At 43.9% G+C, this 56,563-nt stretch carries 56 protein-coding genes, 2 tRNA genes and 3 pseudogenes (1 of these 61 cut by a window edge); 44 read left to right on the forward strand and 17 right to left on the reverse strand.

Going from position 1 to position 56,563, the window contains the following annotated elements; genetic code table 11:
- The 8 genes and pseudogenes from eno to A2X74_RS07795 all read left to right on the forward strand — a co-directional run.
- Positions 1–225, forward strand: a pseudogene (eno, locus tag A2X74_RS07760) (phosphopyruvate hydratase); the annotation flags it as partial.
- 2 nt (positions 226–227) lie between these two features.
- Positions 228–689, forward strand: a complete 462-nt coding sequence (locus A2X74_RS07765) for a hypothetical protein (RefSeq protein WP_293624831.1) — start codon at positions 228–230, stop codon at positions 687–689.
- Between the two features lie 21 nt (positions 690–710).
- Entirely contained in the window at positions 711–1,478 is a 768-nt protein-coding gene (locus A2X74_RS07770) for a class II aldolase/adducin family protein (protein WP_299765176.1), read from the forward strand.
- A 22-nt stretch (positions 1,479–1,500) separates the two neighbouring features.
- Entirely contained in the window at positions 1,501–1,689 is a 189-nt protein-coding gene (locus A2X74_RS07775) for a 4-oxalocrotonate tautomerase (RefSeq protein WP_293624834.1), read from the forward strand.
- 173 nt (positions 1,690–1,862) lie between these two features.
- Positions 1,863–2,300: a glycosyltransferase family 10 gene (locus A2X74_RS07780; RefSeq protein WP_299765227.1), complete on the forward strand. Its 438-nt coding sequence runs from the start codon at positions 1,863–1,865 to the stop codon at positions 2,298–2,300.
- Positions 2,301–2,614: 314 nt separating this feature from the next.
- Positions 2,615–3,652, forward strand: coding sequence for an ELM1/GtrOC1 family putative glycosyltransferase (locus A2X74_RS07785; RefSeq protein ID WP_293624838.1), 1,038 nt, complete (start codon positions 2,615–2,617; stop codon positions 3,650–3,652).
- Between the two features lie 9 nt (positions 3,653–3,661).
- A complete protein-coding gene (locus tag A2X74_RS07790; RefSeq protein WP_299765181.1) occupies positions 3,662–4,558 on the forward strand; it encodes a hypothetical protein in 897 nt (298 codons plus the stop codon).
- A gap of 20 nt (positions 4,559–4,578) precedes the next feature.
- Positions 4,579–5,286 (forward strand): polysaccharide deacetylase family protein, encoded by a 708-nt coding sequence (locus A2X74_RS07795; protein WP_288048175.1) that lies wholly within the window; start codon positions 4,579–4,581, stop codon positions 5,284–5,286.
- 47 nt (positions 5,287–5,333) lie between these two features.
- Here A2X74_RS07795 and A2X74_RS07800 read toward each other — a convergent pair whose 3' ends face one another.
- Positions 5,334–6,971, reverse strand: coding sequence for a glycosyltransferase family 39 protein (locus A2X74_RS07800; protein WP_216228585.1), 1,638 nt, complete (start codon positions 6,969–6,971; stop codon positions 5,334–5,336).
- Positions 6,972–7,138: 167 nt separating this feature from the next.
- On the opposite strand from A2X74_RS07800, the gene A2X74_RS07805 reads away from it, so the two are divergent.
- Both A2X74_RS07805 and A2X74_RS07810 read left to right on the forward strand, forming a co-directional pair.
- Complete coding sequence (locus A2X74_RS07805) at positions 7,139–8,815, forward strand: sulfatase-like hydrolase/transferase (RefSeq protein ID WP_299765186.1); 1,677 nt, start codon at positions 7,139–7,141, stop codon at positions 8,813–8,815.
- A 23-nt stretch (positions 8,816–8,838) separates the two neighbouring features.
- Positions 8,839–9,951 (forward strand): glycosyltransferase, encoded by a 1,113-nt coding sequence (locus tag A2X74_RS07810; protein WP_293624855.1) that lies wholly within the window; start codon positions 8,839–8,841, stop codon positions 9,949–9,951.
- A 36-nt stretch (positions 9,952–9,987) separates the two neighbouring features.
- Here A2X74_RS07810 and A2X74_RS07815 read toward each other — a convergent pair whose 3' ends face one another.
- Positions 9,988–11,763, reverse strand: coding sequence for an ABC transporter ATP-binding protein (locus A2X74_RS07815; protein WP_293624857.1), 1,776 nt, complete (start codon positions 11,761–11,763; stop codon positions 9,988–9,990).
- Entirely contained in the window at positions 11,760–12,962 is a 1,203-nt protein-coding gene (locus A2X74_RS07820; RefSeq protein WP_216228581.1) for a glycosyltransferase family 1 protein, read from the reverse strand. Before A2X74_RS07820 ends, A2X74_RS07815 begins: the two co-directional genes overlap by 4 nt.
- Before the next feature lie 62 nt (positions 12,963–13,024).
- On the opposite strand from A2X74_RS07820, the gene A2X74_RS07825 reads away from it, so the two are divergent.
- From A2X74_RS07825 to A2X74_RS07845, 5 genes are read left to right on the forward strand one after another with little or no spacing between them, the layout of a single operon-like run.
- A complete protein-coding gene (locus A2X74_RS07825) occupies positions 13,025–13,975 on the forward strand; it encodes a glycosyltransferase family 2 protein (RefSeq protein ID WP_293624859.1) in 951 nt (316 codons plus the stop codon).
- A 43-nt stretch (positions 13,976–14,018) separates the two neighbouring features.
- Positions 14,019–15,218, forward strand: coding sequence for a glycosyltransferase (locus A2X74_RS07830; RefSeq protein WP_216228579.1), 1,200 nt, complete (start codon positions 14,019–14,021; stop codon positions 15,216–15,218).
- 32 nt (positions 15,219–15,250) lie between these two features.
- Positions 15,251–16,240 carry an NAD-dependent epimerase/dehydratase family protein gene (locus A2X74_RS07835; protein WP_293624861.1) on the forward strand — a complete coding sequence of 330 codons (990 nt, stop codon included), beginning with the start codon at positions 15,251–15,253 and terminating at the stop codon, positions 16,238–16,240.
- Positions 16,240–18,186, forward strand: coding sequence for a glycosyltransferase (locus A2X74_RS07840; protein WP_293624863.1), 1,947 nt, complete (start codon positions 16,240–16,242; stop codon positions 18,184–18,186). The genes A2X74_RS07835 and A2X74_RS07840 overlap by 1 nt, the downstream gene beginning before the upstream one ends.
- Before the next feature lie 51 nt (positions 18,187–18,237).
- Positions 18,238–19,107: a lysophospholipid acyltransferase family protein gene (locus A2X74_RS07845; RefSeq protein WP_293624865.1), complete on the forward strand. Its 870-nt coding sequence runs from the start codon at positions 18,238–18,240 to the stop codon at positions 19,105–19,107.
- Positions 19,108–19,253: 146 nt separating this feature from the next.
- Here the strand turns inward: A2X74_RS07845 and A2X74_RS07850 are convergent.
- From A2X74_RS07850 to A2X74_RS07865, 4 genes and pseudogenes are all read right to left on the reverse strand, one after another.
- Positions 19,254–19,415 (reverse strand): annotated as a pseudogene (locus A2X74_RS07850) (IS5/IS1182 family transposase); the annotation flags it as partial.
- 438 nt (positions 19,416–19,853) lie between these two features.
- On the reverse strand, positions 19,854–20,411 hold the full coding sequence (locus tag A2X74_RS07855) for a GIY-YIG nuclease family protein (RefSeq protein WP_293624871.1): 558 nt from the start codon (positions 20,409–20,411) through the stop codon (positions 19,854–19,856).
- Between the two features lie 6 nt (positions 20,412–20,417).
- Positions 20,418–21,668, reverse strand: coding sequence for a tyrosine-type recombinase/integrase (locus A2X74_RS07860; RefSeq protein ID WP_293624873.1), 1,251 nt, complete (start codon positions 21,666–21,668; stop codon positions 20,418–20,420).
- Positions 21,661–21,885: a hypothetical protein gene (locus A2X74_RS07865; protein ID WP_293624875.1), complete on the reverse strand. Its 225-nt coding sequence runs from the start codon at positions 21,883–21,885 to the stop codon at positions 21,661–21,663. The genes A2X74_RS07860 and A2X74_RS07865 overlap by 8 nt, the downstream gene beginning before the upstream one ends.
- Before the next feature lie 119 nt (positions 21,886–22,004).
- Here A2X74_RS07865 and A2X74_RS07870 point away from each other — a divergent pair, with 119 nt between their 5' ends.
- From A2X74_RS07870 to A2X74_RS07930, 13 genes are all read left to right on the forward strand, one after another.
- Positions 22,005–22,181, forward strand: coding sequence for a hypothetical protein (locus A2X74_RS07870; protein WP_293624877.1), 177 nt, complete (start codon positions 22,005–22,007; stop codon positions 22,179–22,181).
- Positions 22,182–22,465: 284 nt separating this feature from the next.
- Positions 22,466–22,542 (forward strand) — tRNA-Val (locus tag A2X74_RS07875).
- Between the two features lie 113 nt (positions 22,543–22,655).
- Complete coding sequence (gene thrS, locus A2X74_RS07880; protein WP_293624879.1) at positions 22,656–24,578, forward strand: threonine--tRNA ligase; 1,923 nt, start codon at positions 22,656–22,658, stop codon at positions 24,576–24,578.
- Between the two features lie 42 nt (positions 24,579–24,620).
- On the forward strand, positions 24,621–25,145 hold the full coding sequence (infC, locus tag A2X74_RS07885) for a translation initiation factor IF-3 (protein WP_215387895.1): 525 nt from the start codon (positions 24,621–24,623) through the stop codon (positions 25,143–25,145).
- Between the two features lie 139 nt (positions 25,146–25,284).
- The gene (gene rpmI, locus A2X74_RS07890; protein WP_011902674.1) at positions 25,285–25,482 is read left to right on the forward strand and encodes a 50S ribosomal protein L35; all 198 of its coding nucleotides are present in this window, start codon (positions 25,285–25,287) and stop codon (positions 25,480–25,482) included.
- 25 nt (positions 25,483–25,507) lie between these two features.
- On the forward strand, positions 25,508–25,873 hold the full coding sequence (gene rplT, locus A2X74_RS07895) for a 50S ribosomal protein L20 (RefSeq protein WP_011902675.1): 366 nt from the start codon (positions 25,508–25,510) through the stop codon (positions 25,871–25,873).
- Between the two features lie 29 nt (positions 25,874–25,902).
- Complete coding sequence (pheS, locus tag A2X74_RS07900; protein ID WP_293624920.1) at positions 25,903–26,949, forward strand: phenylalanine--tRNA ligase subunit alpha; 1,047 nt, start codon at positions 25,903–25,905, stop codon at positions 26,947–26,949.
- A 31-nt stretch (positions 26,950–26,980) separates the two neighbouring features.
- Positions 26,981–29,437 (forward strand): phenylalanine--tRNA ligase subunit beta, encoded by a 2,457-nt coding sequence (pheT, locus tag A2X74_RS07905; protein WP_293624922.1) that lies wholly within the window; start codon positions 26,981–26,983, stop codon positions 29,435–29,437.
- Positions 29,438–29,477: 40 nt separating this feature from the next.
- On the forward strand, positions 29,478–29,801 hold the full coding sequence (locus tag A2X74_RS07910; protein ID WP_293624924.1) for an integration host factor subunit alpha: 324 nt from the start codon (positions 29,478–29,480) through the stop codon (positions 29,799–29,801).
- Positions 29,779–30,129 (forward strand): MerR family transcriptional regulator, encoded by a 351-nt coding sequence (locus A2X74_RS07915; RefSeq protein ID WP_293624926.1) that lies wholly within the window; start codon positions 29,779–29,781, stop codon positions 30,127–30,129. Before A2X74_RS07910 ends, A2X74_RS07915 begins: the two co-directional genes overlap by 23 nt.
- Before the next feature lie 25 nt (positions 30,130–30,154).
- Positions 30,155–30,231 (forward strand) — tRNA-Pro (locus A2X74_RS07920).
- A 22-nt stretch (positions 30,232–30,253) separates the two neighbouring features.
- A complete protein-coding gene (locus A2X74_RS07925) occupies positions 30,254–30,655 on the forward strand; it encodes a PaaI family thioesterase (RefSeq protein WP_293626610.1) in 402 nt (133 codons plus the stop codon).
- Between the two features lie 203 nt (positions 30,656–30,858).
- A complete protein-coding gene (locus A2X74_RS07930; RefSeq protein WP_293626605.1) occupies positions 30,859–31,143 on the forward strand; it encodes an H-NS histone family protein in 285 nt (94 codons plus the stop codon).
- An 87-nt stretch (positions 31,144–31,230) separates the two neighbouring features.
- On the opposite strand, the gene A2X74_RS07935 is transcribed toward A2X74_RS07930, so the two are convergent.
- The gene (locus tag A2X74_RS07935) at positions 31,231–31,929 is read right to left on the reverse strand and encodes an excisionase family DNA-binding protein (protein WP_293626603.1); all 699 of its coding nucleotides are present in this window, start codon (positions 31,927–31,929) and stop codon (positions 31,231–31,233) included.
- Positions 31,930–32,226: 297 nt separating this feature from the next.
- On the opposite strand from A2X74_RS07935, the gene A2X74_RS07940 reads away from it, so the two are divergent.
- From A2X74_RS07940 to bamC, 9 genes are all read left to right on the forward strand, one after another.
- The gene (locus tag A2X74_RS07940; RefSeq protein ID WP_293626601.1) at positions 32,227–35,085 is read left to right on the forward strand and encodes a 2-oxoglutarate dehydrogenase E1 component; all 2,859 of its coding nucleotides are present in this window, start codon (positions 32,227–32,229) and stop codon (positions 35,083–35,085) included.
- A 43-nt stretch (positions 35,086–35,128) separates the two neighbouring features.
- On the forward strand, positions 35,129–36,343 hold the full coding sequence (gene odhB / locus A2X74_RS07945) for a 2-oxoglutarate dehydrogenase complex dihydrolipoyllysine-residue succinyltransferase (RefSeq protein WP_293626599.1): 1,215 nt from the start codon (positions 35,129–35,131) through the stop codon (positions 36,341–36,343).
- A gap of 11 nt (positions 36,344–36,354) precedes the next feature.
- The gene (gene lpdA, locus A2X74_RS07950) at positions 36,355–37,791 is read left to right on the forward strand and encodes a dihydrolipoyl dehydrogenase (protein WP_293626597.1); all 1,437 of its coding nucleotides are present in this window, start codon (positions 36,355–36,357) and stop codon (positions 37,789–37,791) included.
- Positions 37,792–38,895, forward strand: coding sequence for a cell division protein ZapE (gene zapE, locus A2X74_RS07955; protein WP_293626595.1), 1,104 nt, complete (start codon positions 37,792–37,794; stop codon positions 38,893–38,895). It begins immediately after the preceding gene.
- 9 nt (positions 38,896–38,904) lie between these two features.
- Complete coding sequence (locus A2X74_RS07960) at positions 38,905–39,753, forward strand: 3',5'-nucleoside bisphosphate phosphatase (protein ID WP_293626591.1); 849 nt, start codon at positions 38,905–38,907, stop codon at positions 39,751–39,753.
- A gap of 57 nt (positions 39,754–39,810) precedes the next feature.
- On the forward strand, positions 39,811–41,013 hold the full coding sequence (locus tag A2X74_RS07965) for a tryptophan--tRNA ligase (RefSeq protein ID WP_293626589.1): 1,203 nt from the start codon (positions 39,811–39,813) through the stop codon (positions 41,011–41,013).
- Positions 41,014–41,022: 9 nt separating this feature from the next.
- Positions 41,023–41,583: a methyltransferase domain-containing protein gene (locus A2X74_RS07970; protein ID WP_293626587.1), complete on the forward strand. Its 561-nt coding sequence runs from the start codon at positions 41,023–41,025 to the stop codon at positions 41,581–41,583.
- Between the two features lie 76 nt (positions 41,584–41,659).
- Positions 41,660–42,532 (forward strand): 4-hydroxy-tetrahydrodipicolinate synthase, encoded by an 873-nt coding sequence (dapA, locus tag A2X74_RS07975; RefSeq protein WP_293626607.1) that lies wholly within the window; start codon positions 41,660–41,662, stop codon positions 42,530–42,532.
- The gene (bamC, locus tag A2X74_RS07980; protein ID WP_293626585.1) at positions 42,529–43,677 is read left to right on the forward strand and encodes an outer membrane protein assembly factor BamC; all 1,149 of its coding nucleotides are present in this window, start codon (positions 42,529–42,531) and stop codon (positions 43,675–43,677) included. The genes dapA and bamC overlap by 4 nt, the downstream gene beginning before the upstream one ends.
- 69 nt (positions 43,678–43,746) lie before the next feature.
- Here the strand turns inward: bamC and A2X74_RS07985 are convergent, their stop codons facing one another.
- Both A2X74_RS07985 and A2X74_RS07990 read right to left on the reverse strand, forming a co-directional pair.
- Positions 43,747–43,932 (reverse strand): hypothetical protein, encoded by a 186-nt coding sequence (locus A2X74_RS07985; RefSeq protein ID WP_293626582.1) that lies wholly within the window; start codon positions 43,930–43,932, stop codon positions 43,747–43,749.
- Positions 43,933–44,047: 115 nt separating this feature from the next.
- Positions 44,048–45,274, reverse strand: coding sequence for a cupin domain-containing protein (locus A2X74_RS07990; RefSeq protein WP_299765212.1), 1,227 nt, complete (start codon positions 45,272–45,274; stop codon positions 44,048–44,050).
- A 43-nt stretch (positions 45,275–45,317) separates the two neighbouring features.
- Between A2X74_RS07990 and A2X74_RS07995 the strand changes: the two genes are divergently transcribed.
- On the forward strand, positions 45,318–45,908 hold the full coding sequence (locus tag A2X74_RS07995) for a peptidylprolyl isomerase (protein ID WP_293626576.1): 591 nt from the start codon (positions 45,318–45,320) through the stop codon (positions 45,906–45,908).
- A 1-nt stretch (position 45,909) separates the two neighbouring features.
- Here A2X74_RS07995 and cysE read toward each other — a convergent pair whose 3' ends face one another.
- Together cysE and A2X74_RS08005 are read right to left on the reverse strand one after the other, a co-directional pair.
- On the reverse strand, positions 45,910–46,677 hold the full coding sequence (gene cysE, locus A2X74_RS08000; protein WP_293626574.1) for a serine O-acetyltransferase: 768 nt from the start codon (positions 46,675–46,677) through the stop codon (positions 45,910–45,912).
- Positions 46,678–46,706: 29 nt separating this feature from the next.
- On the reverse strand, positions 46,707–47,456 hold the full coding sequence (locus A2X74_RS08005; RefSeq protein WP_293626572.1) for an RNA methyltransferase: 750 nt from the start codon (positions 47,454–47,456) through the stop codon (positions 46,707–46,709).
- Positions 47,457–47,586: 130 nt separating this feature from the next.
- On the opposite strand from A2X74_RS08005, the gene A2X74_RS08010 reads away from it, so the two are divergent.
- Positions 47,587–48,375 (forward strand): inositol monophosphatase family protein, encoded by a 789-nt coding sequence (locus A2X74_RS08010; protein WP_293626569.1) that lies wholly within the window; start codon positions 47,587–47,589, stop codon positions 48,373–48,375.
- A gap of 14 nt (positions 48,376–48,389) precedes the next feature.
- On the opposite strand, the gene A2X74_RS08015 is transcribed toward A2X74_RS08010, so the two are convergent.
- Genes A2X74_RS08015 through A2X74_RS08025 form a run of 3 tightly spaced genes read right to left on the reverse strand, consistent with a single transcriptional unit; the run spans position 48,390 to position 50,557 of the window.
- Positions 48,390–49,178 carry a UDP-2,3-diacylglucosamine diphosphatase gene (locus A2X74_RS08015; protein WP_293626566.1) on the reverse strand — a complete coding sequence of 263 codons (789 nt, stop codon included), beginning with the start codon at positions 49,176–49,178 and terminating at the stop codon, positions 48,390–48,392.
- Positions 49,175–49,678 carry a peptidylprolyl isomerase gene (locus tag A2X74_RS08020; protein WP_293626564.1) on the reverse strand — a complete coding sequence of 168 codons (504 nt, stop codon included), beginning with the start codon at positions 49,676–49,678 and terminating at the stop codon, positions 49,175–49,177. Before A2X74_RS08020 ends, A2X74_RS08015 begins: the two co-directional genes overlap by 4 nt.
- A 42-nt stretch (positions 49,679–49,720) precedes the next feature.
- Positions 49,721–50,557, reverse strand: coding sequence for a tetratricopeptide repeat protein (locus A2X74_RS08025; RefSeq protein WP_293626561.1), 837 nt, complete (start codon positions 50,555–50,557; stop codon positions 49,721–49,723).
- A 60-nt stretch (positions 50,558–50,617) separates the two neighbouring features.
- On the opposite strand from A2X74_RS08025, the gene cysS reads away from it, so the two are divergent.
- The 4 genes and pseudogenes from cysS (at position 50,618) to tilS (ending at position 54,994) form a co-directional block, all read left to right on the forward strand.
- A complete protein-coding gene (gene cysS / locus A2X74_RS08030) occupies positions 50,618–52,039 on the forward strand; it encodes a cysteine--tRNA ligase (protein ID WP_293626557.1) in 1,422 nt (473 codons plus the stop codon).
- A gap of 77 nt (positions 52,040–52,116) precedes the next feature.
- Positions 52,117–52,725 (forward strand): annotated as a pseudogene (locus tag A2X74_RS08035) (DNA-3-methyladenine glycosylase); the annotation flags it as partial.
- Between the two features lie 9 nt (positions 52,726–52,734).
- The gene (locus A2X74_RS08040) at positions 52,735–53,706 is read left to right on the forward strand and encodes an acetyl-CoA carboxylase carboxyltransferase subunit alpha (RefSeq protein WP_293626555.1); all 972 of its coding nucleotides are present in this window, start codon (positions 52,735–52,737) and stop codon (positions 53,704–53,706) included.
- Positions 53,672–54,994 carry a tRNA lysidine(34) synthetase TilS gene (gene tilS / locus A2X74_RS08045; protein WP_293626551.1) on the forward strand — a complete coding sequence of 441 codons (1,323 nt, stop codon included), beginning with the start codon at positions 53,672–53,674 and terminating at the stop codon, positions 54,992–54,994. The genes A2X74_RS08040 and tilS overlap by 35 nt, the downstream gene beginning before the upstream one ends.
- Before the next feature lies 1 nt (position 54,995).
- Here tilS and A2X74_RS08050 read toward each other — a convergent pair whose 3' ends face one another.
- Together A2X74_RS08050 and A2X74_RS08055 are read right to left on the reverse strand one after the other, a co-directional pair.
- Entirely contained in the window at positions 54,996–55,289 is a 294-nt protein-coding gene (locus A2X74_RS08050; protein WP_293626549.1) for a type II toxin-antitoxin system RelE/ParE family toxin, read from the reverse strand.
- Positions 55,283–55,567, reverse strand: a complete 285-nt coding sequence (locus A2X74_RS08055) for a hypothetical protein (protein WP_293626546.1) — start codon at positions 55,565–55,567, stop codon at positions 55,283–55,285. The genes A2X74_RS08050 and A2X74_RS08055 overlap by 7 nt, the downstream gene beginning before the upstream one ends.
- A 156-nt stretch (positions 55,568–55,723) precedes the next feature.
- Between A2X74_RS08055 and A2X74_RS08060 the strand changes: the two genes are divergently transcribed.
- Positions 55,724–56,563, forward strand: the 5' portion of a protein-coding gene (locus A2X74_RS08060; RefSeq protein WP_114652850.1) for an aspartate kinase. It continues 411 nt past the right edge of the window; the window shows 840 of its 1,251 coding nt (coding positions 1–840); the start codon lies at positions 55,724–55,726; its stop codon lies off the right edge, out of view.

Below are 56,563 nucleotides of genomic sequence, written 5' to 3' on the forward strand. Positions count from 1 at the left end.
AAGCGAGCTAATTACACTGCAGTGATTTCTCATCGCTCCGGTGAAACAGAAGACAGCACTATTGCTGATATTGCTGTTGGTACGAATGCTGGCCAGATTAAGACAGGTTCACTGTCTCGCTCTGATCGTATTGCCAAATACAACCAACTGTTGCGTATCGAAGAAGATTTGGGTGATGTAGCTACTTATCCAGGTAAGTCTGTTTTCTATAATTTACGAGGCTAAACATGCTACAAGCTAATGTGATGAGGAATAAAAGGGTATCTCGTTCATTTCCTATAGTGGATTTACTTTACAAGTCTTATGAGTTGGATTCAGAGGCCATTACACGTTACTGGTCTCAGCAGCTTTTAAATGCCAATGAAATTTTGCAACTGCATCAAGGGCTTATTCAGGATTCTTTTGAGAGGCTCTCATACATAGCCAGCAAACATCAATTAGATGCTTACTATAAGGATTTAGTAGCTCTTCTAAGTAAAAACTTATTTGTACCCATTCAAAAAAGAAGTGTGGACCCAGTTAATAGCCAAAGAGTCCTCTCCCAATTTGTTTTGATCGCTCATGAATGTTTTCTAGATACCGCCTTAAATTTCTTTATGGCATCCTCTGAGACAGTCTTAAAGCCAATCTATGATGAGTATCATGAGAGGGTGCAGAATTTACTTAATTCATCTGAAATTCCCAATTAGACAGTATCTAAATCGTATCTAATGAGTGAAATTGAGCATTATTTTTCTATACACAATCGATCATGGGATTGCTTGGGAGAGCTAACTACTGAAGAAAAACGAGTGCGCATCGACTTAGCTACATGTTATAGACTTGCTGCCAAAATGAATTGGGATGATGGTATCTATACCCATATCTCTGCAGCCATTCCCAACCAACCTGATGTCTATTTAATTAACCAATTTGGGCTAAGGTTTGACGAAGTGACCCCCTTAAATCTTGTCAAAGTAAATATATTGGGAATTGTATTGGTGGGGGCTGGGCCAGCTAATGTTTCTGGGTTTGCAATCCATGGTGCCGTGCATGCTGCCAGAAAAGATGCGATGTGTGTTTTTCATTTACATAACGAATCTAGTATTGCTGTCTCGGCCCAGGCAAAAGGGCTACTCCCTTTATCTCAGCATGCGATGCGCTTTTATCAAGATCTTGCCTATCACCCATATCAAGGATTGGCTTTATCAGCAGATGAGCAAAATGAACTTATCGGTAATTTAGGTGCAAAAAAGGCCTTACTATTAAAAAATCACGGAAGTCTTGTTTGCGGAACATCGGTCCAGCAGGCATTTTATCTGATGCATACCTTAGATAAGGCTTGCTCCATTCAGCTAAAGGTGCGTGATCCGATGAATGATGCCATCTACCCTGATGAGCATATTTGCAACAAAACATACCAACAGCTTTGCCTGGACGGGGATGCGGAAGGTCAAATTGAGTGGCCAGCCTTTGAGCGCTGGCTATTGAATTCTTAGTAATTAACTCACAGGAGATCTTATGCCAATAATTCAGATACAACTTTTTGAGGGTCGGAGCGCTGACGTTAAGCGAGAGTATGCAATTGCAATCACAAAGGCCGCAGTAAAGATTATGGGATGCTCGGCAGATTCGGTCGACGTTATCTATCAGGATGTAAAAAAGTCTGATTGGGCTACTGCTGGTAAGTTGTGGAATGAACAATCATAAATCCGAGCCTTCTCTTTGGTAGGTATTCAAATTCCCCCGCTTTCAATAATTTGCCTACCTGTCGGGCTTTTATCATATTCACTAATTGCCACTTTATATCCTTAGTAACTATTGAGTAGGCAATGCACGCCACAGTCCCTTCAGGGTCGATTTGAGTCGGTCAGCTTGACTTAATTGCTTTTGAAAACGAAAGATATCCTAGATATATGACAGAGAAGCTTCCAGAGTCGTTCATTAGTTACACCGTGCCCATCTACTGGGGTAATCTTCATATCGACAAAGAATTCAACGCTGGCGCTTTCATCAGCGCCCACGAATTCCGTAACTTGGATCAGGTGGTTGAGTTTGTAATCGAATTGGACCGCAATGATCTACTTTATCGGAAATATCTCGGGTCATCTGCATACATTGACGGTAAGGTGAACGAATTTGAAGATAGGAATCGTATTTTGGATCGATTCGAACAGATTTTCGAATCGCCGCCGGTAATACCACGTGCGCAAACAGTAGTGGGGCGTATCGCAAGTCTACTGTGCGAACCACGGCGGTATCGGCGTCAGTTAAAAAATGCAATTCAAGCAGCAAATTTGTTTGGAAGATCGAATGACTAGGCAGCCCCACACTTTTAGGATAAATCTAAGATGGCCACATTAACAGTTCCCATTAAGGTTGGATTTTGTGTCAAGCAATATCAGTCACGCCAATATGTTAGCAAGAACTTTTCTATCCAAGTACATAACGGAAGAGGGTCTGTTATTGTCTTATGACCCAAGTGTAGTTTCAATTGATGCACGCAGAGATAATAAACCTTCTGGATCTAATGTTACCCTTATTTATAACACCCCCTAATAAACTTAATATCAGGCTGGAAAGCGTCTGCTAAAGTGGTAGCGATTCATAAATACGTATCACGTGTCTATTGATTATGAATATCTTAATATTGGATGATGGTAAAGCAGGACATAGAAAGCAGGCAATGGCTCTATTTGCCCTCATCAATCGTATTTTGGCTAAAAAAGGTATTGACCAAAAAAATATAGATTGCAAAATTATTCCAACAAAATTTGATAATTTATTACAAAAAATTGTTTACAAAATAATTTTTGGATACCTAATTAAATCAGATTACTTATTATATTTAGTTGCCGAGATTCTGACTCCACCAATAATTTTAGAAATATCAAAATTCTCCCCCGATTTAATAATTAGTTGTGGATATTCTTCATCTTGCATGAGTGCAATATTAAGCAATAAGAACGCTTTGAAAATTGCCATACTTTATCCAGGCGCCAATTATGCAGATAAATTTAGTTTAGTCATTACTCCTCAGCATGACTTGGTCAAGATTGAAGATATTTCTAACATTGTGACAACAAAATTTGCACTAACTGAGGATCTTATTCATTGTGATAGAGGCGCTAAAAAATTAAAATTGGGGTTATTAGTTGGTGGTAATAGCAATACGCACAGTTATACAAAAAAATTCTCAAGGAATATTTGTGAGGGGCTAATCAGTTTTGTAAAGACAAATGATTTAGAGGTTATGTGGACCCCATCCCGAAGAACTCCGCCATATTTTTTGAGTATTTTTGACGATGCTTTAATGAAGAGTGATGGAGTAAGACATTTATTTAAATGTCTTACATCACCGAATGCGTCAGAAGATATCTTAAGGGAGTGCGATTGGGTGCTGGTATCTGCCGATAGTATTTCAATGATCTCTGAAGCCCTTGCAGCGGGGTGTAAGGTTACAGTGTTTAGACCTCCTAGGCGACTAGGTTTTTCGAAAAAAAATCGAGCGTTTATTAATTCTCTAGAAGCGTTAGGGTATATCAGGGTGTGTGAGATTGATGAGATTTCTAGGCAGCAATATCCTATGACACAAGAAAATAGTTATAAACTTTTTTGTGAGGACAGGAATAGCATCGAAAAAAGTATAAGTCAATTACTTCATAGGTTTTGAAGAAATAAATTGTTGAATTTAAAAATGAAGAAAAATTATAAGATCTATGACTGCTTTTTGTTCTACAACGAACTTGATATGCTGGAGCTCAAGTTAACTGAGATGTATGACGTGGTGGATAAGTTCGTGCTACTGGAGTCATGTGAAACTTTTCAGGGCTCTCCCAAAAAATATTTTTACGAAGAAAACAAGCATAGGTATGCTCGTTTTTCTGAAAAAATAATTCATATTAAGCTTGGTCCGCAGAAAAGTTTTAAAAGATACTTTTTTAAGAAATGTGGTAAGAATTGGTCGCGAGAATACTATCAAAGGGATCAGCTAAAGCTAGGCCTGGTAGATGCCCGTCCCAATGATCTTGTGATTATCTCCGATGTCGATGAGATTATTTCTGGAAAAAATTTTCCTAAAATCATCAGCTCTTTCATCAGGGGTGATATTGCCATATTTGAAATGCCATTGTTTCAATTTTCAGTAAATTATGAGTGGATATTTTCTGATAGAAGACTTCCCCAATTTCGATGCCTGGGCCCTAGAATGGTTGAATATAAGGATTTTAAAGGTGCTCAGATGTTAAGGAAAGTTAAGCGAATTTATCCAAATTGGGCAAAGCAATTTTTATTGCTGAGATTATTTTTTAGGATTCTTGGACGCATTAAATATGGGGTTTTTAATCATTTGCAGTATTTTGAGGATGCTGGATGGCACTTTACCTCAATGGGCGATTGGAAATTCTTTAGAAATAAGGTTGAATCATTTGCTCATGAGGACTGGAAAATAGGTGGGCAGTATCTCGATGAAAGTGTTTTTGAGTATTTCACTACAGCCCCCGAAACAACTCGACCATACCCCATTGAAAAACTTCCAAAATTTATACAAGAAAATCGAAATTTATTCCTATTTAGATAGGGGATTGTTGAGAATTTTATATGTTTTTTAAATTGGACCCTTTTAATATGTACTGCCCGATCATTCGCTCTTTAGCGGATCCAGGGGCTAATGAAGTTGCGATTACTATTGATGATGGCCCTAATTCTTGTACCACCTTGGCCTTGCTGGATTTATTAGATGAGCACAAAGGAAAAGCAACCTTTTTCCTATCTGGGTTCAGAGCCATCAAAAATCCAGAATTAGTGGAAGAAATTGTTTTACGGGGTCATGCAATTTATTCGCATGGTTGGGATCATAAGCGTCTTGATAAATTGCCTTATGGTGAATTAAGTCGATCAATGAATCTATGTGAACTTCTTTTGAGGAAATACAGACCAACCCCTTCAATCTATTTGGCAAGAATTCCATTCAATAGTGGGTATAGAAAATTTGCAGTTCACCGTGAACTAAAAAATTGGATTCCACGCTGTCAAATTGCGCATTGGAGTTTGCAAACTCGGGATCATGCATTTTCCGATCGCTTTGGAAATGATGCAAATCCAATTGTTAGAATTCGTGATGAGATTCTCAGGTTATTGCAAATGCAATTAAAGCCTGGGGCTGTGATTTTAATGCATGATCTTCCTATAAAAGATGATCTTATTAATGATTTGGATATTCAATTTACTATATCTACTATGAAATTTTTACTTGAAGAGCTTACTTCTCAAGGCTTCCGGTCTGTTGTTTTGCGTCCAAAAGTTTAGGCGCTACAGGATGAGTAATTTGAAGAATATAGAGTAGGGCTACTTAATCAATTTTCTAATTTTGTGGCAAGAATGATGTCTCCTTGTCGATCAATAATCTTTAAGGAAGGCAGTTCAGGCAGCCGGTCTTCTCGAAGCACTATAAATATGGGTTGACTTCCTTGTAGGCGACTGCTGAGTTCGAGAGACGTCAAAAATAATTCTGGTCTTGGTGCAATACTTAAGCCATTTTCCAATTCACCGACAATGTCTATGAATATAGCTGGTCGATTTAAATAAAAATTAGTATCTAGGATGTAGGTTTTGTAGATGGCGATCGGATGGTTTTGAATGATCGATTTATTGGATAAGATTAAGTGCTTAATAGATTTCGGCTGAATAAGATATGTCCCGTAATTTAGAGAGAATAAAAATGGGAGATAGGCAATAACAATGCGAATATTGTTTCGCCGGGGACTAATCAATTGCCACAGAAAACCCGTTGCAGCTATTAATGCGGCTCCTGATAAGACCCACCTGAAATACCCTAATGTACCAATGTATTGTGCAGAAAAAGGGATGTGGCTTGATAAGGGCCCAGTTAGAAATGCTAGGCTTAGCATGGTGAAAAATGAAATTCCTAGGCCGATTGAATTAATTACCCTATTTTCCGGGCTGGCTTGAATTTTCCCAATCAATATACTTAAGGGCGCTATTAATGGTAAAAAATAGCCAGGAAGTTGAGAGTGAGAGAATGAAAAAAATAGAAATATACTTGCGCTCCATAAAATAAAAAAATTATCAATTTCTGAAAAATTATTCTTGCAACGCCAATTTTTTATTGCATTTTGCACCACCCCATAAAGATATCCTGTCCATGGCAGCATTCCAATGCTTAAGACTATCAGGGGAAACCATGGGGATTGATTGCGATGGTGAATGTTAGTAGTAAAGCGTCGAAAATGCTCGTTGATAAAATAGAACTCAAAAAAGTTTTCATGACGTATTGCAACAAAATAATGCCAAGGAATTGTTATGCTGAAAAATAACATTAAACCTAGACCGCTTATGCAGGCTCGCAACACATCAAGGCGGTGAGTGATGATGCACCACGTCAGGATTACTAAGGAGGGTAAAATTACACCAATGAGACCTTTTGCGAGTACGGCAAGTGCGCAAAATAAATACACCAATATAAAGTAAGTTTTTCTTGATTTTTCACTGGATGTTGCTCCGATCAAGAAGCACATTAGTGATGCTGTAATGAGGCATGAGACAAGTAGATCAATATTAAAAACTTGACCAAAGACGGTGATAAATAGGGTGGTTGCTGCAATCAGACCAGCATTCAATCCCGCAACCCTGCCATAAAATCTTGTTGCCACAAAGGCGCTCAAGGCCGCAATGCTAAGCCCCGATAAAAAGGGCCATATACGTAACCCACCCTCATTTGGCCCAATTAGCCAGATTGATATTGCCCCCAGCCAGTAAAGAAGCGGTGGCTTCTCTAGGTAGGGGACGCCATTCAAGTGAGGAATGATGAAATCATTGCTATTAATCATCTCCAGTGCGATAGCGCCATAACGTGTTTCATCGGGGTTTTGCAGGCCCCGGCCCCAAAGCCATGGAAGAAGGCTAAGTGATAGCAGTAGAGCGGTAGTTAAGCAGGGGCGCTTTTTTACCCAAGAATAGAGTTTGGTAATCATCTATATATTTTCGGGTACCCTAGTTTGTAGTAAATGAATAATTGGGGGAAAAAATTAAGAGTGGGTCTAGCGCTGCAATATGTGGGTAATATTTGCTCATTTAGACAATCTTTAAAGATGCTATTGATGAAGCAACGTAAAAATATAGATGTTATATCCTATCCAACATGAAAATAATTGGATGTTGGAAATATGAATCTATGCGAACTATAACCTCACGTTGGGTATTGGCTCTTGCTACGGCATTTATCATGACGGCATTGATTCTGCTGCCAGAAATCATTTTTTCCCCCAGCGCACTAGCCCGAGATATCCAAAATAAAGAGTATTTTATTTTATTTGGAGTTTGCATATTAATCTGTACTTGTGGCCGCCCTCGTTTTGCTGCAAGTATAGTGTCGATTCTTGGTTTTATGGTTCTTACGGAAATTGGTCATTATATGTATTTTGGGCGCATGCTAAGTCCAATCGCTGTAAGACTAATGTTTCAGGAGTGGGCGGAGATTATTAATACTGGTTTGTCGCTATCGCCATATATTTTTGGATCTTTTTTAGTAATAGTATTGTGCTATGGCGTCATCATAGCAATGGTGTTCAAGTTGCAAGGATATTTGCCCTCACTGCCAAAAATTGGGGTGCCAGCTTTAATCTTGCTCATGATATTACCTGCAGTATTGGTATCGTTGCGCTCTGATAAATTATTTTTTGCTGATAGATCTCACTATCCCATCCCGATTAGGGCGATATTCGCATATTCTATTGGTTTGGAATCTTGGTTTTTAGCGGGGAAATGTGATGCGGTAATTCATCAGATTCCAAGTTTGAAAATGAAGCAACCGCCAGCACGAGATGTGATTATTTTAATGGGTGAAAGTCTGTCTGCCTCGCACATGTCTGTGCTTGGTTATGAAAGAAAGACAACCCCATGGCTCGATGGGCAGCATAGTAATTCATTGGTTGGCTTTAAGGCGGTTTCAGCTATCTCGGCTGGGGTATCTACTCGTGGAGCTTTGCCATTATTTTTTAATGTTGTTAATAACCCAGTTGATAGGATTGCCATAGCTAAAGGAGCGACAAATTTATTTCGTCTTGCTCAGGCCAATGGGTTTGATGCCACTTTTATTACTTCTCAGAACGAGAATGTGATGCAAGGCGTTGACCTCAGTGGAGTAAGGGTGATAGATGTTCAGAAATGGAAAAAAATATGGGAGAAGAAGGGGGACTTAGGTTTGATTGATATGTTGGATAGGGTTCCAGCTTCGTCTCATCGTTTTATCGTCATTCAATTTAGAGCCCCTCATTCGCCTTATAGTGCATATATCAAAAATAGACCGGATTTGCATCGATTTACATCAAGCGATAACAATAGCAGAGGTGCTGAAGTTGATAGCTACGATAGCGCAGTGCTCTTAGTAGATGAGGTTGTCCAGGGTATTGTGGAGCACCTGAAGGTTAGAGAGAATTCCTCCTATCTCATCATGACTAGCGACCATGCAGAGTTATTGGGTGATAAAGGCCGGTGGGGGCATTCACTTTTGGATATTGATGTAGCCCATGTCCCTCTGATTCTGATTGCCCCTAAGAGTGATCGACACTTTTGGAAATGGGCTAACGCTAATTCCATTTATTCCCACTACCAAATAGCCCGTGAGGTGGCTTTCCTATTGGGTGTAACAATGGCGGAGCAGGCTGGCGATAAAAATCTGTTTTTAAACGGAGCATCGCCTTTTGGTGCCGATGGTTATTTGAAGTGGAGGGAGCTGAATGGTCAGGCAGTTGAGGTGGGGCGCGCTGTGAGTGAATGTAGTGAAATGCAGCATGTCAATTTAAAATCTATCTATTAAATAAGCTAATTTTAGAAAAACGCATGATTAGAGTTTTGTATGTTGTCCCAACCTTAAATGCTGGTGGTGTTGAATACGTTATTCATGCTTCTGCGCTAAGATTGAAAAATAAAGGCATTGAGGTAGTTGTGGCTTGTTCCTCGGGTAAGATGTGCCAGAGTCTTCGTGATGCGCAAATTAAAGTTATTAATATTGCCATTCATAGAAAGAATGTTTATCACATCCTTTTGAATGCATTTAAATTAATGCGCATCATACAAAAATACAAAATCAATGTCGTGCATGCTCACTCTAGAGCACCAGCATGGTCCAGTTATATTGCCTGTAAAACTACTTCAACCCCTTTTGTAACAACATTTCATAGCTTTTATGGGCATTTTCTTCTAAAAAAAATGTACAGCAAAGTAATGACTTATGGTGACATCGTTATTGTTCCATCGCGGGCTTTGTTAAGGCACGCGATTGATGTATATGGAGTTAATCCCGAAAAGATGAGATATGTGCCCAACTGGGTTGAAAACTCAGACGGTAATACTAGTAAGGCACTAGACGATTTCAAAAAAAATCTTCAAATTAGGGATGGTACGAAGGTGGCATCTGTTATTGCAAGAATAACTCGATGGAAGAGTCTCAATCTGATTTTGCAATCTTGGACCCATTTTCGCCAAGAGAATTGCGTTCTGATCATCGTGGGAAATATAGTTAGTAAAAGATATTTCAAGGAGATCGTGGAACTTTGCTTGAAGAGCGGTATGAATAATTCAGTAAAATTTATCAGCGGATCTAGAGAGAGCATTGAGAATGTTTTAGCGATAAGTGATCTATTAATTTCTTCATCTAGCTCGAAGCCTGAAGGATTTGGTTTAACTATGCTTGAAGCCGCATCTCGTGGAGTTCCGGTAGTTGCGACCAGTCATGGCGGTGCATTGGATATAGTTGTGGATGGGGTAACGGGATATTTATTCCCTCCCAATGATGTTAGCTCTTTGACTCAATGTATTGCTACAATATTTTCAATGTCAAAAGATGAAAAGGAGAATATGTCAATTTCTGCAATTCGTCATGCAAAAAACTTTAACCCAAGCCAATCCATTGAGAAGCTTCTTTCTGTCTATATGGGATTAATAAAGCACTAATTCATATGTCCAATGCATTTGATGAGATAGTTCTATCTAGACTACGCTGATTTCTTGATCCATAAGATAAAGTTTGGTATAAAGCCCATTATTTTTAAGTAGCTGTTTATGGGAGCCAAACTCAACAATTGCACCTTGATCCATTACCACGATTAAATCGGCATCAATAATGGTGCTAAGGCGATGTGCGATGACAACTCGTGTCGGCTTATTTGGTAAATGAATGATTGCCTGCTTGACGTCTTGTTCAGAAATATTATCCAGTGAAGAGGTTGCCTCATCCAACAGAAGAATCCGGCTGCCTTTAAGGAGCGATCTTGCAATGGAGAGCCGTTGACGTTCACCGCCCGATAATTTAATGCCTCGGGCTCCAATTAAGGTGTCGTAGCCCAGTGGAAGCGAGCTGATAAATTCATGAATAGCAGCAGCTTTTGCTGCATTTTCAATTTCCGCGCGAGTAGCTTTGGGGTAGCTATAGGCGATATTATTGGCCACGCTATCATCAAAAAGAAGCGTTTCTTGGGTAACCATGGCAATGCTATTTCGTAAGGATTTTTGTGTAACGTTTTTGATATCTGTGCCATCGATTAATATCTTCCCGCCAACGGGATCAAAAAATCTTGGAATAAGATTGATTAAACTACTTTTCCCGGCGCCAGATGGACCCACTATCGCTACTGTGCTACCTGCTGGTATTTTTAGATTGATCTTGCGAAGGCATGGTTTATCTTCCGAGTAATGAAAATCAACGTTTTCGAAAACGACTTCACCATTTCCAACTAAGAGCTCATTCGCATCTGGAGCATCTTTTACTTCGGAGTCTAAGTCTAGAATTTCTTTGATGCGTTCGGCTGCAGTAATGCCCTCTTGTATAGAATTTCCAAAATCATCTAAACGTTTTAATGGGCGGTAAGCAGAAATGAGGGCAACTAAGATGGTGGTTAAAGCAGGTAGCGTCATTACGCCTAGATTCGCTCGCCAAGATCCTACTAACATTACAAGAATGATACAGGTGCCAGTTATCACTTCATTAAGTGGGAGTGAGAGAGATCGGGCTCGTAAAGTATCTAAATGTAATTTGGATAAATCTTCAAATGATTGGTGCATTCGATCTGTTTCTCGTTCTTCAGCGCTAAAAATTTTCACTAGACGAACATTGAATAGAGTTTCTGAGATTCGAGATATCAGTTGTGATCTGCTTTCTAGTAATTGACGCATTAATTTTTTTCGACGAACTGAGAGTTGCCCCTTTCCAATTGCAAGCAAGGGAACTGCAATCATCGCTACTAATGCTAATTGCCAATCTTGATAAATAACAATCCCGATAAGAAAGACGAAGGAGAGAGTATCTTGTAAAGAGCCAACAAATATTCTGCCAGTAATATCCCTTACTAATGCGGTTTCCTCCATGCAGATTGCTGATAATTGCCCAACATGGTTTCGCATTAAATAACTTACGTCTAACTTTAATATATGGTTAAATAGATCCCGCCTTAGTTCTGCGACTATATTCAGTCCTGTTTTTTCTAATATGATTGTTTGAACATATTGGCTAATTCCTGCCACTATTGAAGCGAGCATTATGATTATTGCTATCAACATGATTGGCATAGTTGGGTGATTGCCGAATGATGCCTGCAAAGCCGGCTTGATCATCATGATTACTGTGCTTGACGCCATCACGGCAACAATAATGGAGGCCCAAATGATTGCAAAATTTTTGCGATGGGGCCAAATATAGGAACGTATTAGCCATAGAAATGTTTGGCTTTCGACTGTGCTAAAGCCAAATTTGCGAAGTATAAAGTTCATTTGTTCAGGGTCAGCATAATATTGGATAGAAGTGTTCTCAAATCTTCCGAAACCATCGACCAATTTCGAGGTATGTAAGCCCTTTTGATTTTAAGTTCTAAGCTTAACCTCAGTTCATTGTTTTTCACTAAATTGATTATTGTTTCCTTCCAATTTTGATGGTCTAGTGGATCAAGCATTATGGTAAACCCTTCCCCAGCCTCGGGCAGGGAGGAGGTATTGGCGGTGATGCAGATCTTTCCGTAGCCTAGACTTTCAGTTACTGGTAGACCCCATCCTTCATATCTAGATGGATATACAGAGAATAGACAGTTGCCATAAAGCCAAGATAATTCATTGTCAGTCGGAGACTCAATGTGTATAACGCTTTTTTGAAGTCTAGGGTCTAACTTTATACGTTCAATGATTTTATCTGCACCATTACCTTTAGACCCGGCAATAACTAATCCAATTTCACCCATTTTTGAGTTATTGGAGAATTCAGACCATATATTTAGTAAAAGAGCGTGATTTTTTCTATCCGTAATACTTCCTACGCACAACACAAATCTTTTACAAGGTAGCTGATACTGGCTGGGCCGTTCGGTTTGATGAATGGTATCGCAGCCTAGGGGAATTATTGTTAATTTTGGGGGTAATATTTTTGTTTGGTGGCAAAACTCTAAAAAATCATTTTTGGTATTTTCTGAGTTGCAAATTACGGTATCAGCAGCTGTTGCGACTAAAATACCAGATCTAAATCTTTCGACATATTCGTTTGATTTTACCCAGTGTGGAAATTTAACTGGAATCAAGTCATGGCAAAAAGAAACATGATGAAAATTATTTTTTTTACGCACACTTTTAAAGTAGGGCCATCTACCTAAATGTCGTATGGCATCGCATTCCAGATAGATATCGGCATCTTCTAGTCGGATAAAAGGACCAATGGATAGAAGCTTTTGTTTTATTCTCTGAAATTCAATATTTTTAGAATGTACATTAATTTCTGAAGAAGAAAATCTGTTTAAAAAATGCTCTACCCTACTTTTTGAAATTTTCATAAAACCAAATGTGTTTCGACAGACATAGGCCACATCCCACTCATTTGGTGCTTGTAGCAGTGCTCTTATGAAGGCCCTTTCAACTCTGTCTATCCCATTGGGCGTGGTTGAAATGGATCGCACAGTATTGGTGACATCTAAAAATATTCTTGCCATATTAATTGGAATCCCCTTGGTGGATGGGATAATCGACAGTTAAATAAATTATCTTTGTTGAGATGGCTTATATTATGATGAGTAGTCAGGGTATTTCCGTAGTTATTCCAGTTTTTAATCGTGCCTATTGCATTTCTCAAACGTTACAGTCTATTTTTACTCAGAGTGTACCTGTTGATGCGGTGATTGTTGTCGATGACGGCTCTACTGATGGTATTAGGGATGTGATAGAGCGTATGTCATTTATTAGCCCGATTCCATTAATCTTTCATAGGCAGGAAAATTTAGGGCCTGGTAGAGCTAGAAATGTTGGCGTATCAATGGCCCAATCTAATTACATACTGTTTTTAGATTCGGATGATGAGTTGTTGCCAAATTCCATTGAACGTTTTCAAAAGGCAATCGTTGAAAATAACTTTCCAAATATGGTTTTTGGTGGACGCATAACATTACTGCCAAATAGAAAAAGTCATTTGACTTCTCCGCCTCCTTTATCAAAGGATAATTGGATAAACTTTAGAGGTGAATTGCTTAGCCTGCGCCCAACTGTTGGTATTGGTGCAGCTGTTATACAGCGTGAGTTTATTCACCAGCTTCCGTTTCCAGAAACATTTCGAGTTTGTGAGGATTTGGCATTTTATTCATTGATATTATTGCATGGACGATGCGTTAGATTTTCGGAGGCGCAGGTAAGAATAAATCAACGCACACACCATTCTTTTCGAGATGCAAATTTATTACTCATTGAACATGAGAATGCATACGCTTTCCCGCTAAAAAAATTACCAAATACCCCAGAAAAAATTCAGTTGCAAAACGAGCTAAGGGCGCTCCCTTTGTTGCGAACATTTCGTGAGCTGCATCGTGCAGGTGCAGATAAAATGGCTCGATCTTATTATTACAGCGCATTTCGTGTTAACCCTTGGGCGGCATTAAACATTAGTTATTTGAGAAAGTTTTTGCGTGGGCTCTTAGGGATAAAACATCCAGCAGCGAACAATACAGGGCGCTAGTGAGTATTGAATTTAGATTTATAAAAATATTCAAATAAATTATATGGCTCGAATCGTACTTGATATAAATCTTATATACCGCTTAAGGGGTAAAACCTTAACTGGGATTCCGCGACTAGAGAGAGCTCTTTTTGAATTTTTGTCGAATGAATTTGCTGGCGATGCTTTATTTTGCATTGGCAAACCTTTTGAGAAGGGGTTTATTCCTGCTTCTAATTATTTTTTAAAGCAGCTTAAGTGTAATAAGCTTCCCTCATCTTGGGATCGATTAAAGAATAGCTTGATCAAGAGGTTGGATGCCATTAAGGGGGCTATGGGAATCAGACGTAGCATTGCTTGGGCTAAGGGGGATTGCTATCTGAATGTCAGTCATTTATGGATGACTATCAACCAAGTAGACTACAAAAAATTTCGTCAAAATACTGATCTGAAAATTATCTTGTTTTGCCATGATTTTGCACCTCTATTGTTTCCTCACTTTTATTCACGTTCAGCGCATAAGAAATTTTCTTCTTCACTAGGAATGCTTGCGAAAGCTGATCTTGTGATATGTAATTCTCAATCCACATTATTGGATTTTCAAAAGTTATGTATTGAATTGGGACAAGAAATGCCTAAAGTAGCTATTGCAACCCTTGGAGCTAATTTATCTCGGGACATAGAGGGGGTGGAGGTTAAAAATTATAACTTTAATTGTGAAAAATTTATTCTTGTGGTTGGTACAGTAGTTGCTCGAAAAAATTATGAATTGCTATGTGATCTTTGGGAAACATTTGCCGATGATGATGTAATGCGGCATGTTGATTTGGTGATCGTTGGAGATCGGGGGTATGGCGCTGAGAGTATTTTAAATCGAATTGCCCGCGATCCAAAATTGGTTAATCGAGTATTTCATTTAAAGGATATCCAGGATTCACAACTTGCTTGGCTGTATAAACATTGCCTTTTCACGCTGTATCCTTCATTTTATGAGGGATGGGGAATCCCCATTTCAGAGTCCTTGGCCTTTAATAAGCTATGTATAGCATCATCTTCCTCGTCCATGCCGGAAGCTTCGCAAGGGTTGGCTATTCACTTAGACCCCCTTGATTTTGTAGCATGGAGGAGCGCGATTAAGTTTTACGTGCTTGATGACGATGCACGTTATAGGGCTGAGTTAAAAATTTCGAATGTATATAAACGCGAAGAATGGCATGAGATTGCATCTAAAATAATCGAATTGATACTGTCTAATAAGCATTAATTCTCAAATACCTATTATCCTGAATAAGAAAAATGAAAAAAGTTCTTGTAACCGGCGGTGCTGGTTTTGTTGGTCGACACTTATGTAAGGCTTTACTTGATAGAGGTGATCAAGTGATATGTGTAGATAATATTGTTCCTCTGACTGGGGGGATATGTCCAAGAGAAAAAGGCTGGCCACTATATAACCCATTTGATTATTCTAACTTTGAATATATAAAACAGGACTGCAGAAATTACTTTCAAGTTAATTTAGATGCAGATTTTGATGATGTTTTTCATTTGGCGGCAATGGTTGGTGGTCGCGAAATGATTGAATTTAATCCCCTTGCGGTAGCTGAAGATCTAGCAATTGATGCATTATTTTGGAAATGGGCTCAAAAAACAACCCCCCAAAAAATTGTTTGTTTTAGCTCGAGCGCAGCTTATCCAATTAGCCGCCAAGGTCCTGAGAGTTACATCCTCTTGGAAGAGGGGATTATTGATTTTAATGGCGACATAGGTATGCCAGATATGTCTTATGGTTGGGCAAAGCTCACTCATGAATATTTAGCTCAATTAGCTTATAAAAATCATGGATTAAAGTCAGTGACCTATAGGCCATTTTCAGGTTACGGGGAGGATCAGGATCTTGCATATCCATTCCCAAGTATCTGTTGTAGAGCGCTTGATGGGGCGGGAGGCGATACGCTCATGGTTTGGGGTACTGGTAATCAAATGAGGGATTTTATATATATCGATGATTGTGTTTTAGGCGTGCTGTCTACTATGGATAAAGTTGATGATGGTTCTGCGATTAACCTTTCCACGGGAATATATACATCATTTAAGGATTTTGCTTTGATGGCGGCCAATGAGGTTGGCTACAACCCCAGGGTAATTGGTACAAGCACGAAGCCGGAAGGGGTTTTTGCTAGAGCGGGGGATACTAAGAAGCAGAGAGAGTTTGGTTTTACCGCGGATATGACATTCAAAGATGGCATAGCGAAAGCCCTAAATTATTTTGAAAAGCGGAGGCGGTAGTGAGCAATTTACCTAATACCTTATTGGGAAGGTTTGGAGTTGTTAAGCTATGGCCCGGTATCAAAGTAGCAGAAGATGAAAATATAGAGAGACTTAAAAAGTCTGCCCATAGTTTAGGGCTGGAATGTATCGTGGTTGATTGGCGAGGAAGACTCATGACGCCCCCTTTCACTCAAATGACCCAAAAAGATCTCGATTTTGTTATCCATTTGCATTTTGAAACCCCTAAAGCCTATAACATTTTTTCATTTGTGACTCTATGGAATCCGGAAAAATTTTTCCACGACTGGGGTTACAGGAAGTACGCGACTAATTTACTTAGTCATGATGACTTTTTAAGTTGTAATGGCGCGGGTGCGGACAAAATGATTTCCCGTATGATTTGCAATGATCCGTCTCGTTTAAAACCGTTTTTCAAAATGTTTTGCTCGCTATCTGAGCCAATTATGGAGCCCGGTATAGGGGAGGGTAAATTATTTTATGCAGGCATAAATTGGGAGCGGTTGGGTAAGGGCAAATCTCGACATCAGGAAGTTCTGAAAATACTTGATTCGAGCGGTTCAATAAAAATTTATGGGCCACAACTTCTTCATGGTGTGAAAGTGTGGGATGGTTACAGGGGTTATATGGGGGAGTTACCATTTGATGGGGTTTCAATGGTGAGAGCCTTAAATCAGACTGGAATAGCCTTGGTACTTTCATCAGAGGCTCATTTAGAAAGCGAAATGAGCTCAAACCGATTATTTGAAGCCCTGGCGGCTGGAGTTATTTCTATTTGTGATGAGAATCCATTTTTCCGAAAATATTTTGGAGATGCTCTCCTGTATGTTGATACGTCGCTGCCGGCTAATAAAGTGGTTGATCAAATCAAATCGCATATCAATTGGGTTATACAAAATCCTCCAGAAGCGATTGAGCTGGCTAGAAAAGCTCAGGAAATTTTTCAAAAAGAATTTAGACTTGATTCATCCTTGAAAAATATATATGAAGGGTTGCCGAGTCGAAAGACTACTCTTGAGGAACGATTTATGTCAAAGGATATTGTGAGTGCAAAAAGGGTTCATTTATATCTTGTTGCGAAGGAATATGATCGGGAGAGTCTTAAGAGACTGTTGAGCAATGCGTGCTCTCAAAGCTATCACAATATTAGATTGGTGCTGGCCATTGATATTGCGGAGTCTAATGAGGGTGAGGTATTGCAATTAATTAATGAGATAGGTGCTTCTATAGAGCTACGCAGAGTCAATTTTAAAAAATTAAGTGGAGCTAAAAAAGTTTCTTGGCGAAAAATGGGGTCAGTAATCAGGGATATTCTAATTGCTGACACCATGCTCATAGATGGAGATCTCTTTTGTATAAATATGCCAAATGAGACTATATTTACCGACCATATTAGTCGCTTAGTGGGGGTGCTTAATGCAGATCCCGGTAAAAAATATTCCCATTGTCCAGTTTTAATTCCAGAACTTTCAAATAATAAGGATAATTTTTCCATCTCCTGGGGTGTTGGTTTAACAAATTTAGATCAACACATTCCCGGTAGCTACGCCCAACGATTGTTTGTCTGGAATTCTGATGATCCTATCGTCGAAAATATATTGCCTTATTTGGATCATTTTGCGCCGGTTGCGTTATCAGGCTTGATTGATGGCGCTAAATCGCATAAGCCAACCCTTTTAATTGAGTCATTTCAAATGGCTAATTTAAATTCTCAAATTGTAAATATTGAGCAAGAGCGAAATATTATTCGAGATCAGAATCCATTTCTGTTTGATTCACTTGATGGCGCGCAATACCATGGAGAATTGAGCTCGCCTGAATTCGTAAAGTTGCTGAGGCGACTGCCACAAAAACAAAAGCGTCGAATTTTCATTGACTTACTTAGAAATGCACTTCTACCAGGGTTTATTTATAAGAAATTTCCGCGGTTTAAGAGGGCGGAATAATAGTTACAAAGTCTATTTTTTATTAAGTCCAGTCAATTCAAGAAATCTAAGATGCTAGATAAAATTTATGCCAAATCTGCAATTTCAATTTTCTGGTTTTTAAGCTTCCTCCCCCTCTCATGTTTGCATACATTAGGAACATTTTCTGGCCTGGTGATGTGGATTCTTCCTGGGAGGTATCAAAAAAGAGCAAGAGAAAATTTTCAACAGGCATTTCAAAATAAAGGTGTATTTGTTGATTGCTTGGTTTTAATTGAAATGATGAAAATGTATTTTGAGCTTCCTTATTTGTGGGCGCCTAGAAATTTTCAAAGACTTAATAAGTTAGTTTCTGGTGGGGATTGGGGGCCAATAGATGGGGCTCTGGCATTAGGTAAGGGTGTAATATTTGTTTCTGCTCACGTCGGCTGTTTTGAAATGCTCTTACCTTACATAACGCAGCGATATTCTGGAGTTGGTATATTTAAAATACCGCGAAAAAATTGGATCAAACTATTTCTTAGTCGCTTTAGAAAATACCCAAATTTACAAATGGTACCGGCAAATTCTAAGGGGGTAAAAGAGCTCATTGGCGCTCTGCAAAGAGGCCGGCCTATTGGGATTATGGCGGATCATATTCCTCCAGAAGGCGGTGGAGTTTATGCCCCTTTTTTTGGGAAGCCTGCCTACACTATGAATCTTGTAAAGCGCCTTCAGTTGATTCAGCAGAGCCCGATTTTTATAGTTGGCGTGGAGCGGTTAAATCGAAGTAAGGGCTACCGATTCCATGCCATAGCGCTTGGTGAATTGCTTTCGGATGATTATCAACTTGCAGCAACGCAAATTAATAAAGCTTTGGAGGAGCTTATCTCGATAATGCCAAACCAATATTTATGGGGTTATAACCGTTATAAGCAGCCTAGACCGGGCCCAAAAACCTGATAAGTAATTGGTTCAATAATTTCATTTTCAGACGGTGTAATTACCCAAGGGAAGCGCTTGCGATGACTGATTCACGGGGTTATTTAGTGATTAGTATAGCTGGGCAGCTTGTGGCGCTAGATAGGTTTGTTGGGGAGTGTGCGGATATCAGCAGGAACCACCCCTTCAAAACCTAAGCTTGATAAATCAAGCCCGTCGACAAAGAGGTCAATAACGCGTACGGGGTTTTCTGCGGTGATGTACTCATCAAGCAGCTCAGGTAATAAAGTACTTTGGGTTCGATCTTGGCCGGTAATGAATCGTCTCATCTTCATAAACATCCGTTAATTAGCGATACTGAATTAACGTTTGAGGGTGCTTGGGTGTTTACAACAACAGGGGAATTAATATGTGTTTTTACACAGCCTCGGCCGTTAGCAGCCAGTTGAGGCTAGCGAATTAAATGAGTGAGACTTTCTCAATGAGGTTATCTCGATCCAGCCTACCTTTAATAATGTCGATGACATACTTAATTACTACTACAAATAGTATTGATCCAGTAACATCTCCACAGAACATGGCGATGAAGTGATTCCAGCGTCCAGAGTCTAGGCCTCTAGCCGCAAACCAAAGTTGATGTATCCCCTAGGATCCAAATTTCAACCCTAAGAAAACTTCAACATCTTCACAGCATATTTTTAGATCGATCTATAAAAGAGCCGCTAAATAGTCTATATGGAGGCGTCCCCCCCCATACCCAGACAAAATTATATTTTGTATAAGACTTCGTTTCTAATCCAAAAGTTGAAATACTCTTCGATATTTAAAAGATCCACTGGAAAGAGTGTTTCCTCAAAGTCCGCACGAAAGCGATGGAGCATTTCAAAAAAACTCATATTAGCCATGGTCTTACCATGGATGTTACGTGAGCCCTTATGTTGATGAATGTAAATAAACATAGCCTCTGCATAATCCAGTTGTTCTTGGGTGGCATCTGACGGCATGAGCAAAACAGAGAGCTTGATCCATTGATCTCCCATGGTCTTAATATGCTCACCACTCATGCGTTTAAAGACATTGACGCTCTGCCCAATATAGTAAATATGTCCGGCGCTATTAAATAAAAAATAAATTGCAGGCACACGTGGTAAGTCTCTTGCTACGCAATACATCAGGCGCGCATCAGGGCGGACAATACCTTTCTTTTTGATTTCAGGAAGGGAAAAGTCCATTAGCTTTTTCTTGGGGATCTTGCGAGCAGCTATCTCTCCAAGGCGTAAATAGTGTTTATCTTGTTTGGTCATTAAATAGTAGGGTGTGTTCATGATTTTTTATCCTGGTAGTTGTGAGTTCAATAGTTGCTCAAAGGCCGATCCATCTTTACGGGTTAGGTTAGGAACGTAACGGGAGTAGGTTGTAAAGAGCATGCGTGTTGAGGTGTGCCCCATTTGACGAGCGATCCACTCTGGGTTTTCACCTGATGCAAGCCAAAGTGTTGCTGCTGTGTGACGAGTTTGATAGGGTCGTCGTCGCTTAATTTTTAATTGGGTTAGTAGGGGATGCCAAATGCGATTAGCAAAGTTGTGACGATTAAAGGGCTTGCCATTAGATGCGCAAAAGACGTATTCCGATTTAATGGCCTCAGTATTTTTTTGCTGTTGGATCAGCGCTGCAATCACAGGGGTGGATAAATCAATCGTGCGTTCTGAGCCCGCTGTTTTCGTGGAATCGAGCTCACCAGCAACCCAGGCCTGATTAATGGTCAGTTGTGCACGATCTAGATCAACGCATTCCCAGGTAAGGCCCAGCAATTCAGAGGTGCGCATGCCAGTAAAAAATGCTGTGGTGAGATAGGGCTTAAATTCCTCAGGAGCGCCTTCGAGTATTTGACCGACCTCCAAAAGGGAGAAGGGCTCAATCTTAGTTTTGGGTATTCGCAAAGGCTTAATGCTTCGAAAGCCCGAGACAAATTCATAGCGATCAGCAGCTTCAGTCAGAATTTGACGCAAAATATTTAAAACCCCATTGATCCGCGTAGCGGATAAGGCTTTCCCGTCTTCATTTGTTTTGGCTAAAACCCCTCGGTAAGAAAGAATATCGGCTTTAGTAATCTCGTGGACACGTCTTCCTCGAAATCGGGGTACCAAGTGCTTCACTAATATGTCTTTAACTTTGCTTTGGGTCGAGCGCTTCCAATCTACCTCGCGCTCGGTAAACCATAGATCAGAAAAATCAGAAAAGCTGGGCATGCCATCAACATTGACGGTGGCTTGTTTTGCTCCAGTCTTGCGCATCTCTTGAGCGGCAGCTTCTGCGCCGGCAACTAATTCATTGGCAGTGGCGGAAGCGATGCTTGGTGCCGCGCTTTCAAATAGATCTGCACGTTTGCTATTGGGGAAGTATTTGCGGTAAGAGAAGGTTTGGCTATCGATTTCCTTTTGGATCGACTTCATTATTGCTTCCAATCTCAATTGATTTACTTTGTTTGCTTTGAGCTTAGTAAGTTCTTTGCAACGAATGCCTCGATATTGAAAGTCAAAGTAGAGCGTTTGGGTTTCTAGGCGAATTCGAATACTAGCCATGGCAAACACCCCCATTGGCCATTGGAATTTCTACGGCTGTTTGTTTGAGGTAGTCCGTTTGGATCGTTTCCCAGATGTACATAACGCGTCTTGATCCTGGCAACCGCACGTAGTGGGTTCCTTCTATGAATACGCGATCTTTGAGGTATTCATTGATGTAGCGAGCCTTATATGGAATATGGGCTGCCAATTCTGCTGCTTTCATGTAGGTGGTCATATTTATTTCCCGAAGTTAACGATGGTTGATATACTGATTTACTGTACGACAGTATTAATATACGTCACTAGGAGTGATTTGTCAACCTGTCTGACATTAAAGATTGAGGATGATGCTAAATGACAACAAATACAGGTAATAAACAATTGGCAGTTCGACTTGAAAAAGAGGTTCTAGTGGCTATCGACAAGAGGCGAATGGAAATTGCTCAACTTGAGGGGATTATTCCAACTCGATCGGATGTGGTTAGGGCCGCATTAGAAAATTACCTTGGAATTAAAGTGGGTGACCAGTAAAAAATTTTCGCCTATATATAAGAGGAAAAATTGACAGAGCGGTGTTCAAATAAAATTCATGAATAAATTTTGGTTTGTCCCGTTTCTGTCCCAAAAGTGTCCCGTTTTTGTCCCATTTTGATTTTTTATGAGTTTTGTGTTTTTAAGTTGCGGCAATGAAAAGTAAATTGAAAGATGAAATTGAATTTATCTATCATGGTATCTAAGCTATATGTGGCATGGCGTAGAAGGGCAAAATTGCATTGCACAAATGAGTTGCGTCAATAGGGTAAAATGACCTGATTAGGCTCGTAGCTCAGCTGGTTAGAGCACCACCTTGACATGGTGGGGGTCGTTGGTTCGAGTCCAATCGAGCCTACCAACGAATAAAGACCCAAAAGTGCGCGGTTGCCGAAAAGCTCCCGCGCTTTCTTTTTGGTGGATGTTATGCAGTAAATCAGTCAATCGGCTGAATCTTAATAAGATGGAGCGGTCATGCTTGTAGTTACCCTGCCAGATGGATCTAAACGTGAGTTTGATGCTCCCGTGCGCGTTCTTGATGTTGCCCAAAGTATTGGTAGTGGTCTTGCTAAGGCTGCTCTTGGTGGCATTGTTGACGGCAAGATGGTTGATGCCAGCTTTGTGATTGATAAAGATAGCCAGCTAGCCATCATCACCGATAAAAGCCCAGAAGCGCTGGAGATTGTGCGTCACTCCACTGCACACTTGTTGGCCTATGCCGTTAAAGAACTCTTTCCAGAAGCGCAAGTCACTATTGGTCCAGTAATCGACAACGGTTTCTATTACGACTTCTCATTTCATCGTGCATTCACACCAGAAGACTTGGTGGCCATTGAAAAGAAAATGGCTGAGTTGGCTAAAAAAGATGAGCCAGTGGTTCGCACAGTAATGCCCCGAGATGAAGCGGTGAAGTTTTTTAAAGACCAAGGCGAAAACTACAAAGCAGAAATCATTGCAAGTATTCCGCAGGGCGAGGATGTGTCTTTGTATGCCGAAGGAAAGTTCACCGACTTATGTCGTGGACCGCACGTGCCATCCACTGGCAAGCTCAAGGTATTTAAGCTTCTGAGCGTTGCTGGCGCTTACTGGCGTGGCGATAGCAAGAACGAGATGCTGCAACGTATCTACGGTACTGCTTGGTTGAAAAAAGAAGATCAAGATGCGCATTTGCATATGCTTGAAGAGGCTGAGAAGCGTGACCACCGTCGCCTTGGTAAGTTCTTAGATTTATTCCACTTTCAACCTGAAGCGCCTGGTTTAATTTTCTGGCATCCAAAAGGCTGGTCTATTTGGCAAGAGGTTGAGCAGTACATGCGCCGCGTTTACCAGCGCGAAGGTTATCAAGAGGTGAAGGCTCCACAAATTCTCGATCGTGGTCTTTGGGAAAAGTCTGGTCACTGGGATAACTACAAAGAAAACATGTTTACGACGGAGTCAGAGAATCGCGCTTATGCATTAAAGCCGATGAACTGCCCAGGACATGTGCAGATTTTTAACTCTGGCTTGCATAGCTATCGTGAGTTGCCATTGCGTTACGGTGAGTTCGGTCAGTGTCACCGTAATGAACCATCGGGTGCCTTGCATGGTTTGATGCGCGTACGTGGCTTTACACAGGATGATGGTCATATTTTCTGTACCGAAGATCAGATTCAAGCTGAAGTGGCTGCTTTTGATAAAGCGGTTCGTGAGGTCTATAAAGATTTTGGTTTTACTGAAGTGGCTGTCAAGCTAGCCTTACGTCCAGCAAAGCGCGTTGGTGATGATGCGATTTGGGACAAAGCTGAAGCCGCTTTACGTGGCGCCTTGACTGCTTCAGGCCAAGAGTGGGAAGAATTGCCAGGCGAGGGCGCTTTTTACGGTCCGAAGATCGAATATCACCTCAAGGACTCCATTGGACGTACTTGGCAGTGCGGCACGATTCAGGTGGATTTCTCGATGCCAGCCCGTTTAGGTGCGGAATACGTTACCGAAGAGAACGCTCGCAAGGCCCCAGTGATGCTTCACAGGGCAATTGTGGGCTCTTTAGAGCGTTTTATCGGCATTTTGATCGAAAACCATGCTGGAAATATGCCAGTTTGGCTTGCCCCAACCCAGGCTGTAGTCCTGAATATCTCAGACAATTCCGCTGCATATGCACAAAAAGTCCAGCAATCTCTGAAAAAACAAGGGTTTAGAGTCGAGTCGGATTTGCGGAATGAGAAAATTACGTATAAAATACGCGAGCACGCATTACAGAAGCTCCCATTTTTGTTAGTTGTAGGGGATAAAGAAGCAGATAGTAATTCGGTGGCCGTTCGTGCCCGTGGCGGAGTGGATCTAGGTGTAATGCCTCTTGATGCCTTCGTTGCCCGACTCCAGCAGGATATTTCCCAGAAAGTCGGACCCGAGCCTAGCTAGGGGTGGAACGGTTTTTATTGTTTTTTTAAAGGAATTAAGAAGATCGCTACTGATAAATCGCAGCGCATAAATCGGGAGATTACTGCTCCTGAAGTGCGTCTGATTGGACTGGATGGAGAACCCATCGGTGTAGTTAAGTTGAGTGAAGCCCTGGCTTTAGCAGAAGAGAAAGAGACCGATTTGGTTGAAATTGCTCCGACGGCTGTGCCACCTGTAGTCCGCATTATGGACTTCGGCAAATTCAAGTACCAAGAAGCCAAACGTTTGCATGAAGCTAAGCTCAAGCAAAAAGTGATTCAGGTGAAGGAAGTGAAATTCCGTCCCGGCACAGATGATGGTGACTATGGTGTGAAGCTACGCAATCTAATCCGCTTTTTGGAAGATGGCGATAAGACAAAGATTACGCTGCGGTTTCGGGGTCGTGAAATGGCCCACCAGGAAATCGGAGTCAGAATGTTGGAACGTTTGAAGTCAGACCTGATTGAGTATGGTCAAGTAGAACAGTTTCCAAAGATGGAAGGTCGCCAGATGGTGATGGTATTGGCCCCCATTCGTAAGGCTAAGTAATAAGCCAAATCGCAAGATTGGGTTTGTTGTTTAAGTAGGGAGGAGTCGTAAGACTCTGGTAGTTAGAAGTGCTTCTAGGTACAGGAAGCGTAACCGTCGGTTACCACCTAAGTTGCACATGCAGAAGAAGGGGTGCTTTATGCCCAAGATGAAGAGCAAGAGTAGCGCTAAAAAGCGCTTCACGGTTCGCGCAGGCGGAACGATCAAACGAGGCCAGGCTTTCAAACGCCACATCCTCACCAAGAAGACCACAAAGAACAAGCGTCATTTGCGTGGTTCCACAGAAGTTGCGAAGGCAGACGTTAAGTCAATTCGCTCCATGCTTCCATACGCTTAACCTCAGACTAGATTAGGAGAAATAAATGCCAAGAGTCAAACGTGGGGTTACAGCAAGAGCCCGTCATAAGAAAATCACCGATGCCGCAACTGGCTATCGTGGACGTCGTAAAAATGTATTCCGTATTGCTAAGCAAGCAGTTATGCGTGCTGGTCAATATGCATACCGCGACCGTCGCAATAAGAAACGTGTATTCCGCGCACTGTGGATTGCTCGTATCAACGCGGCAGTTCGTCAGCATGACATGACCTATAGCGTATTCATGAATGGTATGAAGAAGGCTGCGATCGAACTCGACCGCAAAGTGCTTTCTGATATGGCCATTGCTGACAAAGCGGCTTTCGCTGCTTTGGTTACTCGGATCAAATCCGTAGTAAACGCTGCAGCTTAATTCTTAGTTCACTAAAAAACTAAGCTGCAATGGTTTCTCTCGACCACATTGTCGAGGATGCTAAACGTGATTTCCTCGGAGCTGCCGATGTGGCAGCTCTAGAGGACGCGAAAGCCAAGTATCTCGGTAAGTCAGGTATTCTCACTGAGCGTTTAAAAGCGCTTGGTGGAATGTCGCCTGATGAGCGCAAGAGTGCTGGCGCCCAAATTAATCAAATCAAAACCCAAGTTGAAGCTGCATTACAAGAGCGTCGCCAAGCATTGGCTGATGCGGTATTGCTTCAACGTCTTGCGGCGGAATCCATTGACGTCTCTTTGCCTGGCCGTGGCCAAGCAGTAGGTAGCTTGCATCCAGTGATGCGCACCTGGGAGCGCGTTGAAGAGATCTTCCGCTCGATTGGTTTTGATGTAGCTGATGGTCCTGAAATTGAAACCGATTGGTTTAATTTCACTGCTTTGAATAGTCCCGAGAATCATCCTGCGCGCTCAATGCAGGACACCTTCTATATCGATGGCAAAGATTCCAATGGAAAGCCTTTGCTATTGCGTACCCATACCAGCCCGATTCAGGTTCGTTATGCGAGTGAGCATGTTAAGAAATACGCCCATGCTGATGTGATGCCGCCAATCAAAGTGATTGCCCCAGGCAGAACCTATCGTGTCGATAGCGATGCAACTCACTCACCAATGTTTCACCAGGTTGAGGGTTTATGGATTGCAGAGAGCGTTTCATTTGCTGATCTCAAGGGTGTCTATACCGATTTCTTAAGAACCTTTTTTGAAACGAATGAATTACAAGTTCGTTTCCGTCCATCCTATTTCCCATTTACTGAACCTTCAGCTGAAATCGATATGGCCTTCGGTAGCGGTAAGTTAGCCGGCCGCTGGTTAGAGATTTCTGGAGCAGGCCAGGTTCATCCTAATGTATTGCGCAATATGGGCATTGATCCAGAGCGCTATACCGGTTTTGCTTTTGGCTCTGGCTTAGAGCGCTTGACGATGTTGCGCTATGGCGTAGATGATTTACGTCTTTTCTTTGAGAACGATCTCCGTTTCTTAGCGCAATTTCCGGCTTAATTTGCCAACCTTCTAATAGTAGATAGCGCATATGCAATTTTCTGAATCTTGGTTACGCCAATATGTAAATCCTTCGCTGGATAGCAACGCTTTAGGTCATGCAATGACCATGGCTGGCCTTGAGGTAGAAGAGCAGCATTCTGTAGCGCCCCCATTTACAAAGATTGTTGTTGCACAAATCCTATCTGCTGAACAGCATCCGGATGCAGACCGCTTACGTGTTTGCAAAGTTGATGCTGGCACTGGCCAAGAATTGCAAATTGTTTGCGGAGCACCGAACGCTCGCGCAGGCATCAAAATTCCTTGCGCATTAGTTGGCGCTGAATTGCCGCCAGCAGAAGCGGGTGGCAAGCCTTTCATGATTAAGGTAGGCAAGCTGCGCGGCGTCGAAAGTCAAGGCATGCTGTGCTCTGGTCGTGAGCTTGGTCTTGGTGATGATCACGAAGGTATCCTGGAGTTACCTTTAGATGCACCAGTGGGCGAGGATATTCGTAAATACCTGAGCCTAGATGATCAGATATTTGTCATCAAGCTGACCCCAAATAAAGCAGATTGTTTATCGCTCATGGGTATGGCTCGTGAAGTGTCGGCAATTACGGGTGCTGCATTGTGTGCACCTAAGTGGACTCCTGTAGATGTTGCTATCCAGGACAAGCTCAAAGTTACTATTGAAAACACTGATCTTTGCGGTCGTTTTGCAGGACGTGTGATTCGTGGCGTCAATCCAAAAGCTGAAACACCCGATTGGATCATTCAACGTCTTTGCAATGCCGGCCAAAGAAGTATTTCTCCCTTGGTCGACTTGTCTAACTATGTCATGTTGGAGATGGGTCAACCTACCCATGTATTCGACATTGATAAATTGACTGGTGATATCTCTGTTCGCTGGGCAAAGTCAGGCGAAACTCTTGAGTTATTAAATGGCCAGACAGTTACTCTGCAAGGCCCAGACTCTGCAGGCAGGATGCAGGATGCTGGTGTAGTTGCAGATAAAAATGGCCCAGTGGCCTTAGCTGGAATCATGGGCGGCAATCATTGCGCTGTGACTGACGACACAAAAAATATTTATGTTGAAGCTGCTTATTGGCAGCCTTCAGCAATTCAAGGGCGTGCCCGTCGCTTTAATTTCAGCACGGATGCAGCGCATCGTTTTGAGCGTGGTGTTGATCCACAAAACACAGCCAACTCTTTAGAGTATTTAACGGCTCTCATTGTTGAAGTATGTGGTGGCCAAGTTGGTCCAATTGATGATCAGGTGTTAGCGATTCCAGAGCGCAAGCCAGTAACAATGCGTTTGGCTAGGGCAGAAAAAGTGATTGGCATCCCCCTCACTCAAGAAGTAGTTGCCGATGTATTCAAACGTCTTGGTTTTGAATTCAAACAAGAGGGTGATGTATTTGTTGTTACACCCCCAAGTTATCGTTTTGATATCGAAATCGAGGAAGATCTCATTGAAGAAGTCGCACGCATGTACGGCTTTGAAAATATTCCTGATGTCCCGCCTGTCTCATCCTTAAAGATGAGCGCTAAAGCTGAGGCAAAGCGTGGAGTGCACTTATTGCGTCAACGCTTAGCTCTGCAAGGTTATCAAGAGGCGGTAAATTTTGGTTTTATTGATGTAGAGAGTGAGAAACGTTTAGCTGCCGCTACTGAAAAAGATTTAATTACTGTACTCAATCCAATTGCTAGTCAGTATGGCGTGATGCGTAGCAATCTATGGGGTGGTTTGTTGGGCAACCTCAAGTCCAACCTCAATCGTGGTGCTAGCCGTGTACGTTTATTTGAAACTGGTCGTGTATTCAAGCGTGATGTGAGCACTCAAGAAGAGGCTGGCAAGGTAGCAGGCTTTCATCAGCCTCAGCAAGTTGGTGGTTTGGCTTATGGCTCATTTGTTCCTGAACAGTGGGCAAGCGCAGATCGCGCAGTAGATTTCTTTGACGTGAAGGGCGACCTAGAGCGCGTGCTCGATCCCTTGCATTTCACGACTGAGGCAGCCGTTCATCCTGCACTGCATCCTGGCCGTAGCGCGCAAATTCAATTGGTAACCCCAACTGGTAAACAAAATATCGGCTGGATTGGTGAATTGCATCCTGGACTGCAACAAGCTTACGAGTTAGCTCAGGCGCCCGTTCTGTTTGAGATGGATTTAGAGGCTATTCGTAATCTCGGTATTCCACAGCCGGAAGAGTTAAGTAAGTTTCCTGCAGTGCAGCGTGATTTGGCGGTAGTAGTGAAGCAGGCAGTCTCATCGCAAGCCTTATTAGATGCAATGAACGCAAAGAAGCAGAACTTTGTTAAAGCGATTGAGTTATTTGATGAGTTCAAGCCAAAAGCTGGTTCAAGCAGCATGGCTGATGATGAGAAGAGCTTGGCTTTCCGAGTAACCTTGTTGAATCCGCAAGAAACCCTGCAGGATGCGCAAATTGAAGCGGTGATGACAGCTTTATTGGCTGCACTTGAGAAAAATTGCGCAGCCCGTCTGCGCTAGGTTTAATATTAGTAAAAGATATTACAAAGAGACTTCCGCCATGAATGATTTAGTTAGCAACGATACCGTTACCAAGAATGAGCTCTCGGAGGCTCTCTTTGATCAAGTTGGCCTGAATAAGCGGGAAGCTAAAGACATGATTGATGCCTTCTTTGATCGCATTGGACGGTCTTTAGGGGCAGGGGTTGAGGTGAAGATTTCTGGTTTTGGTAATTTCCAATTACGTAATAAATCAGCCCGCCCTGGTCGTAACCCTAAAACTGGTGAAATGATTCCTATTGCAGCGCGTCGCGTAGTTACATTTCACGCAAGTCAAAAGCTCAAGGATGTAGTTGAGTCACATGCTCGAGAAAACAGTATTTGATGCTGGGTCGGCGCTGCTCAGTTCTCAGCTCCCCCCAATACCCGCTAAGCGTTATTTCACCATTGGTGAGGTATCAGACCTTTGCGGCGTTCGTTCCCACGTATTGCGCTATTGGGAGCAGGAGTTCTCACAGCTAAGTCCTCAAAAGCGTCGCGGTAATCGTCGTTACTATCAGCATCATGAAGTTGTTTTAATCCGCAAGATTAGGGCACTTCTGTATGAAGAAGGTTTTACGATCAGCGGCGCCAGAAATCGCCTAGATGAGGCGCGTGGTGAGCTTCGCTTGCGCGATGAATTGCAGGCCGTTCTGCAAATTCTCTCGAAATAGTTACTGATACAATTTTGTTTCTCGTCGGGGCGTAGCGCAGCCTGGTAGCGTACATGCATGGGGTGCATGTGGTCGGAGGTTCAAATCCTCTCGCCCCGACCATTCACTCAATTTCAAAATTGCTATGACATCCAGCTCAAACAACATTACTTATTTTGGTTTAACTATTCCTTTTTTGGCCCACTTGGGAGTTGTGCCTGAGTATGCTGAAGGGGGTAAATCACGCATTAGTTTGGTGATTAAGCCCGAGTTTGAGAATAGCTTTCATATTGCCCATGGCGGAGTTGTGATGACTCTTTTGGACTTTGCTATGGGGGCAGCAGCACGGAGCACTGTTGATCAGCCTCTTGGTGCTATGACCATTGATATGAGCGTCAGCTTTCTACGCCCTAGTGTTGGCAAGATCGTAGTGGAGGGTAGCGTCCTGAAATCCGGTAAAACGATTAATTATTGCGAGGCCGTAGTTTTAAATGAGGCTGGTGAAGTTACTGCTAAATCTAGCGGTACATTTATGCTCAGAAGATAGTCAATAAATACCCATAATCAATATAGTATTTATAATGATTATGTCGTTTATATAATGAAAAGGCCTTAAAACCCTTATTTATCATAGGATATAAAGCATATTTAAATATATATCCTGAATTATTAATCCCTCTATATAATGGTCGTTCAGGAATAACTAATTCTTTTTTATTCCATAAAACTAATATTCGGAGAAATTAATACATGTCTTCTTATAAAGAACTTTTAGCCCAACGTGAATTGTTGGATAAACAGATTAAAGAAGCAGTTTTGCGTGAAAAAGCTGACGGTATCGCTAAAGCCAAACTCATTATTGAGCAATATGGCCTAACGGCTTCAGATTTATTCAGCCGTAAGGCTGGCGCACGTAGCTCTAGCGGTAAGGTGGCTCCTAAGTATCGCAATCCTGCAACTGGTGACACTTGGACCGGTCGTGGCAAGGCTCCAAAATGGATTGAAGGTAGAGATCGTAGTAACTTCTTAATCTAAGATACTGATCTAAATAGATTTAATTAAAAAAGGCTGCTCAGTGTAAATTGAGCAGCCTTTAATTTTTTGGCGCTTGTGATGTAGGTCCTATGCACATTTCCTGTTTAAGGCCTGTATAAATAGCGGCTCCAAAAGTTCATGCCGATTTTGGCCGGGACTGGCTTCAAGCTCTGGATTGGTAGCCGGATAGCCAATAATGAGGGGATTTTGGTCAATGAGGCCATTTTGGAGCTCTTCCTGGAGGATTTCTGGGTACTGTGATCTCACCCCGACAGTATTTTCATCTGCAAGTCCCATTACCCCAGGATGAAGTCGAATAAATCCTTCATCAACTAAAATAGGAATGCGCTGCGTGTCCTTGTTTTTACTCAGATAATGGATCAAATGCACTTGCTCAACTGGCGGTATTAGGGCATCCAAAAATATCAAGTCCGGAGTGATGGAAACAGCCTTCATTAGGCCTTCAAGGCTATCTACAGAAACCTCCATATCCACCTTTAACTGCCAGCATTGAATGGATTCGAGTAATTCATGACTATTTTCAGCTCTCCTGAATATGCCCATTGCAATACAGTTTTGAGTGGTTTTTTGGCGCATAGCCCTTTTACGGCGGGCAAGCTGCTGATCTAGCGAGCTAGCCAAAATACGGCGATGACCACCCCGAGTCTTCCAGGCGATTAATTCACCTAATTCAACCATTTTCTGGACTGTGCCAAGTGACACTTGTAATACTTTGGCGCTTTGACGGGTGCTTAGATATTCCAAATCTGGGGTAATCGCTTTCATATGTCCTTAATCTCATTAATTCATTTGAAGATTTAGAGAATACGAATCAATTTCAAGAGAATCTGTCAGGGATGGTTTAAATCAAGGTAGGAAACTTCTTATTCATGACCTATATAGGGAAATACCCCCTGAAGCTCCAAAATCAGGGAAAGCCCTTTATGGATCAATGGGTAATCGTGTTAAATTAACGGTGTTGTAACAGTATTCGCACAGATCAATTCGTAAAGCGGTTTAGCCGTAGAGCGAATGGTTTTAACCACAGTTTTTATTCGGGAAACCCGATGAAAGGTGAGCATCATGATGCAGGATCAAAGAGATAATTCCTATCTCTTCGGCGGAAACGCCCCCTACGTAGAGGAACTCTACGAATCCTACTTGCACGATCCAGCTTCTGTAGCTGATCATTGGCGAGATTATTTTGATAATGTGAAGCAAATTCCAGCGGTCGATGGTTCGTCTAGAACTGATATTGCCCATGGACCTATTGTTGCTTCCTTTGCTGAGCGCGCGAAGCAAGGCCCTATTCGCACAGTGTCCGCTGATTCAGCTGACTCTGAGATGGGTCGCAAGCGTGTAGCTGTTCAGCAGTTGATTGCCGCGTATCGCAACGTTGGTAATCGCTGGGCTGATATTGATCCGTTGAAACGCACAGAGCGTCCGGATATTCCTGAATTAGATCCAGCCTTTTATGGCTTTACCGATGGCGATATGGATATCGTCTTTAATACCAGCAATACATTCTTCGGTAAGAATGAAATGACCTTGCGTGATTTATTGCAAGCGTTACGCGAAACGTATTGCGGCACTTTGGGTGCCGAGTACATGTTTATTGCTGATCAAAAGATTAAAAAGTGGTGGCAAGAGAAGTTAGAGTCCATCCGCTCAACTCCGCATTTCAATGTGGACCAAAAGCGTCAAATTCTCGATCGTGTTACTGCGGCCGAAGGTTTGGAGCGTTATCTCCAGGCTAAGTATGTTGGTCAAAAGCGTTTCTCACTTGAGGGTGGTGAAAGCTTCATCGCCTGTATGGATGAGTTGATCCGTGAGGCTGGTGCCAAGGGTGTTCAAGAGATTGTGATTGGTATGGCCCACCGCGGTCGTCTCAACGTGTTGGTTAATACCTTGGGCAAGATGCCTACGGATTTATTTGCTGAGTTTGAGCACAAGGGTCCAGAAACATTGCCTGCAGGTGACGTGAAGTATCACCAAGGTTTCTCTAGCGATATTTCGACTCCAGCTGGCCCGGTACATTTGTCATTGGCGTTTAATCCATCCCATCTAGAAATCGTGAACCCAGTAGTTGAAGGTTCAGCACGTGCTCGTATGGAGCGTCGTGGTGATTTGCTGGGCGAACAAGTAATGCCTGTATTGGTACACGGTGATGCTGCGATTGCAGGTCAGGGCGTAATGCAAGAGACCTTAGCAATGGCGGAAGTTCGTGGCTACTCAACTGGCGGCACGATTCACATTGTGATCAATAACCAAATTGGTTTCACGACATCCGATCCTCGCGACTTGCGTTCAAGCTTGTATTGCACCGACATCATGAAAGTGATTGATGCACCGGTATTACATGTGAACGGTGATGATCCCGAGGCCGTAGTGTTGGCAACGAAGTTGGCTGTTGAGTTCCGTAGCCAGTTCCATAAAGATGTAGCGATTGATATCGTTTGCTTCAGAAAACTGGGTCATAACGAGCAAGACACACCAGCAATGACGCAGCCATTGATGTACAAAATCATTGCAGCGCATCCTGGTACGCGTAAGCACTATGCCGATAAGTTAGAGGCTCAAGGCGTTTTGCCTGCCGGTACTGGTGATTTGATGGTCAAAGAATACCGCGCTGCAATGGATGCCGGTAAACAAACTTCTGATCCAGTATTAAGTAACTTCAAAGGTAAGTTTGCCGTAGATTGGTCACCATTCTTGAATAAGAAGTGGACTGATGAAGCGGACACGGCTATTCCATTAACTGAATGGAAGCGCTTAGCTGAAAAGATTTCAACTATTCCCGAAGACTTTAAGGCGCATCCACTGGTAGCTAAGGTCTATAACGACCGGGCTGCTATGGGTCGCGGCGAAACCAATATCGACTGGGGTATGGGCGAGCACATGGCTTTCGCATCCTTGGTGGCAAGTGGCTATCCAGTGCGTTTGTCTGGCGAGGATAGCGGTCGCGGCACCTTTACGCACCGTCACGCTGTGTTGCATAACCAGAATCGTGAGAAGTGGGATACAGGTACCTATATTGCACTTCAGCACGTTGCTAAAGATCAAGCTCCATTCTTGGTAATTGATTCCATCTTGTCGGAAGAGGCTGTACTTGGTTTTGAATATGGTTACGCAGCGGCTGAGCCTAATACCTTGACTATTTGGGAAGCTCAGTTCGGCGACTTTGCCAATGGCGCTCAAGTGGTGATCGATCAATTTATCGCTTCAGGCGAAGTGAAGTGGGGCCGTGCAAATGGTCTAGTCATGATGTTGCCGCATGGTTATGAAGGTCAAGGACCGGAGCATTCATCTGCACGTCTAGAGCGCTTCATGCAGTTGTGTGCTGATACCAATATGCAGGTCATTCAGCCAACTACTGCTGCGCAGATCTTCCACGTATTGCGCCGTCAGATGATTCGTCAGTTCCGCAAGCCGCTGATCTTGATGACGCCAAAATCATTGTTGCGTAATAAAGAAGCTGCCTCACCATTAACTGAATTCACTAAGGGTGGTTTCCAAACCATTCTTCCAGAGCGTGATGACAGTATCGATGGCAAGAAGGTGACTCGCTTAGTAATGTGTTCCGGTAAGGTTTATTACGATCTAGCTAAAACACGTACCGAGAAAAAACTTGAAGATGTGGCGATTATTCGTTTGGAACAGCTCTATCCGTTCCCACATAAAGCATTGACTGCTGAGTTGAAGAAGTATCCGAACCTACAAGAGGTTGTGTGGTGTCAGGATGAGCCACAAAACCAAGGTGCCTGGTTCTTTGTTCAGCACAATATTTTGGAGAACATGTCTGAAGGTATGAAGTTGGGATATGCGGGTCGTCCAGCATCAGCTTCACCAGCATGTGGATATGCTCATCTCCATCAAGAACAACAGAAGTCTCTCCTTACAGCAGCATTCGCAAAACTAAAGGGTTATGTCATTACGAAGTAATCGTAGACATCACTCAATATACAAACACTAAATAGGATTAATCATGGCTATTTTTGAAGTTAAAGTTCCCCAACTCTCCGAGTCAGTAGCAGAAGCTACTTTGTTGCAATGGAAAAAGAAAGTCGGCGATGCCGTCGGTCAAGATGAGATCTTGATTGAAATTGAAACTGACAAAGTGGTGTTAGAAGTTCCAGCTCCATCCGCTGGCGTTCTCACCGAGATCGTAGTTGCTGACGGCGGCACTGTTGTTGCCGAGCAGTTGATTGCGAAAATTGACAGCACTGCTGTTGCATCTGCCGCTCCTGCAGCTGCTGCACCAGCACCGGCACCCGCAGCAGCTCCAGCTGCCGCACCTGCTAAAGCTGCACCAGCCGCTAAATCATCTGGCGCTGCCGCTGCACCTTCCGCTGCAAAAATCCTCGCAGAGAAAAATATCGATGCTGGTCAAGTTGCTGGTTCTGGACGCGATGGCCGTATTACCAAGGGTGACGCATTAAATGCTACTGCCGGTGGTACAAAATCTGCTGCATTACCAAGTGCACCGATTCCAATGGGTGATCGTCCAGAAGAGCGTGTACCAATGAGCCGCTTGCGTGCTCGTATTGCTGAGCGCTTGCTTGAGTCACAGGCAAACAACGCCATCTTGACTACTTTCAATGAAGTCAACATGGCTCCAGTAATCGCCATGCGTAACAAGTACAAAGATCAGTTTGAAAAAGTTCATGGCGTGAAGTTGGGCTTCATGTCTTTCTTCGTTAAAGCTGCTACTCATGCTTTGAAGAAATTCCCGTTGTTGAATGCCTCTGTTGATGGCAATGACATCGTGTATCACGGTTACTTTGATATTGGTATTGCGGTAAGTTCACCACGTGGCTTGGTTGTTCCTATTCTGCGTGACGTTGATCAAATGAACTTGGCTGACATCGAGAAGAAGATTGCTGAGTTTGGCGTTAAGGCTCGCGAAGGTAAGTTGTCATTAGAGGACTTAACTGGCGGTACATTCTCCATCTCTAACGGTGGCGTATTTGGCTCTATGCTTTCTACTCCAATTATTAATCCTCCACAGTCTGCAATCTTGGGGATTCATGCAACTAAAGAGCGTGCAGTGGTTGAGAACGGTCAAATCGTGATTCGTCCAATTAACTACCTAGCTTTATCATATGACCATCGCATCATTGACGGTCGTGAGGCAGTTCTGGGTTTAGTTGCTATGAAGGATGCATTGGAAGATCCTTCACGTCTCCTCCTTGATTTGTAAGAGGGAAGAACATGAGCCAATCATTTGACGTATTAGTAATCGGCGGTGGCCCTGGTGGCTACATCGCCGCGATTCGTGCAGCGCAGTTAGGTTTTAAAGTTGCTTGTGCTGAGTCGAACTCTTACGACGATCCAAAAGGCGAGCCACGCTTAGGCGGCACTTGCTTGAACGTCGGCTGCATTCCTTCTAAAGCTTTGCTTGCATCTTCTGAAGAATTTGAGAAGATTAGTCATCACGTTGCTGACCATGGGATCACTGTAGGATCAGTGAAGTTGGACTCTGGCAAGATGATTGCTCGTAAAGATGCCATCGTGACCAAGATGACTGCAGGTATTCAATTCTTGTTCCGTAAGAACAAAATTACTTTGTTAAAAGGTCATGCTTCTTTTGAAGGTAAGGGTGCCGATGGCTATCAAGTCAAGATTGACGGTAAAGACAAAGAAGTAGTCACTGCTAAAAATGTGATTATTGCTACTGGCTCTAAAGCACGTCACCTACCAGGCATTCCTGTCGATAACGTTTTAATTAGCGATAACGAAGGTGGTCTGAAGTTTGATTCTATTCCGAAGAAGCTGGGCGTCATTGGTGCCGGTGTAATCGGTCTGGAGTTAGGTTCTGTTTGGCGCCGCGTTGGTTCTGATGTAACTATTCTTGAAGCGCTCCCATCTTTCTTGGGCGCATGTGATCAAGGTATTGCTAAAGAAGCACAAAAGATCTTCACCAAGCAAGGCCTCAAAATTAATATGGGTGTCAAGATTGGTGAGGTAAAGGCTGATAAAAAAGGCGTAGTTGTTAACTACACTGATAGTGAAGGCAAGGCTCAGAAATTAGAGTGCGACCGTCTAATCGTTTCAGTTGGCCGCGTTCCCAATACTGAAAAATTGGGTCTCGATAAGATTGGCCTCAAAGTGGATGAGCGTGGCTTCATTCCAATTGATGATCACACTTGCGCTACAGCAGCTCCTGGCGTTTACGCCGTTGGTGACGTTGTACGTGGACCGATGCTGGCCCATAAAGCAGAAGATGAAGGCGTGCTTGTTGCCGAAACGATTGCTGGTCAAAAACCGCATATCGATTACAACTGCATTCCTTGGGTAATCTACACAGATCCTGAAATTGCTTGGGTTGGTAAAACTGAAGAGCAGCTAAAACAGGCTGGCATTGCTTATAAAGCAGGTCAGTTCCCATTTGCTGCTAACGGTCGTGCATTGGGCATGGATCGTGCTGATGGCTTTGTCAAAGTATTGGCCGATGAAAAAACTGATGAAATCTTAGGCGTTCATATTATTGGACCAAATGCTTCAGACTTAATTGCAGAAGCAGCGGTAGCGATGGAGTTCAAAGCTGCAGCTGAAGATATTGCTCGTATCTGTCATCCACACCCAAGCTTATCGGAAGTGGTTCGCGAGGCAGCATTAGCGACGGATAAACGTGCATTAAACATGTAATTGAAAGCATTAGAGTATTACCATCAAGAGTTAAAGGCGCGCGGGTATCAAAGTGATCCCGCGCAGCTTGCTGCTATTGAGCGCTTGCAGCGCTGTGAAGATGAGTGGATTGCTTACAAAGAAATTCGTAGCAATGGCTTAAAAAAGAAACTCTTTAAACCGAAACTTCCCCGTGGCGTGTATTTATGGGGTGGAGTAGGTCGTGGCAAATCCTTTCTCATGGATTGCTTCTATGCAGCTTCCCCCTTAGAAAAAAAGATTCGCATTCATTTTCATGAGTTCATGCGAGAGGTGCATCGCGAGCTTCATGAGCTCTCCGGCATGGCCGATCCATTAGATGAGCTTTCTAAAAGAATTGCTAAGAGATATCGACTGATTTGTTTTGATGAGTTCCACATCAATGACATTGCCGATGCAATGATTTTGTATCGCCTGTTGAGCGCGCTCTTTGAGGATCGCGTCCAATTTGTGATGACCTCGAATTATCAGCCTAGCCAGCTTTATCCAAATGGCTTACACCGCGATCGTTTATTGCCAGCAATCAAATTATTGGAAGAGCAGCTTGATGTAATGAATGTTGATGCTGGCAATGACTATCGCCGTGTACAGATGGCTCAAGTTGAGGCTTACCTGACACCGGTTAATGCAGAGACCCATACTGTATTAATGCAGATGTTCAAAACCTTAATAGGTAATCAAAAAGAAACTACCAAACCCGTTCTTCGCATTGAGTCTCGAGAATTAAGGCCTTTGCACATGGCCGAGGGTGTAGTTTGGTTTGACTTTCAGACCCTCTGTTGTGGCCCAAGGTCGCAAAACGACTATTTAGAGATTGCGAACCAGTTTCATACGGTCATTTTGTCGGGAGTGCCTTATATGCCTCCCAGAATGACCAATGAAGCACGCCGCTTTATTTGGCTAATTGACGTCTTATATGACCATAAAATCAAATTAATCATCTCTGCAGAGGTCCCAGCGGTAGATTTGTACACTGAGGGCCAAATTACCAGTGAGTTCTCCAGGACGGTTTCTCGCCTAATTGAGATGCAGTCTCGTGATTACCTAGATGCACCTCGCCGGGTAATTGACACCAGCTTGACCTAAAATAGGGTCATGACTAGTAATTCCAGCCTCAACGCAGACTTACACTGCCATTCCGTAGTTTCCGATGGAACTTTAACGCCAGAGCAGTTGGCTGAGCGCGCCTATGCAAATGGTGTGCGTTTATGGGCTTTAACTGATCATGATGAATTAGGTGGCCAGCAGAGAGCTCAGGCCGCTGCGAGCTCATTGGGTATGGATTACCTTTCCGGGGTCGAAATTTCTGTGACCTGGATGAGTCAGACAATTCACATTGTTGGCTTGGGAATTGATGCTGCTCATGCAGGCATTTTGGAGGGCTTGCGTCTGACTCGCGAGGGTCGCGGTAACCGCGCTAAGCAGATGGCCGAACAATTATTAAAAGCAGGTATCCCTGGTGCCTATGAAGGCGCACTGCATTTTGCCGGCAATCAAGAACTGATTTCTCGCACGCATTTCGCACGCTTTTTAGTTGAGCAGGGCGTATGTCGCGACACCGATCAAGTCTTTAAAAACTATTTAGTAGAAGACAAGCCGGGTTATGTTCCTCACCTCTGGGCAACATTAGATGATGCAGTCGCTTGGATCAAGAATGCCGGTGGCGCTGCGGTGATTGCGCATCCTGGCCGTTACAAGCTGAGCGCCATGCAGATGGATGAGCTCTATAAGCACTTCAAAGAAATCGGCGGCATAGCGATTGAGGTGATTACGGGTAGTCATAGTCCAAATCAATATCAAACCTATGGCAAGATTGCTCAGCACTATGGATTTTTAGCTTCTAGGGGATCGGATTTTCATGATCCAGAAGAGAGTTATATTGATCTCGGTACCTTGCCGCATTTGCCTGATCACTTAACCCCTGTTTGGTCACTTTTCCATTAACCGATTTTTCCTTTTTGCTTAACTAGTTTTAATTACCTTTAAAGAATAAAGATCAAGATGTTTGCAGAACGTGTTCTATCTGGCATGCGACCAACTGGTAGCTTGCACCTCGGCCACTACCATGGTGTTTTAAAGAATTGGGTTCGCTTGCAGTCCGAGTATCCATGCTACTTTTTTGTAGCAGACTGGCATGCCTTAACAACTCACTATGAAACCCCGGATGTGATTGAGCAATCGGTATGGGACATGGTGATTGACTGGTTGGCTTGTGGCGTTGATCCAAACCAAGCCACATTATTTATTCAGAGCAAGGTGCCTGAGCATGCAGAACTCTTCTTATTGCTTTCTATGGGCACGCCTCTAGGTTGGTTGGAGCGTGTACCAACCTATAAAGATCAGATCGAAAAGCTGAAAGAAAAAGATTTGCAGACTTATGGTTTCTTGGGTTATCCCTTGTTACAGGCTGCGGATATTTTGATGTATCGTGCGCAGTTTGTTCCAGTAGGCGAAGACCAAGTACCTCACGTAGAGATGACACGTGAAGTGGCGCGCCGCTTTAACTATCTTTATGGTCGCGAACCTGGTTTTGAAGAGAAGGCGCTAGAGGCGGTTAAAAAATTAGGCAGCAAACGTGCCAAGATGTACGCCGAGTTGCGCGTGGCTTTTCAGGAGCGGGGCGATGATGAGGCGCTAGAAGAGGCCAAAGCTTTGTTACAAGAAGCGCAAAGCCTCTCTATGGCCGACCGCGAGAGATTGTTTGGCTTCTTAGAGGGTGCTCGCAAAATTATTCTTCCTGAACCTCAAGCTTTGCTGACAACGGCATCACGCATGCCAGGCATTGATGGTCAGAAAATGTCCAAGTCTTACGGCAATACGATTAGCATTCGCGAAAAACCAGAAGAGGTGATTCGTTCGATCCGTACCATGCCAACCGATCCTGCGCGAGTGCGTAGAACCGATCCGGGTGATCCTGCGCGTTGTCCAGTGTGGCAGTTGCACACCGTCTATTCCAATGAAGAAACCAAGGCTTGGGTTCAGAAAGAATGTCAGTCTGCAGGTATCGGCTGTTTGGAGTGTAAGCAACCCGTCATTGATGCGATTCTTGCTGAACAGCAGCCCATGTTTGAACGTGCTCAGAAGTACTTGGACGATCCTAGCTTGCTGCGCTCGATTATTGCAGATGGTTCTGACAAGGCTCGTAAAGTGGCTCAAGAAACGATGCGCGAGGTCCGTGAGGCTATGGGCTTGGCGTACGATTAAGGTTCCTTGATGACAAGCCATGAAGTAATTACAGCTGCCTCACCCTGGGTAAGGCGTTTTGCACAAGTGATTCCGAAGGATGGCAGGGTCTTAGATCTCGCCTGCGGAGCAGGTAGGCACACTGCTTTATTGGCTTCTTTAGGTCATCAAATCCTGGCTGTTGACCAAGATATTTCTGCGCTTGAGCCGCTTCAAATCAGCTCTATCCAAATTCAAGCACTAGATCTTGAGGGTTCGGACTGGCCTTTGCTAAACCAACAGTTTTCAGCCATTGTGGTGACGAATTATCTATACCGCCCATTTTTGGATCAATTGCCCAAAATGCTGACTGAGGGCGGTGTTTTAATCTATGAAACCTTTGCCGATGGAAACGCTGAGTTTGGCAAACCCTCAAACCCTAATTTCCTGCTAAAACCTGGGGAATTACTGGCTTTGGCGCAGCATTCTGGCCTTAAAGTGATAGCCTACGAAGATATTTACCTTGATCAACCTAAACCAGCCATGGTTCAGCGGATTTGTGCCGTAAAAGGGCATTTAAAAGGGTACGTTCCGTTACAATTTGGTGGTTAACATTCAGATAATTCAGACACATTCAGTGACTACTAAAACACAATCCCAAGCTAATAAAAAGCCTATTGCAGGCAGTATGCCTGCCATTGTGACGCCGATGTTCGAGGATGGAAGTTTGGATTTTCCAGCTTTACGTTCCTTGCTGGATTGGCACGTTGCTGAAGGCTCCGATGGAATCGTCATCGTTGGTACGAGCGGAGAGTCTCCCACCGTATCCGTAGAAGAGCATTGCGAACTGATTAAAGTCGCTGTTGAGCATATTGCTGGACGCATTCCAGTAATCGCCGGCACTGGTGGAAATTCCACTACCGAAGCAATCGAGCTAACAAATTTTGCCAAGTCGGTTGGTGCTGACGCCAGCCTCCAGGTTGTTCCTTACTACAACAAGCCAACTCAAGAGGGTATGCATGCCCACTTCAAGAAAATAGCGGAGTCGGTTGATTTGCCAGTAATCCTTTATAACGTTCCGGGCAGAACTGTCGCGGATCTTGCTGGTGAGACCACTGTTCGTTTAGCCGGGGTGCCGGGCATTATCGGTATTAAGGATGCTACTGGCAGCATTGAGCGTGGCACTTTATTGCTGGCTGATCTAAAGCGTGCTGGACATGCTGATTTTTCAGTATTTTCTGGTGACGATTTGAGTGCGGCAATGCTCATGTTGATGGGTGGGAAGGGTAATATTTCCGTCACTGCCAATATTGCCCCACGTCTAATGCATCAATTGTGCCAGGCAGCAATGTCTGATGATGTTGTCAAGACGCGCGCTATTCAATACCAATTATTGGCTGTGCATAAAGCCATGTTTACTGAGGCAAATCCGATTCCTGTGAAATGGGCTCTGCATGAAATGGGCAAAGTTACCGCTGGAATTCGATTACCTTTAACCCCTTTAAGTGTTGCTTTGCGTGAACCTTTGAAGACTGCAATGAAACAGGCCGGCTTACTATGACGAATGTGATGCAACTATTGCGCCAGTATTGCGCAACTTTATTTATTATTTCTTTGGCAAGTCTTTCGCTGCTGGGATGTAAATCGGTAACAACGAACGATACGGTTGATTACAAATCTGCTGGCGCTGTTCGTGGGCCTAATTTGTCTTATCCTCCAGACCTCATTACCGCTCAAGCCGATCGTAGGTATATCGTTCAAGATGGCTCCGCCACGATGTCTGAGTACAACGCTGCAGTAAAAAAATCAGTACAGACTCGCAAGAATGTCATGACGGGCATTCCAGGTATGCGCATTGCTCGTGATGGTGAGCGTCGTTGGTTGGTTGTTGAAAAACCTGCTCCTGAGCTCTACCCACAAATTAAAGATTTCTGGCAAGAGAATGGTTTCCTACTAGTTATTGATTCACCATCTACTGGCATTATGGAGACGGACTGGGCAGAGAATCGCGCCAAGATTCAACAAGATTTCATTCGTAACATTGTTGGGGGCGCCTTAGATTCAATTTATGACACTGGTGAGCGTGATAAATACAAAACCCGTCTTGAGGTGAGTAAGCCTGGTGAAACCGAGGTATACATTACTCAGCGCGGCGCCCTTGAAGTATGTACAACAGATAGTACCGGCGCCTGTATCTCCACAATTTGGACTGCCCGCCCAAATGACCCTGAGCTCGAAGCAGCATTCTTAGCCCGCTTGATGGAGCGCTTGGGAATGACGCAAGAAATGGCCAAGGCTCAAGTTGCAGCACCATTAGGTCCTAAGACACCAAAAGCGAAGTTAGTTCAAGAGGGTGTGAATACTGCCTATATTGAGATGGCGGCAGGCTTTGATCGTGCATGGCGTGACACTGGTCTTGCTTTGGATCGATCTAACTTTACAGTTGAAGATCGTAATCGCGCTAATGGCATTTACTACGTTCGTTATGTTAATCCTAAGGATTTGGGCGATACCAAGGGATTCTTCTCCAACCTATTTAGCAGCAAGGACGACTCTAGCTTGAAGGCAAAGAAATATCTCGTAGTGGTTAAGTCTACTGGCGATAATTCTTCAAGTATTTATGTTCAAAATGCTGATGGCAAACCTGAAAACTCCGCTGCCGGATTACAACTATTAAAGTTGCTTACTGAACAAATGTCTCGGTAAGCATCACGTTAAAAAACGGAAGCAATAAAAAAGCCGCTTTTCAGCGGCTTTTTTTCTTCATGAAGAAGATTATTTCTTAGCGTCAGCTGGGGTAGCAGGAGCAGCAGCTGGGGCAGCAGGAGCATCAGCAGCAGGAGCAGCTGGGGCAGCAGGAGCAGCAGCAGGAGCGGCTTCAACAGGTTTTGCTTCTTCTTTTTTACCGCAAGCGGCCAAAGCGATTGCCAACATTGCTAGGAGTGCGAGTGACTTCTTCATTTGTAATTTCCTCTTAAAAAATTATTATTAATAACCGGTTATTAATACTTGGAATTTACAGGGTTACCCCTTAGGTATTTTCCAGTAGACATTATAGCCATCTCTTTATTTGGCGCTAGAAAACTAGCCAGCCAGCCTCATAGGCCTCAAAGAGACTGTTGTTCGGTTCAATTGCGCCTAAGGAGCCTTTGAGACTTCTCTTGGCAGCCAGTTTGGACCAAGCTGCCTGTGTTTTCTTATCTTGCCCCTTGGTGACATCCTCTCCGTTGCAGTAAATTCTTCCACCCAGGGCTAGTAGTCGTGTTTGGGCGTGAGGAAGCAGGGCTTGCTTGGAGATCTGAAGCTTAAATTCTTTGAGGGAAAGATCATTTGCGGAACCATCAAACAATGCCTGGGGTTTTGGTTCGCTCAGGTAGGCAGTAATACCAGGAAGAAAAGTGTCTACGCGATCTAGTTTCAATCCTTTTAATTTTGCAGTTACCTGCGCAATGATTTCTTCTGGAAGTTGTTCTGGGCTGTGAGTTGCTTTTTGTAGTGGATCGGCAAAACGCTGTTCTAGCTCGGGGATGTCCTCAAGTGATTCAGCTAGACGCCATAAACCTTCTTGTAGGATTTCTTTATAACTTTGCGCTCTAAAGCCCACCGACCAAGTTTGACAGCCGCCATCTAAAGCAATGCCATCGTGAGCAACGTGGGGAGGCAGATACAGCATATCGCCTGGCTCAAGATCCCACTCCTGTTCTACTCTAAAGTTCTGCAAGATCTTTAAAGGGAGATTGGGATTGAGACTTAAATCCTTTTGTTCAGAAATGCGCCAGCGTCGACGTCCTGACATCTGAATTAAAAAGACATCATAAGAATCAAAGTGTGGCCCGACTCCACCACCTGGCCCCGCAATGCTAATCATTAAATCGTCTAGGCGAGCATCTGGAATAAAGCGAAACCAAGAAAGTATTTTTGCTGCCGCTGGATGTCTTGCTTCCATGCCTTGAAGTAGGAGTGTCCAGTCCGGTGAATCAAGTGGTGGGATGGATTTCTTTTTAAAGGGGCCATTTAAAAAAGTCCAGGGCTTGGCCTGAATTAATCTAGATTCAACAGCATCATCACCGGCGATTTTGAATAACTCTTCGGGGGATATTGCACTACCCAAGGGCTCGCCTATTTTTTTTGCAAGCTCAAAGGCGGGGATGGCGCCGCGCACCAATAGAGGTTTTTTGTGCCAATAGGATTTCATGAACTTCTCAGGGCTGATGCCCCCCAGAAGGGCCCATGGGATGTCAAGAGGGAGGTTTTGGGGCGCCTGCGGAGGATCGTAGGGCTTGCTCAAGTAAAATGAGTTCATATAGTCAGAAGCTGTTTAAAACACAATGTTGAATGAATTACGCATGAAGATCGAAAAAAATACTGTTGTATCCCTGCGCTACAAATTAACTGATGCGCAAAACAATATTATCGAGGAACCAGATTCTCCGATGGTATACCTGCATGGAGGGTATGAGTGTACTTTTCCGAAGATTGAAACTCTATTAGATGGTCAAGATGTGGGCTACGAAGCCAGCATTCAGCTTGAGCCGAGCGAGGCATTTGGTGAGTACGACCCTGAATTATTGAAGATTGAGCCACGTGCACGCTTTCCGGAGCCTTTGGAAGTGGGGATGCAGTTTGAGGGCGTACCAGATGCTGAAGAAGAGGGTGAGTCTAGTGATGTGGATGAGGAGCCCTTGATTTATACCGTTACCGATGTAGCTGATAGCCAGGTAGTCTTAGATGGCAATCATCCACTAGCTGGTATGGCTTTGCGATTCTGGGTGCAGGTAGAAGATATTCGCGCTGCAACTGATGAAGAAATTGAAAATCGCCATGCTGAAGGTAGCGAAGCATTTGCATTTGGAATGCCTGATGATGCCGATGAGCTTGATGATGACTTTGTAGATAAGGCTATCAATCCTGGCGGCCCATCACCAACGCTGCATTAACTTATTCTTTAAGCCATTCTTTTAAAGCACCAAGGTCACGCTTGGTATCACTTGCTTCATTGGCATCAGATGCTGGTGTGTTGCTTAATTTAGCGATTACTTTTTCGAGAGCTGCAATTTTGGCTTCTTGCTCTAAAGTTGCATCAATCAAACCCTTCAATGCCATAGATACTGGATCATCTACATTGGGTGTTACGCCATAGGCGGAGAAGTACTCTTTTACTTTGCTATCTGGTGTGCTTGCCTGCGGTAAATCTGGATGCAAAATGCGCGCAGGAATTCCGACTGCAGTTGCGCCGGCGGGGATTTCTTTTAGGACTACGGCATTAGATCCAACTCGAGCGCCATCACCCACAGTAAAGCCGCCAAGCACTTTTGCTCCCGCACTAATCACTACGCCTTTACCCAAAGTAGGGTGACGCTTTACTCCTTTATAGAGAGAAGTTCCGCCTAAAGTAACGCCTTGATAGATGGTGCAATCATCACCAATTTCGGTGGTCTCTCCGATCACGATTCCTAGACCATGGTCTAAAAAAACACGACGACCAATCTTTGCACCAGGATGAATTTCAATACCGGTAATGAAGCGGGCTAGCATTGACAGAAGACGTGCAATCCATTTCAAGCCCAAGTTCCACAGACCATGAGATGCTCGATGAATCCAGACAGCATGCAATCCTGGGTAGCAGGTGATGACCTCGAGACGATTTCTCGCAGCGGGGTCGCGCACTATGATGGAATCGACTTGGTCGAAAAGTGAATTGAACATAAATGAATTTTAACGGGTAAAGGCCAAATTTATTTTCTTAAGAGCATCTGCTTAGCAATGCCACGTAGAAGATCTATTTCTTCTTTGTGTAGGCGAGTTCTGGCAAATAGTGCTTGTAAGCGTGGCATGAGTTTTTTGGGGTTGGCAGGATCAAGATAGCCAATGGCCTCTAGCCCTTCACGCCAGTGCTCCAGCATGGCGGCAACGGCAGCAGGATCGGCATAATCCACTGCTTCAAGGCTTGAATTGATTGGTTTAGCCCCTTCATCCTTACCCAAGGCTTCCCTGAGGGTAAAGGCACAAACCATGATGGCTTGAGCGAGGTTTAGAGATGGATAGAGCGGGTTTGCATCGAGCCAAACCCGGTGCGTACAAAGCGAGAGATGGTGGTTATCTAAGCCGGTGCGCTCGGGCCCAAATAGAAGAGCCACACGCTGTTTGCCAGCAATCGCAGCCTGAATCAGGGGGCGGGCATCTGCCCAACCGATTGCTGGTGGTCCAAACTCACGATCACGACTAGTTAATCCCAGGACTAGGGGGCAGTCTTGAACGGCTGACTCAAGTGACGCGCTCTCTTGACTGGATTCCAGGACATCAACGGCCCCACTAGCTAGGGCGATTGCCTCAGGCGTCTGGGCCACCCCCGAAATCTTTGGAGAAATCAGTTTCAGATCGCTAAATCCCATGGTTTTGAGTGCGCGCGCAGCTGAACCCACGTTTCCGGGGTGGCTGGTTTCAACTAAAACCCAGCGTAATAACTGTGCCTGTGCGGTATTCATATTGAAAAGGTTTCTTTAGGGGCTTGGGAGTTCAAATAGGCAATCGTTTAGAATCAGGGTGTTAGCTCCTTATTGTCATGCAGTTTGCAATTTGGTGAGCTTGTTCTTATTTAATTTGTCCATCAATACTATGCATCCCATGTTAAATGTGGCCGTTAAGGCTGCCCGTCGTGCCGGAACCGTGATTAATAGAGCTTCTCTGAATTTAGAGCGGCTTCAGGTTGACCGCAAACAACATAATGACTTTGTTACCGAGGTGGACAGACAGGCTGAAGCGGCCATTATTGAGACGCTCAGCGAAGCTTATCCAACGCACGGATTTTTGGCTGAAGAGACTGGCGCTCAAAATACCGATGCAGAAAACGTATGGATCATTGATCCCTTGGATGGCACAACCAACTTTATTCATGGTTTCCCGCAATATGCGGTTTCGATTGCGCTGTCAGTCAATGGCATCACTCAGCAAGCAGTGGTGTATGACCCAACTCGAGATGAACTTTTTACCGCTACTCGTGGCGCTGGCGCTTATTTAGATCGTCGGCGTTTGCGTGTTGCTACTCAAGATCGTTTAGCTAATTCTTTACTCGGCACTGGTTTTCCATATCGGGAAGATCAGGATTTAGAAAAGTATTTAAAAATCTTTGCTGATATGTCGCGAAATTGTGCGGGCCTGCGTCGTCCTGGTGCCGCATCTCTCGATTTGGCTTATGTTGCTGCAGGTCGTTACGATGGATTCTTTGAGAGCGATCTCAAGCCGTGGGATATGGCTGCAGGTGCTTTATTGATTACTGAGGCCGGTGGACTCATTGGCAACTACCGCGGAGAAGAGGGCTTCTTGCAAAGCGGTGAGGTCATGTGTGCAAACCCACGCATCTTTGCTCAGATGGTGCAGTGCTTATCTAAATACTCGACCTGCTAAATTGAGTCGGTGAATTAAGTTTTAATCAGGTCGGCGTATCGAACGCCGTCTTGGTTAATGAGTAGCGCACTTGCGCGTGGGCGTCCACTGTCGGGATGATCTAAATCCCAATCCGATAAGACCCAGCGTTGCCACTCTTGGCCCATCAGATGCTCTTGATGGTGCTTAGGAAGATGAGTATGCCCATGAATCAATTGATTTCCTGCTTGATCTCTTAGTACTGCCGCACATGCTGTTAAGGTAACGTTCGTTTTGGCTTGAGCCTCTGCGGCAGAAGATTGAGCCGCACGCTGATATTGCGCACCACTATTGTTACGGAGATGATTCGCAATCGAGCGACGCCAATTGAGAGGCAATTTCAAGAATAATTTTTGAATCCAAGGTTTTCGAACCCAGCCGCGAAATACTTGATAGCCAATATCTGCTGTGCAAAGCGAGTCGCCATGACAGAGAACATATTCAGATCCAGCAATTTCGACCTTGCTTGGATCGGGCATCAATGTCATACCCGTTTTGCTCAAGAAATGCTTTCCAACTAAAAAATCTCGATTACCGTGAAGGTAATAGGTTTTCACTTTAGTGGAGAGTGTTGCAAGCGCATGTTTCACTTCTTGTTGAAAAGGTGAGTGTAAGGCAGCATCATCTCCAACCCAATACTCAAACAAGTCTCCCAGGATAAATACAGCCTCTACCTTGGGAGCATCTTTTTCACAAAAATCAAAAAATCGTTGCGCCGTCAAGGGCATTGACGGCGTGAGATGTAAATCAGAAATGAATAACGCGCTTGCGTATTGCGGGATCATTCCTCGAGAACGCTTGCCTTTTCAATAACCACATCTTCTGTCGGAACATCTTGATGAAAGCCAGCGTTACCGGTCTTTACTTTGCGAATCGCATCTACCACATCAAGGCCATCAGTAACCTTACCAAAAACCGCATAACCCCAGCCTTGTGCGCTTGGTGAAGTGTGATTCAAGAAATCATTGTCATTGACGTTAATAAAAAATTGGGCTGTCGCAGAGTGCGGATCGCTAGTGCGCGCCATGGCTACTGTGCCACGGTCGTTCTTCAGGCCATTGTTTGCCTCATTCTCAATTTGGGCGCCAGAAGATTTTTCTTTGAGGCCGGCAGTCATACCGCCGCCTTGAATCATGAAGTTATCAATTACGCGGTGGAAAATCGTGCCATCGTAGTGACCGCTTTTAACGTACTGTAAAAAATTGGCAACTGTCTTTGGTGCTTTAGCAGCATCTAAGGTGAGGGTGATATCCCCCTTATTTGTTTTGAGTAGAACTTTAGCCATGGTGAATTAACTTTCTAGTGAGTTAGTAGATAAAAGAAAAAATTATTTTGAACTAGGTGTTGTCAGCGGGACTGTTGGTGCAGCCCTCTTTTTGGGCGGCTTCAATATCTCCATGAGTGCTTTTGCACGATTGGTGTATTGACGCTGATTGAGGGCGGCATCCTTTGCTGCATTGTCATAGGACTGTGCGGCAAGGCGAATATAGACCTCACCTAAGTTGGCTGCGGCAACCGTATAGCTAGGGCGCAACTTCAAAGCAAGCTCTAAGTAATCCCTTGCCTCAATCCAATTGCCTTGATTGGCTGCTAATGCAGCTAGGTTGTTATAGGGCTCTGGTAACTCTGGAAATTGTTGAGTAATTTCTATTAAAGTCTTCTTGGCTGCATCCCACTGGCGCATTTCAATCTGCATACGCGCTTTGACATAACGTAACTGCACATTACCTGGTGTTTTCTTGAGGCGCTGGTTAATGAGGTCAATGGCTTCCGGATATTTTTTGGCCTTTACTAATTTTTCAATATCAGACGGAACCCCATTTTTGGTTACTGGATCTGGTTCAATAATTAAAAAGGATAGAAAAGGCACAGCTACGGAGTCTGAAAGCTCTGAATTGAATTGATCGTATCCACCATCGTTCCCAGCAAGTCGCGGAGGGTCATTGGGTCCGTATGAGCCTACATAGGGTGCTTGGACCCCATGAGAGGCTCCGGTCGAGGCAGTATTTAGGGCCTTGATTTCAGCATCTGCTAGTTGTTGGCCAGGGGTGCTACACCCCGCAAGTAGTAAAGCAGCAAAAATAGCGCTCAAGCCGCATAAGTGGGCTGGATACAGTGAAAATGGGTTAGCTGGCATAGGGGGCGGGGTGAAAAACGGGCTCATTCGATATACTCAGCGCTCAGTCTAACAAATTGGCGCTACTTGCCCACCTTTATAGCCCCTATGCTGCAAATCTATAACACTCTCAGTCGGTCTAAGCAGGCCTTTAAACCCATCGAGCCAGGCAAGGTCAAGATGTACGTCTGCGGCATGACGGTCTATGACTTTTGCCATATTGGGCATGCCAGGGTGATGATTGTGTTTGATATGGTGGTGCGCTGGTTGCGAGCTAGTGGCTATGAGGTAGTTTATGTGCGCAATATCACTGATATTGACGACAAGATTATCAATCGCGCAATTGAGAATGGTGAACCTATTTCTGCGTTGACCCAGCGCTTCATTGATGCAATGCATGCTGACTCTGACGAGTTGGGTCTAATGCATCCAGATCACGAGCCCCGTGCAACCGATTACATCAGTCAAATGCAAGGCATGATTGGTCGTTTGATAGAAAAAGAATTGGCCTATCAGGGCGATGATGGCGACGTCAATTTCGCTGTTCGCTTATTCCCCGAGTACGGCCGCCTCTCTGGTAAATCTTTAGATGAATTAAATGCTGGTGAGCGTGTTGCCGTTGGTGGTGGCAAACGGGATCCCTTAGATTTTGTTTTATGGAAAAGCGCTAAACCAGAAGAGCCAGCAGATACCCGTTGGAAATCTCCTTGGGGTGAAGGTCGTCCCGGATGGCATATTGAGTGTTCTGCTATGTCCTGCGATTTACTGGGCGAGCATTTTGATATTCATGGTGGCGGTGCCGATTTGCAATTCCCACACCATGAGAACGAGATCGCTCAGAGCGAAGGCGCTCTGTATGGCCAAGATCACACTGCTAGCGATGAACCTTTCGTAAATTACTGGATGCACAACGGACATATTCGTGTGAATGAAGAAAAAATGTCCAAGTCCTTGGGTAATTTTTTCTTGATTCGGGATGTTCTAAAGAATTTTGATCCTGAGGTCTTACGCTTCTTTATGTTGCGTGCTCACTATCGTAGTCCGATTAACTATAGTGATGCCCAGCTAGAAGAGGCTCGCTCAGGCTTGGTTCGCCTATACACAGCGTTGGCGCAAGCGCCAGCAAGCAATCAGGCTGTAGACCCTCATTCACCATGGGCTAAACGCTTTGCTGATGCTATGAATGATGATTTCAATACGCCTGAGGCTATTGCAGCTCTTTTTGATTTGGCGAGTGAAGTGAATCGTGCGCAGGGCGATGAGAAGGTGCAATTAGCCGCTACTCTCAAAGGATTAGCTGGAACCCTGAACTTTTTGCAGCGAGACCCAACCCTATTCTTGCAAGAAGGATCTCGTGGTGCTGACGCAGATTTATCTGCTGCTGAAATTGAAGAGCAGATCGCTGCACGAGTTGCGGCAAAGCAAGCCAAAGATTTTGCTAAAGCAGATTTGATTCGCAAGATTTTATTGGAGCAGGGTGTAGTCTTGGAAGATAAACCTGGTGGCCTGACTGAATGGCGCAGAAATTAAGTAGTTCAATTCGTGATTGAGAATGCATTTTGACTAAAGCAGCAGAGCAAGAAATTTTTGAAGAATTAGCCCCAGAGTATTGGGAGCAGGCTTGTGCTGAGTTGATGAAGCAAGACCGCATCCTAAAAAAGTTGATTCCAAAACATGGGTCGGTATTTTTGAGAACGCGCGGCGATGCATTCACAACACTGGCCAGATCGATTGTCGGTCAGCAAATTTCTGTAGCGGCAGCTCAGTCAGTATGGAATAAAGTCTTGCTTGCCGCTAAAAACAAAGTAAACCCTAAAAATATCCTTGCTTTAAGTATTGAAGAATTGCGTGCAGCTGGTTTATCGGGTCGTAAGGTTGAGTACATCCGTGATTTAGCCGAGCATTTCAATTCTGGCCGTTTACATGCCAATCAGTGGAAAGGCATGGAAGATGAAGCCATCATCAAAGAGTTATGTGAAATTCGGGGTATTGGGCGCTGGACAGCTGAAATGTTCCTTATTTTCAACATGGTTAGACCTAATATTCTCCCTTTAGATGATGCTGGTCTAATTAAGGCTATTTCCCTCAATTACTTCAGTGGAGAGCCTGTGAGTAGGCATGAGGCCCGTGAAGTAGCAGCAAATTGGGCCCCTTGGCGCACTGTAGCCACCTGGTATATGTGGAGAAGTCTCGACCCCATTCCCGTTGAATATTAAAATCAAGCTATGAAAACGACTTTCCTGGATTTTGAGCAGTCAATCGCTGAACTAGAGTCAAAGATTGAAGAGCTGCAGTTTGTGCAAGATGAATCATCAGTAGACATCTCTGATGAGATCAAAACGCTTACCGAAAAAAGTCAGCAGCTGACTAAAGACATTTACGCCAACCTCAGTCCTTGGCAAGTTTCACAAGTGGCGCGTCATCCTCAGCGCCCTTATACCCTCGATTATGTTGGCGCTTTATTTACAGATTTTCATGAGCTTCATGGCGATCGCAATTTTGCGGATGATCAATCCATCATCACTGGCTTAGCCCGTTTCGAGAATCAACCCTGTGTAGTGATTGGCCATCAGAAGGGTCGCGACACGAAAGAGCGCGCCTTACGTAACTTTGGCATGAGTCGCCCAGAGGGTTACCGCAAAGCAAAACGCGTGATGCGCTTGGCTGAAAAATTTAAATTACCCGTGTTTACATTTGTTGATACCCCGGGTGCATTCCCAGGGATCGATGCAGAAGAACGTAACCAGTCCGAAGCGATTGGTCACAACCTCTATGTACAAGCCGAATTAGAAGTGCCTATCATCGCGACCATTATTGGTGAGGGTGGTTCTGGTGGGGCGCTTGCAATTGCAATGGGTGATGTAGTGTTGATGTTGCAGAACTCAACCTATTCTGTGATCTCACCTGAAGGTTGTGCGTCTATTCTTTGGAAGACTGCTGATAAGGCACCAGAAGCTGCTGAGCAATTGGGTTTGACTGCGCAACGTTTAAAAGCAATCGGCTTGATTGACAAGATTGTTACCGAGCCAACGGGTGGCGCACATCGTGATTACGAGACCATGATGAACAATATGCGCAAAGCCTTGGCTGAGTCACTGAAAACCTTTGATGGTATGAAAGTGGATGCGCTTCTTGAGCGTCGCCATGAACGCTTAATGAGCTATGGCAAGTTCAAGGAAATCGAAGCTAAGTCCTAAGGCGACTCTTCAGGCCGCCCCAATAGCAGCCAAACGCATTGGCCTCGCCTTAAGTGGTGGGCTTGATTCGGTTGTGTTGCTTGATGCCGTTTGCAAGGCAGTCCAAACAAATCCTAATAACTCAACTGAGATTTGGGTATTCCATATTCACCATGGTTTGCAAAAGTCTGCCGATCAGTGGCTTGAGTTTTGCGAAAAGCTGGCCAAAAAATACCGAGTTCATTTTGATTTCCGTTTATTGCATTTTGCAGATCAATCGCAAGGCAATATTGAAGCTCGGGCTAGGGCAGAGCGCTACGATGCCTTAACGGAGCTGTGCATTGAGCATGGCATTGAAGATCTACTCTTAGCCCACCATCAAAATGATCAAGCTGAAACCGTCATCTTGCAGCTCTTGCGAGGCTCGGGCGTTGCGGGTCTCTCTGCTATGCCCCGACATCGTGCCAATGCAAAAGATGCTGACGCTATTACCCTTTGGCGCCCGCTGCTAAATCAAAGTAAGGCCGAGCTAGAGGCCTATGCAAAAGAGCACAAACTCAAATGGGTGGAAGATCCCAGCAACCAAAATACGCGCTATCGCCGAAATGCGATTCGTAAAGACATCATTCCAAGGCTGGAGAAAATTCAACCAGCTGCAATTGCCAACTTAGCTCGTAGCGCAGACTTACTGGCTCAGTCACAAGCACTACTCGATCGCTTGGCTAGACAGGATGGTAAGCATATTTTTCAAGCTCAACGCTTAAAGCTAGCGCCTCTTTTGATTCTTGCAAAGGAGGATAAAGCTGCTGCCAATAATCTGATGCGTTATTGGCTTAAGTTAAATGATTTATCAATGCCATCCCAGGAGCGTCTTGAATCTTGGTGGAAGGATCTGATGGCTGTGAAAACAGATTCAAATTTGGCATGGCAGCATGATGAGGTGAGCATTTATTTATGGCGCGGCCTCTTACAGGTGGCAAATCGCAAAGTTGGCCAGTGGGTATTTCGCGATGTTCCCGCTCGGAGCAAGTCTTTGGGCTTGCCTGCTGACTGGGTTAAGGAAGCTCAAAAGCAGGGCCTGGTTGAGGAGAGGCCTCGTCAAGGGGCAGAAAAGCTCCAAATCAAGTCCAATACCCCACGAAAAACCCTCAAGAACCTTTTTCAGGAGTCAGATACACCGCCTTGGGAGCGCCAAGCGCCACTGCTCTATATCCATGATGAGCTGATAGCGGTTGCTGGAGTGGGGGCGAGCTACCCACATTTGGTATCAACTGGTAAGCGAGTGTTGCCCTGTTGGGAATGGTTTTAACTTAGTAAATTCCGCCGGATTCTTTTTGGCGCCGAATGGCATTGATGAGGATTGTTTTTTTTGATTCCTCGAAGCTGTATAAAGCGATATAGCCACTCTTTCCCCTTGAGATCACTAACTCTCTTTGATGGGTATTGCAAAGCCGCCCAAGTAGTGGGTGCCTGGCTAAGATTTTGATAGCCTCTTCAATTAATTCAATGGTGAGAAGTGCCTCACTTTTGTCATTTTCGATTAAGAAGTCAGTAAGCCGCTCTAGATCATCAAGTGCATGTGGAGCAAAAACAATTCTTACCAATTGCTAACTTTCAATGTGGATTTTTTCCCTGCGATACGAGCTTTCATTGCTTCGAAAACCTTGTCTGATTCAAAGACCTTACCATTTTTGATAACCCCTTCGCGTGCAATGTTGGCTTGCTGGATGAAGTTCCTGCGTATTTCCGCATTGATGCTAGCCTGCTTAATGGCCTCCACCATAAATGCGTGGGGAGTCATGCCAAGCTCTTTAGCTGCATTTGTTGCTTGTTGTTTAATTTCTTCGGTTAGTTTTAGGGAGGTTGTGCTGACTATGCTCATATCGGTCTCCTGGTGTTACTTTAGTAACACCAATCGTATCCCCAGACCAAGCTACTGTCAATGCCTAGCGTTTTGGATGATAAAAACCCTGTAAAATAAGCCCCTTTTAGACCCTAGGGAATGTAGTTCCCTATACATAGACAATACAACGGATTTATGGCTCTTATCGTTCATAAGTATGGCGGCACCTCAATGGGCTCAGTTGAGCGCATTCAGAACGTCGCTAAACGCGTTGCCAAGTGGATGCGTGCTGGTCACCAGGTAGTTGTGGTGCCCTCAGCGATGTCTGGCGAAACTAACCGTTTGCTTGGTTTGGCAAAGGACATCAATCCTGATGCCAATCCACGTGAACTCGATCAAATCGCCTCTACAGGCGAGCAGGTCAGCTCTGGCTTATTGGCTCTGGCATTACTGCGTGAAGGTGTTGATGCAGTGAGTTATGCTGGTTGGCAGGTAACAGTTCACACCGATTCTTCTTTTACTAAAGCGCGCATCAAGAGTATTGATGACAAGAAAATTCTTGCTGATCTTAATGCTGGACGTGCTGTAGTAGTTACTGGTTTCCAGGGCGTTGATCCAAATGGCAACATCACGACATTAGGTCGTGGTGGCTCTGACACATCAGCTGTTGCCATGGCTGCAGCACTGAAGGCAGATGAGTGCTTGATCTACACCGACGTTGATGGCGTCTACACAACTGACCCGCGCGTTTGTGAAGATGCACGTCGTTTGGACAAAATTACTTTTGAAGAAATGCTAGAGATGGCAAGTCTTGGTTCAAAGGTATTACAGATTCGTTCAGTGGAGTTTGCTGGTAAGTACAAAGTTAAAACCCGTGTTCTGTCATCGCTGACAGATCCGTTGATGCCCCTTGATGAAGAGATGAAGTCGGGCACCTTGATTACATTTGAAGAGGACAGCACTATGGAAGCCGCAGTTATTTCCGGCATCGCCTTTGCGCGTGATGAAGCAAAAATTACCGTTCTTGGCGTTCCT

This window comes from Polynucleobacter sp. GWA2_45_21, from assembly GCF_001830325.1.
Lineage (GTDB): Bacteria > Pseudomonadota > Gammaproteobacteria > Burkholderiales > Burkholderiaceae > Polynucleobacter.

What these genes read in the sequence shown, in the direction of transcription:
- A2X74_RS07765 (WP_293624831.1), top strand. Translation starts at nt 228, where the DNA reads ATGCTACAAGCTAATGTGATGAGGAATAAAAGGGTATCTCGTTCATTT.
- A2X74_RS07770 (WP_299765176.1), top strand. Translation starts at nt 711, where the DNA reads ATGAGTGAAATTGAGCATTATTTTTCTATACACAATCGATCATGGGAT.
- A2X74_RS07775 (WP_293624834.1), top strand. Translation starts at nt 1,501, where the DNA reads ATGCCAATAATTCAGATACAACTTTTTGAGGGTCGGAGCGCTGACGTT.
- A2X74_RS07785 (WP_293624838.1), top strand. Translation starts at nt 2,615, where the DNA reads ATGAATATCTTAATATTGGATGATGGTAAAGCAGGACATAGAAAGCAG.
- A2X74_RS07795 (WP_288048175.1), top strand. Translation starts at nt 4,579, where the DNA reads ATGTTTTTTAAATTGGACCCTTTTAATATGTACTGCCCGATCATTCGC.
- A2X74_RS07800 (WP_216228585.1), bottom strand. Translation starts at nt 6,971, where the DNA reads ATGATTACCAAACTCTATTCTTGGGTAAAAAAGCGCCCCTGCTTAACT.
- A2X74_RS07805 (WP_299765186.1), top strand. Translation starts at nt 7,139, where the DNA reads ATGAAAATAATTGGATGTTGGAAATATGAATCTATGCGAACTATAACC.
- A2X74_RS07810 (WP_293624855.1), top strand. Translation starts at nt 8,839, where the DNA reads ATGATTAGAGTTTTGTATGTTGTCCCAACCTTAAATGCTGGTGGTGTT.
- A2X74_RS07815 (WP_293624857.1), bottom strand. Translation starts at nt 11,763, where the DNA reads ATGAACTTTATACTTCGCAAATTTGGCTTTAGCACAGTCGAAAGCCAA.
- A2X74_RS07820 (WP_216228581.1), bottom strand. Translation starts at nt 12,962, where the DNA reads ATGGCAAGAATATTTTTAGATGTCACCAATACTGTGCGATCCATTTCA.
- A2X74_RS07825 (WP_293624859.1), top strand. Translation starts at nt 13,025, where the DNA reads ATGGCTTATATTATGATGAGTAGTCAGGGTATTTCCGTAGTTATTCCA.
- A2X74_RS07830 (WP_216228579.1), top strand. Translation starts at nt 14,019, where the DNA reads ATGGCTCGAATCGTACTTGATATAAATCTTATATACCGCTTAAGGGGT.
- A2X74_RS07835 (WP_293624861.1), top strand. Translation starts at nt 15,251, where the DNA reads ATGAAAAAAGTTCTTGTAACCGGCGGTGCTGGTTTTGTTGGTCGACAC.
- A2X74_RS07845 (WP_293624865.1), top strand. Translation starts at nt 18,238, where the DNA reads ATGCTAGATAAAATTTATGCCAAATCTGCAATTTCAATTTTCTGGTTT.
- A2X74_RS07855 (WP_293624871.1), bottom strand. Translation starts at nt 20,411, where the DNA reads ATGAACACACCCTACTATTTAATGACCAAACAAGATAAACACTATTTA.
- A2X74_RS07860 (WP_293624873.1), bottom strand. Translation starts at nt 21,668, where the DNA reads ATGGCTAGTATTCGAATTCGCCTAGAAACCCAAACGCTCTACTTTGAC.
- A2X74_RS07865 (WP_293624875.1), bottom strand. Translation starts at nt 21,885, where the DNA reads ATGACCACCTACATGAAAGCAGCAGAATTGGCAGCCCATATTCCATAT.
- A2X74_RS07870 (WP_293624877.1), top strand. Translation starts at nt 22,005, where the DNA reads ATGACAACAAATACAGGTAATAAACAATTGGCAGTTCGACTTGAAAAA.
- thrS (WP_293624879.1), top strand. Translation starts at nt 22,656, where the DNA reads ATGCTTGTAGTTACCCTGCCAGATGGATCTAAACGTGAGTTTGATGCT.
- rpmI (WP_011902674.1), top strand. Translation starts at nt 25,285, where the DNA reads ATGCCCAAGATGAAGAGCAAGAGTAGCGCTAAAAAGCGCTTCACGGTT.
- rplT (WP_011902675.1), top strand. Translation starts at nt 25,508, where the DNA reads ATGCCAAGAGTCAAACGTGGGGTTACAGCAAGAGCCCGTCATAAGAAA.
- pheS (WP_293624920.1), top strand. Translation starts at nt 25,903, where the DNA reads ATGGTTTCTCTCGACCACATTGTCGAGGATGCTAAACGTGATTTCCTC.
- pheT (WP_293624922.1), top strand. Translation starts at nt 26,981, where the DNA reads ATGCAATTTTCTGAATCTTGGTTACGCCAATATGTAAATCCTTCGCTG.
- A2X74_RS07910 (WP_293624924.1), top strand. Translation starts at nt 29,478, where the DNA reads ATGAATGATTTAGTTAGCAACGATACCGTTACCAAGAATGAGCTCTCG.
- A2X74_RS07915 (WP_293624926.1), top strand. Translation starts at nt 29,779, where the DNA reads ATGCTCGAGAAAACAGTATTTGATGCTGGGTCGGCGCTGCTCAGTTCT.
- A2X74_RS07925 (WP_293626610.1), top strand. Translation starts at nt 30,254, where the DNA reads ATGACATCCAGCTCAAACAACATTACTTATTTTGGTTTAACTATTCCT.
- A2X74_RS07930 (WP_293626605.1), top strand. Translation starts at nt 30,859, where the DNA reads ATGTCTTCTTATAAAGAACTTTTAGCCCAACGTGAATTGTTGGATAAA.
- A2X74_RS07935 (WP_293626603.1), bottom strand. Translation starts at nt 31,929, where the DNA reads ATGAAAGCGATTACCCCAGATTTGGAATATCTAAGCACCCGTCAAAGC.
- A2X74_RS07940 (WP_293626601.1), top strand. Translation starts at nt 32,227, where the DNA reads ATGATGCAGGATCAAAGAGATAATTCCTATCTCTTCGGCGGAAACGCC.
- odhB (WP_293626599.1), top strand. Translation starts at nt 35,129, where the DNA reads ATGGCTATTTTTGAAGTTAAAGTTCCCCAACTCTCCGAGTCAGTAGCA.
- lpdA (WP_293626597.1), top strand. Translation starts at nt 36,355, where the DNA reads ATGAGCCAATCATTTGACGTATTAGTAATCGGCGGTGGCCCTGGTGGC.
- A2X74_RS07960 (WP_293626591.1), top strand. Translation starts at nt 38,905, where the DNA reads ATGACTAGTAATTCCAGCCTCAACGCAGACTTACACTGCCATTCCGTA.
- A2X74_RS07965 (WP_293626589.1), top strand. Translation starts at nt 39,811, where the DNA reads ATGTTTGCAGAACGTGTTCTATCTGGCATGCGACCAACTGGTAGCTTG.
- A2X74_RS07970 (WP_293626587.1), top strand. Translation starts at nt 41,023, where the DNA reads ATGACAAGCCATGAAGTAATTACAGCTGCCTCACCCTGGGTAAGGCGT.
- dapA (WP_293626607.1), top strand. Translation starts at nt 41,660, where the DNA reads ATGCCTGCCATTGTGACGCCGATGTTCGAGGATGGAAGTTTGGATTTT.
- bamC (WP_293626585.1), top strand. Translation starts at nt 42,529, where the DNA reads ATGACGAATGTGATGCAACTATTGCGCCAGTATTGCGCAACTTTATTT.
- A2X74_RS07985 (WP_293626582.1), bottom strand. Translation starts at nt 43,932, where the DNA reads ATGAAGAAGTCACTCGCACTCCTAGCAATGTTGGCAATCGCTTTGGCC.
- A2X74_RS07990 (WP_299765212.1), bottom strand. Translation starts at nt 45,274, where the DNA reads ATGAACTCATTTTACTTGAGCAAGCCCTACGATCCTCCGCAGGCGCCC.
- A2X74_RS07995 (WP_293626576.1), top strand. Translation starts at nt 45,318, where the DNA reads ATGAAGATCGAAAAAAATACTGTTGTATCCCTGCGCTACAAATTAACT.
- cysE (WP_293626574.1), bottom strand. Translation starts at nt 46,677, where the DNA reads ATGTTCAATTCACTTTTCGACCAAGTCGATTCCATCATAGTGCGCGAC.
- A2X74_RS08005 (WP_293626572.1), bottom strand. Translation starts at nt 47,456, where the DNA reads ATGAATACCGCACAGGCACAGTTATTACGCTGGGTTTTAGTTGAAACC.
- A2X74_RS08010 (WP_293626569.1), top strand. Translation starts at nt 47,587, where the DNA reads ATGCATCCCATGTTAAATGTGGCCGTTAAGGCTGCCCGTCGTGCCGGA.
- A2X74_RS08015 (WP_293626566.1), bottom strand. Translation starts at nt 49,178, where the DNA reads ATGATCCCGCAATACGCAAGCGCGTTATTCATTTCTGATTTACATCTC.
- A2X74_RS08020 (WP_293626564.1), bottom strand. Translation starts at nt 49,678, where the DNA reads ATGGCTAAAGTTCTACTCAAAACAAATAAGGGGGATATCACCCTCACC.
- A2X74_RS08025 (WP_293626561.1), bottom strand. Translation starts at nt 50,557, where the DNA reads ATGAGCCCGTTTTTCACCCCGCCCCCTATGCCAGCTAACCCATTTTCA.
- cysS (WP_293626557.1), top strand. Translation starts at nt 50,618, where the DNA reads ATGCTGCAAATCTATAACACTCTCAGTCGGTCTAAGCAGGCCTTTAAA.
- A2X74_RS08040 (WP_293626555.1), top strand. Translation starts at nt 52,735, where the DNA reads ATGAAAACGACTTTCCTGGATTTTGAGCAGTCAATCGCTGAACTAGAG.
- tilS (WP_293626551.1), top strand. Translation starts at nt 53,672, where the DNA reads ATGGCAAGTTCAAGGAAATCGAAGCTAAGTCCTAAGGCGACTCTTCAG.
- A2X74_RS08055 (WP_293626546.1), bottom strand. Translation starts at nt 55,567, where the DNA reads ATGAGCATAGTCAGCACAACCTCCCTAAAACTAACCGAAGAAATTAAA.